50 protein-coding genes (1 of these 50 only partly in view) are annotated in these 57355 nt (G+C 63.2%); 24 read left to right on the top strand and 26 right to left on the bottom strand.

The window, feature by feature from the left end:
* Positions 1 to 60 precede the first annotated feature (60 nt).
* From QRN22_RS00865 to QRN22_RS00830, 8 genes are all read right to left on the bottom strand, one after another.
* Positions 61 to 648: a LysE family translocator gene (locus tag QRN22_RS00865; RefSeq protein WP_042552845.1), complete on the bottom strand. Its 588-nt coding sequence runs from the start codon at positions 646 to 648 to the stop codon at positions 61 to 63.
* Between the two features lie 157 nt (positions 649 to 805).
* Positions 806 to 3184: an efflux RND transporter permease subunit gene (locus QRN22_RS00860; protein WP_042552844.1), complete on the bottom strand. Its 2379-nt coding sequence runs from the start codon at positions 3182 to 3184 to the stop codon at positions 806 to 808.
* 19 nt (positions 3185 to 3203) lie between these two features.
* The gene (locus QRN22_RS00855; protein WP_042552843.1) at positions 3204 to 4250 is read right to left on the bottom strand and encodes a WD40/YVTN/BNR-like repeat-containing protein; all 1047 of its coding nucleotides are present in this window, start codon (positions 4248 to 4250) and stop codon (positions 3204 to 3206) included.
* Positions 4251 to 4403: 153 nt separating this feature from the next.
* The gene (locus QRN22_RS00850) at positions 4404 to 5765 is read right to left on the bottom strand and encodes a DUF1329 domain-containing protein (RefSeq protein ID WP_042552842.1); all 1362 of its coding nucleotides are present in this window, start codon (positions 5763 to 5765) and stop codon (positions 4404 to 4406) included.
* Positions 5766 to 5780: 15 nt separating this feature from the next.
* Positions 5781 to 7784 (bottom strand): DUF1302 domain-containing protein, encoded by a 2004-nt coding sequence (locus QRN22_RS00845; RefSeq protein ID WP_042552841.1) that lies wholly within the window; start codon positions 7782 to 7784, stop codon positions 5781 to 5783.
* Positions 7785 to 8824: 1040 nt separating this feature from the next.
* Complete coding sequence (gene pepN / locus QRN22_RS00840; RefSeq protein ID WP_042552840.1) at positions 8825 to 11488, bottom strand: aminopeptidase N; 2664 nt, start codon at positions 11486 to 11488, stop codon at positions 8825 to 8827.
* 68 nt (positions 11489 to 11556) lie between these two features.
* Positions 11557 to 12390: a DUF2797 domain-containing protein gene (locus QRN22_RS00835; RefSeq protein ID WP_042552839.1), complete on the bottom strand. Its 834-nt coding sequence runs from the start codon at positions 12388 to 12390 to the stop codon at positions 11557 to 11559.
* A complete protein-coding gene (locus QRN22_RS00830) occupies positions 12390 to 12653 on the bottom strand; it encodes a YeaC family protein (protein ID WP_042552838.1) in 264 nt (87 codons plus the stop codon). Before QRN22_RS00830 ends, QRN22_RS00835 begins: the two co-directional genes overlap by 1 nt.
* A 160-nt stretch (positions 12654 to 12813) precedes the next feature.
* On the opposite strand from QRN22_RS00830, the gene QRN22_RS00825 reads away from it, so the two are divergent.
* The 3 genes from QRN22_RS00825 (at position 12814) to QRN22_RS00815 (ending at position 16799) form a co-directional block, all read left to right on the top strand.
* Entirely contained in the window at positions 12814 to 13323 is a 510-nt protein-coding gene (locus tag QRN22_RS00825; protein WP_042552837.1) for a sigma-70 family RNA polymerase sigma factor, read from the top strand.
* Positions 13320 to 14231, top strand: a complete 912-nt coding sequence (locus tag QRN22_RS00820) for a DUF4880 domain-containing protein (protein WP_052493756.1) — start codon at positions 13320 to 13322, stop codon at positions 14229 to 14231. The genes QRN22_RS00825 and QRN22_RS00820 overlap by 4 nt, the downstream gene beginning before the upstream one ends.
* A 192-nt stretch (positions 14232 to 14423) precedes the next feature.
* Entirely contained in the window at positions 14424 to 16799 is a 2376-nt protein-coding gene (locus tag QRN22_RS00815) for a TonB-dependent siderophore receptor (protein ID WP_231570119.1), read from the top strand.
* Between the two features lie 7 nt (positions 16800 to 16806).
* Here QRN22_RS00815 and QRN22_RS00810 read toward each other — a convergent pair whose 3' ends face one another.
* Genes QRN22_RS00810 through QRN22_RS00800 form a run of 3 tightly spaced genes read right to left on the bottom strand, consistent with a single transcriptional unit; the run spans position 16807 to position 19531 of the window.
* Positions 16807 to 17670 (bottom strand): rhomboid family intramembrane serine protease, encoded by an 864-nt coding sequence (locus QRN22_RS00810; protein ID WP_042552835.1) that lies wholly within the window; start codon positions 17668 to 17670, stop codon positions 16807 to 16809.
* Positions 17667 to 18641: a metallophosphoesterase gene (locus tag QRN22_RS00805; protein WP_042552834.1), complete on the bottom strand. Its 975-nt coding sequence runs from the start codon at positions 18639 to 18641 to the stop codon at positions 17667 to 17669. The genes QRN22_RS00810 and QRN22_RS00805 overlap by 4 nt, the downstream gene beginning before the upstream one ends.
* A complete protein-coding gene (locus QRN22_RS00800) occupies positions 18641 to 19531 on the bottom strand; it encodes an NAD(+) kinase (RefSeq protein ID WP_042552833.1) in 891 nt (296 codons plus the stop codon). The genes QRN22_RS00805 and QRN22_RS00800 overlap by 1 nt, the downstream gene beginning before the upstream one ends.
* Positions 19532 to 19775: 244 nt before the next feature.
* Here QRN22_RS00800 and QRN22_RS00795 point away from each other — a divergent pair, with 244 nt between their 5' ends.
* Positions 19776 to 20708, top strand: coding sequence for a DUF1853 family protein (locus QRN22_RS00795; protein ID WP_042552832.1), 933 nt, complete (start codon positions 19776 to 19778; stop codon positions 20706 to 20708).
* Positions 20709 to 20712: 4 nt separating this feature from the next.
* Here QRN22_RS00795 and QRN22_RS00790 read toward each other — a convergent pair whose 3' ends face one another.
* The 3 genes from QRN22_RS00790 to QRN22_RS00780 all read right to left on the bottom strand — a co-directional run bounded on the left by QRN22_RS00790 (position 20713) and on the right by QRN22_RS00780 (position 25212).
* Complete coding sequence (locus QRN22_RS00790) at positions 20713 to 21648, bottom strand: 1-aminocyclopropane-1-carboxylate deaminase/D-cysteine desulfhydrase (protein WP_042552831.1); 936 nt, start codon at positions 21646 to 21648, stop codon at positions 20713 to 20715.
* Positions 21649 to 21702: 54 nt separating this feature from the next.
* Positions 21703 to 22989: a chromosome partitioning protein ParA gene (locus QRN22_RS00785; RefSeq protein ID WP_042552830.1), complete on the bottom strand. Its 1287-nt coding sequence runs from the start codon at positions 22987 to 22989 to the stop codon at positions 21703 to 21705.
* A 186-nt stretch (positions 22990 to 23175) separates the two neighbouring features.
* Complete coding sequence (locus QRN22_RS00780) at positions 23176 to 25212, bottom strand: NADPH-dependent 2,4-dienoyl-CoA reductase (RefSeq protein WP_042552829.1); 2037 nt, start codon at positions 25210 to 25212, stop codon at positions 23176 to 23178.
* Between the two features lie 195 nt (positions 25213 to 25407).
* Here QRN22_RS00780 and QRN22_RS00775 point away from each other — a divergent pair, with 195 nt between their 5' ends.
* From QRN22_RS00775 to QRN22_RS00735, 9 genes are all read left to right on the top strand, one after another.
* Entirely contained in the window at positions 25408 to 26469 is a 1062-nt protein-coding gene (locus tag QRN22_RS00775; RefSeq protein WP_042552828.1) for an AraC family transcriptional regulator, read from the top strand.
* A 199-nt stretch (positions 26470 to 26668) separates the two neighbouring features.
* Complete coding sequence (locus QRN22_RS00770; protein ID WP_042552827.1) at positions 26669 to 27856, top strand: PepSY-associated TM helix domain-containing protein; 1188 nt, start codon at positions 26669 to 26671, stop codon at positions 27854 to 27856.
* Positions 27853 to 28395, top strand: a complete 543-nt coding sequence (locus QRN22_RS00765; RefSeq protein WP_042552826.1) for a PA2404 family protein — start codon at positions 27853 to 27855, stop codon at positions 28393 to 28395. The genes QRN22_RS00770 and QRN22_RS00765 overlap by 4 nt, the downstream gene beginning before the upstream one ends.
* Positions 28395 to 28721 carry a hypothetical protein gene (locus QRN22_RS00760; RefSeq protein ID WP_042552825.1) on the top strand — a complete coding sequence of 109 codons (327 nt, stop codon included), beginning with the start codon at positions 28395 to 28397 and terminating at the stop codon, positions 28719 to 28721. Before QRN22_RS00765 ends, QRN22_RS00760 begins: the two co-directional genes overlap by 1 nt.
* Positions 28718 to 29284, top strand: coding sequence for a DUF6162 family protein (locus QRN22_RS00755; protein WP_042552824.1), 567 nt, complete (start codon positions 28718 to 28720; stop codon positions 29282 to 29284). Before QRN22_RS00760 ends, QRN22_RS00755 begins: the two co-directional genes overlap by 4 nt.
* A 36-nt stretch (positions 29285 to 29320) precedes the next feature.
* Positions 29321 to 30256, top strand: coding sequence for a metal ABC transporter substrate-binding protein (locus QRN22_RS00750; RefSeq protein ID WP_042552823.1), 936 nt, complete (start codon positions 29321 to 29323; stop codon positions 30254 to 30256).
* The gene (locus QRN22_RS00745; protein ID WP_042552822.1) at positions 30253 to 31008 is read left to right on the top strand and encodes a metal ABC transporter ATP-binding protein; all 756 of its coding nucleotides are present in this window, start codon (positions 30253 to 30255) and stop codon (positions 31006 to 31008) included. The genes QRN22_RS00750 and QRN22_RS00745 overlap by 4 nt, the downstream gene beginning before the upstream one ends.
* Positions 31005 to 31907: a metal ABC transporter permease gene (locus QRN22_RS00740; protein WP_179537817.1), complete on the top strand. Its 903-nt coding sequence runs from the start codon at positions 31005 to 31007 to the stop codon at positions 31905 to 31907. Before QRN22_RS00745 ends, QRN22_RS00740 begins: the two co-directional genes overlap by 4 nt.
* Positions 31904 to 32791 carry a metal ABC transporter solute-binding protein, Zn/Mn family gene (locus QRN22_RS00735; RefSeq protein WP_042552821.1) on the top strand — a complete coding sequence of 296 codons (888 nt, stop codon included), beginning with the start codon at positions 31904 to 31906 and terminating at the stop codon, positions 32789 to 32791. The genes QRN22_RS00740 and QRN22_RS00735 overlap by 4 nt, the downstream gene beginning before the upstream one ends.
* A gap of 303 nt (positions 32792 to 33094) precedes the next feature.
* On the opposite strand, the gene epsC is transcribed toward QRN22_RS00735, so the two are convergent.
* Positions 33095 to 34057 (bottom strand): serine O-acetyltransferase EpsC, encoded by a 963-nt coding sequence (gene epsC / locus QRN22_RS00730; RefSeq protein WP_042552820.1) that lies wholly within the window; start codon positions 34055 to 34057, stop codon positions 33095 to 33097.
* Positions 34058 to 34466: 409 nt separating this feature from the next.
* Positions 34467 to 35465 carry an SMP-30/gluconolactonase/LRE family protein gene (locus QRN22_RS00725; RefSeq protein ID WP_082045734.1) on the bottom strand — a complete coding sequence of 333 codons (999 nt, stop codon included), beginning with the start codon at positions 35463 to 35465 and terminating at the stop codon, positions 34467 to 34469.
* A gap of 347 nt (positions 35466 to 35812) precedes the next feature.
* Here QRN22_RS00725 and QRN22_RS00720 point away from each other — a divergent pair, with 347 nt between their 5' ends.
* The 3 genes from QRN22_RS00720 (at position 35813) to QRN22_RS00710 (ending at position 39585) form a co-directional block, all read left to right on the top strand.
* Entirely contained in the window at positions 35813 to 36715 is a 903-nt protein-coding gene (locus QRN22_RS00720; RefSeq protein ID WP_042552819.1) for a LysR family transcriptional regulator, read from the top strand.
* Positions 36716 to 36901: 186 nt separating this feature from the next.
* Positions 36902 to 38329, top strand: coding sequence for an LLM class flavin-dependent oxidoreductase (locus QRN22_RS00715; protein ID WP_042552818.1), 1428 nt, complete (start codon positions 36902 to 36904; stop codon positions 38327 to 38329).
* A 17-nt stretch (positions 38330 to 38346) separates the two neighbouring features.
* A complete protein-coding gene (locus QRN22_RS00710) occupies positions 38347 to 39585 on the top strand; it encodes an acyl-CoA dehydrogenase family protein (protein ID WP_042552817.1) in 1239 nt (412 codons plus the stop codon).
* A gap of 11 nt (positions 39586 to 39596) precedes the next feature.
* Here the strand turns inward: QRN22_RS00710 and treS are convergent, their stop codons facing one another.
* The 3 genes from treS to QRN22_RS00695 all read right to left on the bottom strand — a co-directional run bounded on the left by treS (position 39597) and on the right by QRN22_RS00695 (position 43582).
* A complete protein-coding gene (gene treS / locus QRN22_RS00705; protein WP_419761275.1) occupies positions 39597 to 41657 on the bottom strand; it encodes a maltose alpha-D-glucosyltransferase in 2061 nt (686 codons plus the stop codon).
* A 300-nt stretch (positions 41658 to 41957) separates the two neighbouring features.
* The gene (locus QRN22_RS00700; RefSeq protein WP_042552815.1) at positions 41958 to 42332 is read right to left on the bottom strand and encodes a c-type cytochrome; all 375 of its coding nucleotides are present in this window, start codon (positions 42330 to 42332) and stop codon (positions 41958 to 41960) included.
* Between the two features lie 362 nt (positions 42333 to 42694).
* Positions 42695 to 43582, bottom strand: a complete 888-nt coding sequence (locus QRN22_RS00695) for an NAD(P)/FAD-dependent oxidoreductase (RefSeq protein WP_042552814.1) — start codon at positions 43580 to 43582, stop codon at positions 42695 to 42697.
* A 135-nt stretch (positions 43583 to 43717) separates the two neighbouring features.
* Between QRN22_RS00695 and QRN22_RS00690 the strand changes: the two genes are divergently transcribed.
* Complete coding sequence (locus QRN22_RS00690) at positions 43718 to 44167, top strand: Rrf2 family transcriptional regulator (protein ID WP_042552813.1); 450 nt, start codon at positions 43718 to 43720, stop codon at positions 44165 to 44167.
* Positions 44168 to 44278: 111 nt separating this feature from the next.
* Here QRN22_RS00690 and QRN22_RS00685 read toward each other — a convergent pair whose 3' ends face one another.
* Together QRN22_RS00685 and QRN22_RS00680 are read right to left on the bottom strand one after the other, a co-directional pair.
* Positions 44279 to 44680, bottom strand: coding sequence for a hypothetical protein (locus QRN22_RS00685; RefSeq protein WP_042552894.1), 402 nt, complete (start codon positions 44678 to 44680; stop codon positions 44279 to 44281).
* Positions 44681 to 44749: 69 nt separating this feature from the next.
* Entirely contained in the window at positions 44750 to 46387 is a 1638-nt protein-coding gene (locus tag QRN22_RS00680; protein ID WP_042552812.1) for a methyl-accepting chemotaxis protein, read from the bottom strand.
* A gap of 334 nt (positions 46388 to 46721) precedes the next feature.
* On the opposite strand from QRN22_RS00680, the gene pgm reads away from it, so the two are divergent.
* Positions 46722 to 48386 (top strand): phosphoglucomutase (alpha-D-glucose-1,6-bisphosphate-dependent), encoded by a 1665-nt coding sequence (gene pgm / locus QRN22_RS00675; RefSeq protein WP_042552811.1) that lies wholly within the window; start codon positions 46722 to 46724, stop codon positions 48384 to 48386.
* Between the two features lie 117 nt (positions 48387 to 48503).
* Here pgm and QRN22_RS00670 read toward each other — a convergent pair whose 3' ends face one another.
* Positions 48504 to 48854, bottom strand: a complete 351-nt coding sequence (locus QRN22_RS00670; protein ID WP_052493755.1) for a hypothetical protein — start codon at positions 48852 to 48854, stop codon at positions 48504 to 48506.
* 246 nt (positions 48855 to 49100) lie between these two features.
* On the opposite strand from QRN22_RS00670, the gene QRN22_RS00665 reads away from it, so the two are divergent.
* Genes QRN22_RS00665 through QRN22_RS00655 form a run of 3 tightly spaced genes read left to right on the top strand, consistent with a single transcriptional unit; the run spans position 49101 to position 50481 of the window.
* Positions 49101 to 49658 carry a cysteine hydrolase family protein gene (locus QRN22_RS00665; protein WP_042552892.1) on the top strand — a complete coding sequence of 186 codons (558 nt, stop codon included), beginning with the start codon at positions 49101 to 49103 and terminating at the stop codon, positions 49656 to 49658.
* 56 nt (positions 49659 to 49714) lie between these two features.
* Entirely contained in the window at positions 49715 to 50059 is a 345-nt protein-coding gene (locus tag QRN22_RS00660; RefSeq protein ID WP_052493754.1) for a hypothetical protein, read from the top strand.
* Between the two features lie 35 nt (positions 50060 to 50094).
* The gene (locus QRN22_RS00655) at positions 50095 to 50481 is read left to right on the top strand and encodes a hypothetical protein (protein WP_042552810.1); all 387 of its coding nucleotides are present in this window, start codon (positions 50095 to 50097) and stop codon (positions 50479 to 50481) included.
* Between the two features lie 42 nt (positions 50482 to 50523).
* Here the strand turns inward: QRN22_RS00655 and QRN22_RS00650 are convergent, their stop codons facing one another.
* Together QRN22_RS00650 and QRN22_RS00645 are read right to left on the bottom strand one after the other, a co-directional pair.
* Positions 50524 to 51798, bottom strand: coding sequence for a glucarate dehydratase family protein (locus QRN22_RS00650; protein ID WP_042552809.1), 1275 nt, complete (start codon positions 51796 to 51798; stop codon positions 50524 to 50526).
* A gap of 61 nt (positions 51799 to 51859) precedes the next feature.
* Positions 51860 to 53215, bottom strand: coding sequence for an MFS transporter (locus QRN22_RS00645; protein WP_042552808.1), 1356 nt, complete (start codon positions 53213 to 53215; stop codon positions 51860 to 51862).
* Positions 53216 to 53321: 106 nt separating this feature from the next.
* Between QRN22_RS00645 and QRN22_RS00640 the strand changes: the two genes are divergently transcribed.
* Entirely contained in the window at positions 53322 to 54227 is a 906-nt protein-coding gene (locus QRN22_RS00640; protein WP_042552807.1) for a LysR family transcriptional regulator, read from the top strand.
* Positions 54228 to 54308: 81 nt separating this feature from the next.
* Here QRN22_RS00640 and QRN22_RS00635 read toward each other — a convergent pair whose 3' ends face one another.
* Positions 54309 to 54734: a VOC family protein gene (locus QRN22_RS00635; RefSeq protein WP_042552806.1), complete on the bottom strand. Its 426-nt coding sequence runs from the start codon at positions 54732 to 54734 to the stop codon at positions 54309 to 54311.
* Positions 54735 to 54847: 113 nt separating this feature from the next.
* Between QRN22_RS00635 and QRN22_RS00630 the strand changes: the two genes are divergently transcribed.
* Entirely contained in the window at positions 54848 to 55720 is an 873-nt protein-coding gene (locus tag QRN22_RS00630; protein ID WP_042552805.1) for a LysR family transcriptional regulator, read from the top strand.
* A gap of 85 nt (positions 55721 to 55805) precedes the next feature.
* On the opposite strand, the gene QRN22_RS00625 is transcribed toward QRN22_RS00630, so the two are convergent.
* Positions 55806 to 56474: a TIGR04211 family SH3 domain-containing protein gene (locus QRN22_RS00625; RefSeq protein WP_042552804.1), complete on the bottom strand. Its 669-nt coding sequence runs from the start codon at positions 56472 to 56474 to the stop codon at positions 55806 to 55808.
* Between the two features lie 301 nt (positions 56475 to 56775).
* Here QRN22_RS00625 and QRN22_RS00620 point away from each other — a divergent pair, with 301 nt between their 5' ends.
* On the top strand, positions 56776 to 57355 hold the 5' portion of the coding sequence (locus tag QRN22_RS00620; RefSeq protein WP_042552803.1) for a LacI family DNA-binding transcriptional regulator. The gene runs 449 nt beyond the window's last position; 580 of the gene's 1029 nt are visible here — the first part of the coding sequence; the start codon lies at positions 56776 to 56778; its stop codon lies beyond the right edge, outside the window.

Raw genomic sequence — 57355 nt, 5'->3', positions numbered from 1 at the left:
AGGGATGCCTTGTAGTTGCCGCTTCATGCGCTTAAAGACCGTGAATAGGCTTTAACGGGCTTACGCCAACACCAGATACCCCGCACTGGCCACCAACAACCCCGCCAGCACCCGATTGAAAACCCGCACCCGCTGCGGCGCCTGCAGGTACGGCTGCAAGCAGGTACCGGCATAGGCCCAGCAGGCCAGCGACAGGTAGCAGACCACGCAGTAGATCGCGGCGAACTGCCAGACCAGCAAGGCCTCACCATCGGCAACGAAGGCGCCCATGCCAGCGATTGCCGCCAGCCAGGCTTTGGGATTCAGCCATTGCATGAGCGCGCCGTGCATGAACGAAGCGACCGGTGCGCCTTCGCCCGCCTGCAGCGCCCCATCGTCGGCTGCCAATCGCCACGCCAGGTACAACAAGAAAGCCACGCCCGCCCACTGAATCGCCACGGTCAGCCCGGGTAATAGTGACAACAGTTCGTGCAGCCCCATGCCGATCAGCACCAGCAGCAACGTGAAGCCCAGCGTCGCGCCAGCGACATGTCGCAACGCAACCCGCAATCCATGCCGCGCACCAGTGCTCAACGAAAGCAGATTGACCGGTCCGGGAGAAATGGAGGCGGCCAGTGCAAAGGCCGCCATGGACAGAAACAGACTCATCACGCATGCCCCACCACTGATTTGGAGTGAGGCAAATTAACCGGTGGCCACCGAGGCGTATTGAAGAAAACACGCATGGCCCGAAGAGTGGCTGCAGGGAAAGGCGGGCAAAAAAAAACCGCGGCCTGGCCGCGGTTTCTTCATGTCGCCATCGGTTTCAATGGGCCAGCAACGAACCGCCCTTCTTGCCTGCCAGCTTCTCCGGTTTGATCAGGAAGTGCGCCAGCGCAGGCAGCAGCCACAGGGCGCCGAACATGTTGACGATGAACATGAAGGTCAGCATCAGGCCCATGTCGGCCTGGAACTTGATCGCCGAGAACATCCAGGTCGCCACGCCGATGGCCAGGCACAGCCCGGTGAACAGCACCGCCTTGCCGGTGGAGCGCAGGGTCTGGTAGTAGGCTTCCTGCAACGGCAAGCCAGCCCGCAGGAAGGTTTCCAGGCGACTGTAGATGTAGATGCCGTAGTCCACGCCGATCCCCACGCCCAGTGCGATCACCGGCAGGGTCGCGACCTTCACGCCGATGCCCAGGAACGCCATCAGGGCGTTGCCGAGGATCGAGGTGAGGATCAGTGGCAACACGATGCACACGGTGGCGGCGAACGAGCGGAAGGTGATCATGCACATGATGCCGACGCACAGGTACACCAAGACCAGGATAAGCAGCTCCGAGGTGCTGATCACTTCGTTGGTCGCGGCCTCGATACCGGCGTTACCGGCAGCCAGCAGGAACTCGACGTTTTCGGACTTATGCTCCTCGACGAAACCTTCTACCGCCGCCACCGCACGCTTCAGCGTCTCGGCCTTGTGGTCCTGAAGGAACACCAGCACCGGTGCCACCGAGCAGTCGGCGTTGTACAGGCCGTCAGCGCGGGCGATGGAGTTGTTGAGCACGTCCTGATTGCGCGACAGGGTTTCCCATTTCAGGTTGCCCTCGTTCATGCCCTTGATCAGTTGCCGCGACACGCTGACCATGGAGATCGCCGACTGCACACCGGGCGTGTTGTCCATCGTCCACATCAGCTCGTCCATGGCCGCCAGGGCTTCGTAGGTCGAACAGCCTTCCGGCGCGGTCTTGACCATCACCACCAGCACATCGGAGCTGGTCGAGTAGTTGCGGATCACGAAATCGTTGTCGAGGTTGTAGCGCGAATCCGGACGCAGCTCGGGCGCGCCCTGATCGAGGTCGCCGACCTGCAGGTTCTGCTGCTGGTACCAGAAGCCGCCGATACCGGCGAACAGGGCCAACGCCACGGAAACCGGCGCGACCCTGGAACTGGCGAAGTTCGACAGCAGACGCCAGAACGGATGCTCACTCACCGCGTCACGCTTGCTGCGCTCCACCGCCTTCTTGCTGATGCCGATATAGGAAATCGCCACTGGCAGCAGGATCAGGTTGGTGAAGACGATGACCGCGACACCGATGGACGCGCCGATGGCCAGTTCACGGATCACGCCGATATCGATCAGCAACAGGGTGATGAAGCCGACGGCGTCGGCGAGGATGGCGATCATTCCCGGCAGGAACAGCTGCCGGAACGTCAGCCGCGCTGCGGTCAACGCATCTTCGCAGCCGCCGGATTGCAGGGCGATGCCGTTGATCTTCTGCACGCCGTGGGAAATACCGATGGCGAAGATCAGGAACGGCACCAGCATGGAATACGGATCGAGGCCGAAGCCGACCGAGTGCATCATGCCCAGTTGCCAGACCACCGCCACCAGGGTGGTGATCAGCACCGCGATAGTGCTGCGGATGCACCAGGTGAACCAGTACAGCAGCACGAAGGTGATCAACAGCGCCACGCCAAAGAACAGCGCCACCATGACCAGGCCATCGATCAGGTCACCGACCTTCTTGGCGAAGCCGATGATGTGCACCTGCACGTCGGGATTCTGCGCCTGGTACTTGCTGCGGATCTTCTCTTCCAGCTGGTGCGAGAACTCCTGGTAGTCGAGCTTGATCAAGCGGCCCTGGTCCTGGGGGTCCGGGTAGGACTCGAGCAGCGGCACATCGATGATGCTGGACTTGAAGTTGTTCGCCACCAGGCGACCGATCTGCCCGGACTTGAGCACGTTGCTGCGCAGTTCCTCGAGGCTCTGCGGGCTGCCGTCGTAGGTCTGCGGGATCACCTCGCCACCGGCGAAGCCCTCTTCGGTGACTTCGGTCCAGCGCACGCTGGGGCTCCACAGCGACTTCAGCCCGGAGCGGTCGACACCTGGAATGTAGAACACTTCGTCGTTGATCAGACGCAGCGTCTCCATGTACTCCTTGCTGAAGATGTCGCCATTCTTGGCCTCCACGGAAATACGCACGGTATTGCCCAGGTTGGCCAGGTCGTTGCGGTGTTCCATCATGTTCTGAATGAACGGATGGCTCAGCGGGATCATCTTCTCGAAGCTGGTCGACGGCCTGACCTGAGTGGCCTGGAAGAACAGAAACACGCTGACCAGCAGGCAGATCAGGATCACCGCCGGCCGGTTGTTGAAGATCAGGCGCTCAAGCAGGCTAGCCTTGTCTTGGTGATGGTTACTCATCGAACACTACCCCAGCTTGTTATTGTTGGCCTGGATTGGCACCGGTCGACGAGGTCAGGCGTACGCCGCCCTGCCCGACCAGAATCAGCTTGCCATCGGCACCTGCGGTCACGCCCGCCAGCGACACTCGATCCGGGCGATTGAACACGCTGAAGCTGTGGCCGCGATCGCTGCTGGTTAGCACGCTGCCGCCATGCCCGACCACCACGATACTGCCGTTATCGAGCAAGGCCGCGCTGGCCAGGCCAAACTCCAGGGTGCCGCCGCTGGCGGTAGCCAACGGGATCTGCTGCCAACTGTCACCGCCGTCGGTGGACTGGAACAGGTGCCCGCGCAGGCCATAGACCAGCAGGCCGCGGGGCTCGCCGGTGGCCAGCACGCCGAACAGCGAACCCTGGTACGGGCCCTCCAGAGTCTCCCAGGTTTCGCCGCCATCGACGGAGCGAAACAGACTGCCCATCTCGCCGACGATGAACAGGCCGGTGTCCTTCACCTCGGCGATGCCGTTGAGGTGATAGGCGTCCTCGTTGTCGAGACGGTCGCTGACATCTTCCCAGGTGGCGCCACCATCGCTGGTTTGCAGCAGCGCCCCGTAGGCGCCGATGGCGAAGCCGTGTTGCAGATCCTTGAACCAGACGTCGAGCAACGGCGCCTCGCGCTGCAGGTCCTCGAACTGCTTGACCCAGGTGGCACCGCCATCGGTGGTCGCCAATACCAGGGCGTCGTGGCCGACCGCCCAGCCGTGCTTGTCATCGACGAAGAACACCGCAGTGAGCATCTGCCGGGTCGGTACCTTGGCCTGCTCCCAGCTCGTGCCATCGTTATCGGAATAGAGGATGTGGCCGCGCTCACCGACCGCCACCAGGCGTTTGCCAGCGTGAGCGATATCGAGCAACAGGCTGGACACGGCCTTTGCCGAAGGTACCGAATAGCTGACGGCCTCGTCAGGGGCTTGCGCCTGCACGAGCGGCGCGGCGGCCACCAGCAGCGCGCACAGCGATAGTGCCTGCAGCACCGGCTGCACGCTTTTCCCGCCCCTGATGCGCCGCAAAATGGGCTCACTCATACAAAACTCCCCCTTCTTCTTGTTATTGCCAGCGCCTGTGAAGCGACGCTCATGCTAGCGGCCTTTGCGGATCCAAAATCCACTGTTTTGTAAGAAAAAGCCCGCGTTATCGACCGCGCGAATGACAGCCGCGCAGTCGATCGCGCCATCGACTCAGCGAGTCCCGCGGCGGCGCAGCGCTGCCGGCGTGAAGTAGCCATCATCGACGGCAGGCTGACTGAAGTCGATGGTATTGGCTTCTTCGTTATCCAGATTCTGTACGTGGTAGCGACGCGCCTGCAGATCGTGGAAGACATCCAGCGCAGACCAGGTAGTCGGCAGCTCATAGTAGTTCTTCAGATACGCCAGAGACACGCGCCACAATTCCCCCCGACCATCGTACTGATCGACCACCGCAGCCTGCCAGCTGTCTTCGTCGAGATACAGGGTTCGCTTGGAATAGATGTGCCGGGCGCCGGGCTTGAGCGTGCCCTCCACGACCCACACCCGGTGCAGTTCATTGCGGGTGAAAGCCGGATTGAGGTGACCGACCTGCAGCAGATCCTCGTATTTGACCTGCGGGCTGGTGACCTTGTAGTTGTTGTAGGGGATGTAGATTTCCTTCTTGCCGACCAGCTTCCAGTCGTAACGATCCGGAGCGCCGTTGAACATGTCGGTGTCATCGGCGGTACGCAGGCCATCGGCTGCGGAGATCGGCGTGTCATAGGCGAGATTAGGTGCTCGCCGCACACGGCGCTGACCGGCGTTGTACCCCCAGGCCTGACGCGGCTCCTTGACCTGATCGAGGGTCTCGTGGACCAACACCGCGCCACCGGCCAGACGCGCCGGGCTGCGGGTGAACGACAGGTAGTAGAAGAGGATGTTGTTCAGGTTGGCGTAACTGCCCTTGGGGTCGTAGAACTTGAACATCGCTTCCTGTTGCGAGGTGACCAGCGAGTAGGAGCCATTGCGCTGCACCGCCACTTCCGAGGCACGCCGTACGATGTAGGTACCGCGATAACGGGCGATGTGGTTCCACAGCGCCTCGACACCGCTCTGCGGGATCGGGAACGGGATGCCACCGTAGGCATCGGCGAAGCCGTTGCCGCCGTCGAGCAGCTTGGCGCTGAGCGCGTTCTTCGCCGTGTTGTCGTAGACCCACTGCGGCGCCGAACCGGAACGGCGACTGGTGTACACCGGCATCTGGTAGGTATCCGGGTAGGCTTCGAACAGTGCGATCTGCCCAGGTGTGAGGTTGTCCCGGTACTGCTGCAGGTTGGCCTTGGTGATGGTGAACAGCGGCTTGTCGTTCGCGAAAGGATCGACATGGTGCTTGCCCGAGCCTTGATAACCAGCCGGTGCCTGGGTGATCCCGCCTGTCCAGGCCGGAATGGTGCCCGCTGCGTTGCCGGCCTTCTCGCCGCCAAGTGGCATCAGGCTGGTGCCCAGCCTGGCCGCATCCTGAGGCGAAACAGCCGCCTGGGCGTTACCGGCCAGCAGCACCAGCGCGACTGCGACGCCTTTGAGGTTCAGCATCCTGTATCTCCGTGATCAGAAGGAGTATTTGACGTTGACGCCGACATTGTCGCGGTCGCGCACGGCGTTGTTGTTACCGCCACCGGAAAACTCGGTGTACTGCAGCTCGGCTTCCAGGCTGTTCATGTAGTTGGCCTTCATGCCGAGGGTGTAAGCCTTGCGGCCTTCGACGAAATTACCGGTCTGGTAGGAGTTGCCCTCGAAGTCATCCTTGTAGACGACGAAGGGCGACAGATTGACCCCGGCCACGACGTCGTTCCAGGTGCCGGACAGCACCAGGGTGTAACCATAGGCGTTCTTGTTGACCTGATAACTGCGGCCATAACCGAACGCGTAGGAGGAATCACCACGCCCGGCGTAGTAGCGGGTCGAGCCATCGTAGGCGGTGTACTTCAGGTCGCTGCCGCGCAGGTGCTCGGAGGCCAGTTCGGCCACGCCGGTCAGCGCATCGAACCCCAGCGACGGGCCGAAGTTGTAGATGCTGCCCAGCGAGGCGTTGTAGGCCTCGACACGCTCGTAGTTGTGGATCTGCTCGCCAAGCTGCAGAGCGTTGCCACCGATATTCACCTGCTGGCCTTGCACCACTTGCGGCGCCTGACGCAGCAGATCGCCGAGCAGGTCGTTGGTGGCGGCGACACCGATCGGCAGGTTCGGCCGATAGGACAGCTCACCGAACAGCGAGGCATTGCCCAGGGTGGTATTGAAGCTGAAGCCGTACATGCGGATATCTTCGACGTACTCGCGGCGGGCGTTGATGCTGTTGGCGACGTCGATGGTGGCAATCCCGCCCACGGCACTGGAGAGTGCATTGCGGTAGGCATTGGCCAGGCCACCGGTAGGATCGGCCGCGATGGCGCCTTGCAGCTGGGGCACCGTCAGCCCGACCGCGCTGGCTACCGACTGCTGGATGGCCGGCGTTGCAGCCGCCTGAATGGCCGCGAGATTCAGCCCGGGATAGCTGCCCAGATCGGCCGCAGCGGTCGGCTCCTTGGCGTGGTAATTGACGAAGTAGAAACCGAACTCGGTCGAGTTCAACTGCTCGGCGATATAGCGAAAGGCCACGCCGAACTGACCATCGTTCCTGGCATTGATGTCCTTGCCGATGGACGCCACCTTGATGTAACCGTTGCCGTCGATGTTGCGACCACCCTGCAGACCACCCGTGGCGCCCAGGCCACCATACAACCCGGCCAGCGGAAGCAGCGCCGGCAGGCGGGAATAGGCGGTATTGCCGCCCTCGGCGAACAGGTCGGTCTCGGAGAAGTAGCTGCCCACCGGGTCGATGGCGGTTTCCTTCCAGTTGAACTGGTGGAAGGTCTCCATCGACAGGTTGTCGGTCAGGCCGATATTGAAACTGACCGCCTCGACGGGGATCAGCACTTCCTTGATCTCCGAACCTGGTAGACGGAAGCGCGCGCCGTCCACCGGGTTGCTGGTGTTCACGCCACCGCGATAGAACACGCCCTCGCCCCAGTTGAACACCTGCCGGCCCAGACGCGCACTGACCGGACGCTCGGCGACATCCCAGTTGCCATACACGTAGGCATCGAGGATCTGCGCATCGCGTCCGGCCTTGTGCCGAGTATCGCGAGTGAAGCTGTCATCGTTGGGGAAGTTCTGGCTCGGCTGAGTGGGCCTGTTACCGCTGTTGAAGTCGTTGCGCTTGTCCATGATCCGGGTGTCATAGAACGCCGTGCCACGCACGAAGAGGCCGTAGTTCTGGTAATTCATTTCCAGGTCGGAGGTGATCTTGAACACCTCGGAAACCAGCCCGGTATCGAAATTGCGATTGCCGTCGTTGACGTTGACGTCGTCGTTGCTTCTGCTCTGCCCCTGCACACGCCACAGCTGCCCGTAGGACAGCGTGGTGTCGAGCGAGCCGCTGATTTCGTTGTCGGCGAAGCTGAACTCCGCCGACTGTACGGGCACCGTGACCAGCAGCGGTAACACGCTGGCCAGGGCATAACCCGCCTTCGCCGGCACCAGGCGCAAGGCCGGCTCAAAGGACTTGATACGCATTGAATCTCTACTCCGCTGACAGACAGTCGTTGTTCTATCCGGCCCGTTTTCGGTGGGCCTGGCGGACACCTTGCTGGGGCGTCCTGTCATTGCGCTGAACTGGCTGACGTCACTGCCCCATGCAGTGCAACCTTGGTGCCAATTCAAACGATCGTATTAGCCGAAAGTGCTTTTCCAGAGCAGCTCCGTAGCGTCTTTTTATGACTGGTCGTCCACTGACCAATAGCCCTCGATTAGCGCCTTTTCGAACGCCCTCCTCCCCAGAAAGCGCTGCGAAGCGCACACAGCTCCACGCATTCGTCAATCGACGGCGCCGGATATTAAGTGTGTCGACTTATAAGAAGGTAACTTTCGATACCGACAGGTAACGAAAAAACGTTACTGCGGGAACGAACGGTAACATTCGGCCCGATGATGCGCGTTAAATCAAGTCAAACCGCTCTAGAACGAACTTTTCAGACCTTCGGAGGGTTCTGCTGGCTGCTGAACTGCCCCCAGGCAGGATGGAGGGCCGGCACGCTGATGAATGCCGGCACAGTGGCGAGGGGTACGAGAGCGGTCAGGCCACCATCGCATCGCCCGCAAGCGGGCTCCTACACACGGAGCCCGTAGGAGCCCGCTTGCGGGCGAATCGCGGGGACAACGCAGATACCGCAGCAAGGCCACTCTCTTCGCGCCGAGGGCGACGCTCCCACACCACCGTGACCAACCCGCCCCTGTAGGAGCCCGCTTGCGGGCGAATTGCGGAGACAACGCAGATATCGCATCAAGGCCGCTATCGCATCGCGCCGAGGGCGACGCTCCTACACCACCGTGACCAGCCCTCCCCTGTGGGAGCCCGCTTACGGGCGAGTCGCGGGGACAACGCAGATACCGCATCAAGGCCACCCTCTTCGCGCCGAGGGCGGCGCTCCTACACCACCGTGACCAACCCTCCCCCTGTAGGAGCCCGCTTGCGGGCGAATTGCGTGGACAACGCAGATTCGCATCAAGGCCGCTATCGCATCGCGCCGGGGGCGACGCTCCTACGGGGATACTCCTCAGGCCAGGCTCTTGCTCACCACCTCGTAAACATCCGCCGACAGCTCACCGGAGGCGAGAATGCGCTCCAGCTCCGCTTTCATCAGCGCCTGGCGCTCGCTGCCATACTTGCGCCAGCGGGTCAGCGGTGCCAGCAGGCGCGACGCGATCTGCGGGTTGAGGGCGTTGAGCACGATCACCTGATCGGCGAGGAAGCGATAACCGCTGCCATCGGCGGCATGGAAGTTGACCAGGTTCTGGCCGGCGAATGCGCCGATCAGCGCACGTACCTTGTTGGGGTTCTTCAGGGTGAACGCCGGGTGTTCCATCAACGCCTGCACGCGCGCCAAGCCACCCGGCAAGGTGCTGGCCGCCTGGACGCTGAACCACTGATCCATGACCAGGGCGTTATCCTTGAAGTGCTCGGCGAAGGCCGCCAGGGCCTTGCTGCGCTCAGCCTCGAACGGTGAGTTGACCAGCACGGCCAGGGCGGTGAGGCGCTCGGTCATGTTGTCGCACGCCTCGTACTGCTCCAGCGTCGCCGCCAGCACCTCGGGCTTGCCGGTCAGCATCAGGTACGACAGCGCGATGTTCTGCAGGGCGCGACGAGCGAAATGCTCGGCCTCGGCCACGTAAGGCGTCGTGCGCGATACCTCGCGGTTGGCTTGATAACGCTGCCACAGCGGCTCGAACAAGGCTTCGGCCAGTTGCTGGCGAGCGAATTCACGCGCGCCGTGGATGGCGTCGACATCGGCCACGTCGCTGATCTCGGTGAGGTAGGCCTCGCCTGGCAGCGAGAGCATCTCGGCGACCATGGCCTGATCCAGCGAGCCATCCTGCAACAGGGTGCGCAGTGCGCTGACCAGCCGCTGATCGAGCTCCAGCGTCTCGCCGCGCTGGTGCTGGCCGATCAGCTCCTGCAGGACCTGCACGCTGAGCTGCTGACCCGCCTCCCAGCGATTGAAACCATCGCTGTCGTGCTGCATCAGGAACATCAGTTGATCGCGGTCGTACGGGAAACTCAGCTTGACCGGTGCACTGAAGCCACGCAGCAGCGAAGGCAAGGGTTTTTCGGCGATATCGACGAAAGTGAACGATTGCTGCGCTTCGGTCACCGACAGCACGCGGCTACCAGCAGCGGCAGCGGCCTCGCCCTGCAGGCGCAGTGGCAGGTCGTCGCCCTGGGCATCGAGCAGCCCCAACTCGACCGGAATCACGAAGGGCAACTTGTCGCTCTCGCGCTGCCCTGGGGTGGCCGGGCAGCTCTGGGTGAAGGTCAGGGTATAGGTTTTCGCGGCAGCGTCGTAACGCTCGGCGGCGGCCAGGCGCGGGGTGCCCGATTGGGTGTACCAGCGCTTGAACTGGGTCAGGTCGATGCCGCTGGCATCTTCCATGGCCTTGACGAAGTCGTCGCAGGTCACGGCCTGGCCATCGTGGCGCTCGAAGTACAGATCCGATCCCTTGCGGAAGGCTTCTTCGCCCAGCAGGGTGTGGATCATGCGCAGGACTTCGGAACCCTTCTCGTAGATGGTCAGGGTGTAGAAGTTGGAGATCTCCATGTACGCATCCGGGCGCACCGGGTGGGCCATGGGGCCTGCATCCTCGGCGAACTGGTGGGTACGCAGGTAGGCCACGTCCTGGATGCGCTTGACTGTCGCCGAGTTCATGTCGGCGGAGAACGCTGCGTCACGGAACACCGTGAAGCCTTCCTTGAGCGACAGCTGGAACCAGTCACGGCAGGTTACCCGGTTGCCCGACCAGTTATGGAAATACTCGTGGGCGACGATCGCCTCGACCCGCTGGTGCGCGGCATCGGTGGCCGTCTCGGCGCGCGCCAGCACGGCGCTGGAGTTGAAGATGTTGAGGCCCTTGTTCTCCATGGCGCCCATGTTGAAGTCGTTGACCGCGACGATCATGAAGATGTCCAGGTCGTACTCGCGACCGTAGACCTCTTCGTCCCACTTCATGGACTTCTTCAGGCTGTCCATGGCGTGCTGCACCTTGTCGATGTTTTCCGGCTCGACGTAGATGCGCAGCGTCACTTCGCGGCTGCTCATGGTGGTGAACTTGTCTTCCACGCACCAGAGATCACCGGCGACCAGAGCGAACAGATAGGCCGGCTTCTTGAACGGGTCTTCCCAGGTCGCCCAGTGCCGACCGTCGTCTTCCTGGCCGCTGGCCACCGGGTTGCCGTTGGACAGCAGGATCGGATACTTCTGCTTGTCGCCGCTCACCGTGGTGGTGAAGCTGCTCATCACGTCCGGGCGGTCGAGGTAGTAGGTAATCTTGCGGAAGCCTTCGGCCTCGCACTGGGTGCAGAACATGCCGCTGGACTTGTACAGCCCTTCCAGCGCGGTGTTGCTTTCCGGGTGGATACGCACGCTGCTGTCGACGACGAAGCTGGCCTGGGTCGGCTGCAGGGTCAGGTGACTGTCGGTGAGCGTGTAGTCGGTGGCGCTCAGCGCGCGATCATCGAGCTTGAGTTCAAGCAGCTCCAGCTGCTGACCATCGAGGGTCAGCACGGGCAGATCGGCCGACAGCGCCGGGTTGCGACGCATCACCAACTGGGCGTGGACCAGGGTGTGATCCTCGAACAGCTCGAAGGTCAGGTGAGTTTCGTCGATCAGGTAATCCGGCGCCTGATAGTCCTTCAGGTAGATGGTCTTCGATTGCTCGGTGCGCATGGGAACCTCTTCGATGCCACGCCCATTGGCGTGACAGACAGGTGAATGGCGTCAGCAGCGCCTGCCGGTCAGGCGGCGCAGCTGGCTGCGATCTGGTAAGCGGTGTACTTGCGGATATTGATCACGCCGGTATCGAACATCAGGTACTGGCCCTTGATGCCGAGCAGTGTGCCTTCGGCGACGGGATTCTTGTCCAGGTTGAAGCTGGTGATCTTGGCCGGATAGCCCTCGATCGGGTAACGGATATCGACCACCGACTGCTCGTTCAACGGCAGCACGGCCTGCAGGCCGAAACGCTGCTGCAGCGCATCGATGCCTTCGGCGCAGGCATGGAAGATCTGTTCGCGCACGGCGAGCAGGTCGACCGGCGTCGCATCGCCCTTGAGCAACGCGCGCCAATTGGTCTTGTCGGCCACCTGGCTGCGCAGCAGGTCTTCCACGAAACCGGACTGCTGGCGAGTGGCGACGCGCATGATCGGCAGCGCCTGGGTGGCCCCCTGATCGATCCAGCGCGTGGGGATCTGCGTGGCGCGGGTGATGCCCACCTTGATGCCCGACGAGTTGGCCAGGTAGACCACATGATCGGTCATGCAGAACTGCTCGCCCCACCCCGGATCCCGGCAGGTACCGGCGTCGTAGTGGCAGCGTTCCGGGCTCATGATGCACAGGTCGCACTGGGCGAGTTTCTGCATGCAGGGGTAGCAATAACCCTGACTGAAGCTGGTCTTGGTTCTGCGCCCGCAATGGCTGCAATGAATCGCGCCGAGAAACTCCAGGCGCACGGTCTTGCCGATCATCGGATTGACGGCGATCCGCTCGTCACCCAGGCGAAAGGCGTACTGCACTGGCGCATCGAGCTGGGTGGCCATCTTGCTCAGGGCGCCACGGGCTACTTCAACCATCAGTGCAGGGTTTCCGAGGACTTGTAGAGCAGGTTCGGGATCGGCTCGGACTTCGAGGAACACTCGGAGGTGCCCATGTAGCCAGTGCGCTGATCCTCGGGCAGGTTCTCGATCTCCCAGGCGATCATCGCCTGCAGGCTCAGTTCCTTCTGCTCCTGAGTCAGCTTGCGGCCGTCCGGCCACTTGCCGATCTCCACGGCCAGCTTGAGGCTTTCATACACGTCCGGGGTGATGTTGCGGATCAATTCGACGAAGGAGGACATGGCTGGCTCCAGGCTCAAAAAGTCACATATTACCGGGCCACATGCTTCGGCGCACGGGCATTGATCGAAACAGCGCATATCGCGCGGCGGATGCGATTGCCAGTAGTGAAGTCAAATGACAAAATGATAATAGTTTTCACTATCAAGTGACCTTCCCAGCATGCTTCCTGCCAACTCCAGCAATCGGACGGCGATGCTTCACAATCTGTTCGGCGAGCACCATGGCTGGTTGTTCGAGCGCCTGCGCGCTCGTCTTGGCTGCCGCCACGACGCTGCGGACATGGCCGCCGAAACCTTCGCTCAGGTTGTCGCCATGCGCGATCAGCGAAAGATCCACGAACCACGTGCACTGCTGACAACCATTGCCAAACGCCTGGTATTCGCCAGTTGGCGGCGCCGCGACCTCGAACGTGCCTACCTGGCGGCATTGACCGCCGAGCCGGAGCGCTTGGCCCCTTCTGCTGAGGATCACTACCTGCTGCTGGAAACGCTTGTCGAGATCGATCGGCTTCTCGACGGGCTTTCCAGCAAGGCTCGCGCCGCCTTTTTATACAGCCAGCTGGATGGGCTGACCTACGCACAGATTGCAGTGGAGCTTGGCGTGTCCGTCACGCGGGTGCATCAGTACATCGTTCAGGGGCTCAAGGCCTGCTACGGTGCCGAGACGTGAGCCCACTGATAGAGCAAGCCATCGAGTGGCATGCACGGCAGAGTTCGGGCAACTTCGGCGATGACGAGCACACACGTTTCCAGCAGTGGCTGAGTGCCAATCCTGCTCACACCGACGCCTGGAATGCCCTACAACAGCGACTCGGTAAAACGCTGCTACCACTGAAGGCTGCGCCAGCCAGACAAGCGCTGAACACGCCGAACCTGAGCCGCCGCAACCTGCTACGCGGCACGCTGGCAATCAGCACGATGGCTATCGGCGCCCACCTGCTCGGCAAACCTGGCATGCCGCTGAACAACTGGAACGCCGACCTTCGTACGCAAACCGCCGAGCGCCGGCGGATCGAATTGCCAAGTGCCTGGCTGACACTCAATGCACAGAGCGCCGTCGACCTCGACCTTTCCGGTGAGCGACACCTTGTTCGCCTGCATCAAGGCAGCCTGGTCATCGACACGCAAGGTAGAGAACTGAGCCCCATGACTCTAGCGAGTCGCTTTGGGGAGATCCAGCTGGCAGACGGGCGCTGCGTGCTGGAGCTGCACGATGATTTCGCTCGTGCCTGCCTGCTGCGTGGCAGCGCAAGCATTGCCGGGCGCCCCCTGCTGCCAGGGCAACAAGTGCACATGCTCGCCAATGGCGTGACAGGGATGCGACCTTTCGTGGGCGCCCCAGATGCCTGGGTCAACGGTTTCTTGCAAGCGCACGACTGGACGCTGGGCCAGTTGATCGACCAACTGCGCCCCTATCACCGAGGCATGCTGCAGCTTTCCCAAAATGCAGCACATCTACGTATCTCCGGCGTATTCAATCTGGATAACAGCGCCCAGGCGCTGGCTGCCTTGGCGGACATCCTGCCGGTACGCGTCCATAGCTACCTCGGCGTATGGACGCGTATCGAGCATGTCTAGGGTCTGTTGACGTGTCAGCACGGCCGCGCCAGGCCCTACGGGCTGCGCGGAAACGTCAACAGACTCTAGGTGCAGCGAATTAATTTTCACCCACGCCTGAAAAAAACTCCGACTCATCGCACATACCCGTAAAGAACTCTGGCGAAAGCGATCGCCAGGGGTATTTCCTGCGACTCGGAGCTCTGGATCACCATGCCTCATCAGTCTTGCTTGCCGTTCTTCATCACCGCTTTCGTGGTCGCCATGCATGGCAATGCCAGTGCATCGCAGCAGCGCCATGATTTCGCACTATCGGCGGCACCGCTGGCCGCTACGCTGATCGAAATCGGCCAACGCAGTGGCCAGCAGATACTGTTCATCCCTGCGGACGTCGATGGCCATCAGGCCGCTCCCGTACATGGCTCGTTCAGCGCCAGCGAAGCAGTACAGCAGGCCCTGCGTGGCAGCGGTCTTGAAGTACGTGCCACCAGTGGCGGAACGCTCAGCGTGCAGCCGGCCCCACAAAACGGATCGATGACCCTCGATGCCACCCGCGTCGACTCCACGATTGCCAGTGAACGCACGGGCGCCCCCTTTTCCGGCTATGTCGCCCAGCGAGGCAGCTCGGCCACCAAGACCGATGCATCGCTGCTCGAGACGCCACAGTCGATTTCGGTAGTAACCCGCGACGAAATGAACGACCGTAAGGGCGATAACCTTTCCGATGCACTGAAATACACCGCTGGCTTCAGCAGCCAGCCAAGTGGTTTCAGCCGTACCGCGGACGACTTCACCTTGCGCGGCTTCAACGTGGGCGCGGGCACCGGCGGTATTCTGCGCGACGGCATGAAACTGCAGGCCAACCCCTACGACGGCAGCATCGAAGCCTACGGCGTGGAGCGGGTAGAAGTGCTCAAAGGGGCCTCATCCGTGCTTTATGGGCAACTGTCGCCGGGTGGACTGATCAACACCATCAGCAAGCGCCCGACCAGCGAACCGCTGCATGAAGTGGGTATCGAAATCGGCAACTACGACCGTCGCCAGTACACCTTCGACCTAGGCGGCCCGCTGGACGATCAGGGCCAGTTCAGCTACCGCCTCACCGGTCTGTGGCGCGACAGCAATACACAGGTCGATCATATCGACGACGACCGCCGCTACATCGCGCCCGCCTTGACCTGGCGTCCGAACGAGGACAGCTCGCTCACCATTCTGGCCAGTCATCAGGAAACCTTTACCGGCTTCGCCCCGCCGACGGCCTACACCATGACCACCTACAGCGATACGCCGGGCTACAAGATAGGTCGCGACGACTTCGTTGGCGAACCCGGCTACGACCATTTCAACAACCGTATGGACACGCTCGGGTACCTGTTCGAGCACCATTTCAACGACCACCTGCAAGTGAACCACAGCCTGCGCTATTTCCAGGCCAACACCGACTGGGACTACCTGATTCCACAAGCCATCGTCGGCAGTCAGCTACTGCGCCGCTACAGCGAGCGTGACGAGCGCTCCACCGGCTGGACCACCGACAACAACCTGCAATACACGCTGGACAGTGGCCGCTGGCAACACAGCTTATTGGTGGGGGTCGACTACTACCACAAGACATACGACTCCCACCGCCATATCAGCGCCTCCCTGGCGCAACTGGCTCCGCCGCTGGATCTCGCCAACCCGATCCACACCGGCTACGGCGAAAACACCGCCGCCGAAAGCGGCTCCGATCTGCACAGCGCGCAGAAAGGCCTCTACCTGCAGGATCAGATCAGGTTCGACGACAAGTGGCTGCTCCTGCTGGGCGCCCGTCAGGACTGGGCGGAAAGCCGCACCACTACCTTCGCGACCGAGGCACGTGCTACCCGCAACGACAAGAAAGCCACCGGGCGTATTGGTTTGGTCTACATGGCGGACAACGGCGTGGCGCCTTACGCCAGTTACAGCCAGTCGTTTCAGCCGGCCAATGTCAGCAATCCAGCCGCTGGCAATGCCTTCGCGCCGCTGGAAGGCGAGCAGTATGAGGTCGGTGTGCGCTATCAACCTCCCGGCAGCCAGACGTTGATCAGTGCCGCGGTGTACCAACTGACTCAGGAAAATTCACTGAGCTTCGACGCCGCCAGCGCCACATTCGTGCAATACGGGAAAACCCGCTCCAAAGGCCTGGAACTGGAGGCCAAGACAGAGGCGAGCGACAACCTCAGCCTCACCGCCTCCTACGCCTATACCGACTCCCACGTGATCCAGGACAGCAGCGCCAGCAATGTCGGCAAACGCATCGAAGGCGTGCCTTACCACAGTGCCAGTCTGTGGGCGAGCTATCGCCTGAGCGCCCTCGGTCTGCCGCAGCTACGACTCGCAGCTGGCGCACGCTATACCGGCACCACACGCACCACACCAACGGTCTATGAAGGCAAGATCCCCGCTTACACGCTGTTCGATGCGCTGATCAGCTATGAAATCGACGACCACTGGGAAGTGGCCGCCAAGGCCCAGAACCTGGGCAACGAGAAGTACCTGTTCTGCAACACGACCTGTCGTTATGGCGATGAACGCAGCCTGATCGGCTCGCTAAGCTATCGCTGGTAAGCGCACATCAGCGGCGTCGCCGGGCCAGCAGACCGCCAATCAGCCCGGTGACGCACCCCGCGACCAGCCCACCGACATGGGCGGCATTGGCGATGGCGCCGAACTGCAGCAGCTCGAATACACCGGTCATGCAGATCAGCAGCCAGATCAGCATGCTCACCAGCACGCCCCGTGGCAGCTTGTAAGCCGCATTCGGGGCCAGCCACTGGAACAGCCAGCAGTGCCCGAGCAGACCATAAAGCACGCCTGACAACCCGCCGAACAGCGCCGGGCCGCCATACAGGTATTGCGCGACGTTGGCTGCCAGGCCGAACCACAGGGTCAGGAGCAGCAGCATGAGCGCGCCCTGGCGTGCCTCGATACGTCGGCCCAGCTCCCAGTACCACAAACTGTTCATGGCCAGGTGCAGCACGCCGAAATGCAGCAGCATCGGCGTGAACACACGCCACCACTGGCCGCTGTCGACGACCTGGGCGAAGGAAGCGAAGTAGATGTACTGACCTTCGATCTGGAAGTCGACGAAGCTCAGCCAGCGCACGACATCGTAATCTTCACCGCCCCAGGTCAGCAGCGCGACCAGCAAGGTCAGGGCCAGCACGACCAACGTCAGCGGGCTGCGCCGGGCCTGATCGAGAAAGCCAGGTAGCTTGCGCGCTGGCTGAACCTGCACGGGTTGCACACTGGGATCGCCCTGGGGCACTCGGGCGTATAGCTCGCGTACCTGACTGGCGATATGTTCATCGGGTACCCAGAGCACCTGCTCATTGGACTGCTCGGCGACCCGGTGGGCGACACCCAGGTTGCGCAACAGGGTGATGAAAGGTGTCAGGTCCTCATCGAGCGGTGCACGCAAGGCGATCACCGGGCTCATCGCGGCGCCTCCGGTTTCTCGACATCGACCCAGACGAACTTGCGCGGGTCCAGACGGGTTTCCTGATCAAGGCGGTAGGCCACCAGCTTGCCGTACATCACGGCGCTGTAATCCAGGCAGGCCAGGTTCGGGCGGATCGGTTCAGGGGTGCCGCTGCGCCAGTAATGGCCGACGAACAGCAAGGGTTGATCGGGCCCGTACTTGAGCAACTCGGTCTTCTGCAGCTCGCTGAGCGGCATCTGCGCGACCAGATCCGGCAAGGCATCGGGCTGGAACTGCACATCGCCGTATGTCTGCGGGTTGTCTTCCCAGAACTTGGTGCGGAAGAACGAGCGGGTGAAGCCGTCACCACTGGTCATGGTCAAGCCGTCGGGCAGGCGCATGTCGGTGCCGCGCAGCAGCCGATCGAGCACGGTGCAGGCATAGCTGCCAGGCACGGCAGAGGCCTGCAGAAAATGCTCATCGATACAGCCATCCGGAAACTGCCGGCGCAGCGGTGCGATCATGCCCTCGTCCCAGCAGGCGTGCACCACGCGAAAATGACCGGCATCGAGAAACAGCGGCAGCTCGTAGAACCAGGCCAGCACATCGCGCCACTCGTCAGGGTATGGCTCGAACTGCTTGAGGGTTTCGCCGATCAGCCGCCCGTGCCGCGGGGTACGCTCACGCACGTAGTCGCGGCCGCTGCCCGGCAGTGCCGGCGTCATCCAGCCGAGGGCGTTGAACTCGTGATTGCCCATGATGCACAGCGCCTCACCGGCCCGCACCATGTCGTGCACCAGGTGCACGGCCTCACGAATGCGCGGGCCTCGGTCGATCAGGTCGCCGAGAAACACCGCCATACGTTGCGGATGGCGCCAGACCCCGTTCTGACGACGATAACCCAGGCGTTCGAGCAGGTGCACCAGGGTATTGGCACAGCCATGGATATCACCGATCAGGTCGTAGCCGCGAGACGGGTCGAGCTGCATCAGTCGCCTCCGCCGCCGAGTCGGCTACCCCATCCCAGCTTGGTTCGGCAGATCTCGTAGTAGTTGTGATCCAGCGGGTGGATCAGGCACAGCTTCTGGGACTTCTTGCGTACCGTGATGGTGTCGCCCGGCGCGCAGGTGAAGTGGTTCTGGCCGTCGCAGGACACCTGCGGGTAGAGCTGCAGATCCTTGGAGACGACGATCTTCAGCTCACTGTTGCCATCCACCACGATCGGCCGGCTGGACAGCGTGTGCGGGTACATCGGCACGATGACGATGGCGTCCAGCTTGGGGTGCATGATCGGCCCACCAGCCGACAGGGCGTAGGCAGTGGAGCCGGTCGGCGTGGCGACGATCAGACCATCGGCCTTCTGGCTGCAGACGAACTGGCCGTCGATGTACAGCTCGAACTCGATCATCCGGTTGGACTTGCCCGGGTGCAGCACCACGTCGTTGAGCGCGTCGCCCTGGCCGATCGCCTCGGAATGACGGCGCACTTCGGTTTCGAGCAGAAAGCGGTTCTCGGTGAGGTAGTTGCCTTCCAGCACCTCGGCGACCTTGGACTCCAGTTCATCCGGGCGGATATCGGTGAGAAACCCCAGATTGCCGCGGTTGATGCCGAGCACCGGCACCTTGTGCCGGGCCAGGGCGCGGCCTGCGCCGAGCATGCTGCCGTCGCCACCGACCACGATCACCAGGTCGCAGAACTCGCCCAGGTGCTTGCGGGCGGATGTCTGCAGACCATGGCCAGGCAGAACCTCGGCGATGGTGTCCTCGAGAATCACGTGCAGCTGGCGCTCGAGCAAGAACTTCTTCAGGCGGCGAATGGTGTCGAGCACCTGGGTACTGCCCAGGCGACCGATGATGCCGATATTACGAAACTGCTCCATGGGGCTCCTGCGACGCTCTGGTTCTGATGGCCCGATTATGGGTGAAACACTGCCTCAGGGCACCTCAAAAAACCACCTGCGGCGCCATCGCCCTGTCAAGAACAGGCTCAAACTGCTCACTCACCGCTCCTAAGCTGCGCTTTTTCGCCTGTTTTTGCCTTGCGCTGACCGCCTCGTCCAATTTTTTCGAGATGCCCTGCAACAGCCTCCGCACCGATCGGGGAAAAGTCCCTATGCTGCACAGATGAATGCCTTCGACACCCTCGCCGATCTACCCCAGCGCCTGAATCAGCCAGCGGTGCGCGACCTGGCCTGGACGCTGCTTTCTGCGCCCCTGCTGGCCCACCCACACCCGACGCAGCGTCATCCGCTGACGGATGGCAAATGGGCTGCCGAGCCGGGCCTGCTGGCGGACTGGCTGCTGCGCCAGGATGAAGAGCCTGCTGCGCTGCAGACCTGGTTGTCGCGTAGCTCGGTACGCCGCCTGGGCCTCTATTACGAGCGCCTGTGGCAGTTCGCCCTGGAGGCCGCCCCAGGCATCGAGGTACTGGCCGCCAACCTGCCGATTCGCCAGCAAGGCCACACCCTGGGCGAGCTGGATCTGCTGCTGCGCGATGCCAGCGGCGTGCATCATCTGGAACTGGCCATCAAGCTGTATCTGGGCAAGGCGTCGCAACAAAGAGCGCAATGGATCGGCCCCGGCAGCCATGATCGTCTGGATATCAAGCTCGAGCATCTCGCCAGCCATCAACTGCCACTCTCGGCTCAGCCCGTGGCACGCCCTGCTCTGGATGCGCTGACCAGCGAGCCCATCGAGGCGGCCATGTGGATCGGCGGGTACCTGTTCTACCCCCATGGCCACCCCTGCCCTGCACCACCAGACGCTCACCCGCAGCACCTGCGCGGCAAGTGGCTGCACCGGCGCGACTGGCAGGCCTTCCAGGTGGAGGATGCAGCGGCCTGTTGGCAGCCACTGCCGCGCCACGCCTGGCTGGCCCCGGCCAGGCTGCCGGTGCAGGAAGGCTGGTCGTTCGCTCGCCTGCAAAACTGGCTTGGCGAGCTGCCCACGGATGCCGAAGCGCAGTTGCTGGTGGATCTGCGCCCCGGCGTCGACGGCCACCTGCACGAGCACCAGCGCCTGTTTCTGGTCGCCGATGATTGGCCACGGCTGGCTTAGCTGATCATGACGCCGGGATCAGGGCGGCGCGGCGCCCCTGCAACCCACCGGTATGCACGAAGATCAGCCGCGTGCCGGCCTCGATCTCGCCACCTTCGATGGCCTCACGCAGGCTCATCAGCGCCTTGGCGGTATACAGGGGTTCGAGGGGCAGGCCGCTCTGCGCCTCGCACTGCGCCATGAAATCCAGCAAGTCGGCATCCTGCCGCGCGAAACCGCCTCGGCAGGCAGCGAACAGCCGATAGCCCGCATCGGCCATCCCGGCTTGCCCCAGCAGGGCCTGGACCTGCGCCAGTACGCCATGATCGCGGGGCACTGCCAGTGCCCCCTGCACGACCCGCTGCGCGCCCTCTCCAATCACCAGCCCGGCCAGGGTGGTGCCAGTGCCCGCAGCCAGCCACCAGCCGTGATAATCGGGCCAACCCAGCGCTGGCAACTGCGCAGCAACCAGCGCGGGCAACTGCGCACAGCCCATGGCACCCGGCAAACCGCCGCCGCCCTCGGGCACCGCGCAAAAGCCGGGATAACGCGCATGCCAGTCCAGCCAGAAATCCGCACGGTGTCGATCACGGTAACCGCCGTAGCCCAACCAGTGCAGCTGCATGCCGAAGCGCTGCAGATCCACGACGGTTGGCGTGCTCTGTGGCTGCCCCCGCAGCAGGCCGACGGTGGCGAAGGAGAAACGCTGGCCAGCGGCGGCCAGTGCATGCAGATGATTGGAGTGCGCACCACCCAGGCTGATGATGCCGCGTGCGCCCTGCCTGGCAGCGGCGTGCAGATGTGGCCGGAGCTTGAACCACTTGTTGCCGCTGATCAGCGGGTCGATCAGATCCAGCCGCAATACCGCCAGCTCGACCCCTGCCAACCAGTCGAACGACAGGCGCTGCAGCGGCGCATGGGGGCGCCAGGCGCTGACGGCCGTTAGGGAAAGTGACTCCATGAACGCACACGAGAGGCCTGGTGAAAGGGCCTGCGATTGTATCCCAGATCGGCCTCAGCCCACTGTGCGCAGGCGGGTCGCCTTGTGCGCCATGCAGCAGTTGGAGTCGCCAACCACGAAACGCCCCGGCGTCTCGATGCGCTCCACGGCAACGTCGCAACGCTGGCCATCGGCATGCAGACCTTCGCAACGCGGGCGCTGATAGTGCTCCAGCCACTGGCGGTACAAGGCTTCGGAAACGAAGCATTTGCTCGCGGCATAGGCCAGCGGGCTGGCCAGATAACGTTCGACATCCTGCAACGGTACGGTGACGTGACCGGCGCCCGGGTGAAACACCACGAACACCACACCCTGCCCGGCCAGACGTTCCAGCACCTGATGGGCGCCACGCTGCGAGGCCTCGGCTTCACGGCGCCGGGCCTGCTCCTCCGCGCTGGCCTGGGTCGCGAGTATCCGCGCACGCAGCTCGTCGTCGAACTGTTCGCGGAGAATGTCACGCTCGGTACGTGCATGACGCTCGGCGCCACGCAGGCGGACCGCCATTTCGTCGCGCTCGCTCTGCTGAATGGCCAACTGTTCGGTGAGCTGCGACTTGAGACTGTGATTCAGCGTTTCCTGCTGCCGCACGGCCTGGCGCAGCGCCTGAATCTGCCCCTGCAGATCGGTAACCCGGGCCTCGGCCTGAGCTGCGACACGCGCCATCTCCGCCTGATGCTCCTGGCCGAGACTGGCGAGCCGCTCACGCTGCTGCTTGACCAGTTGCGCGGCCTTCTGCCGATAGTCATGGGACAGCCGCTCGGCCAGCTTTTCGGCCAGATCCCGGGATGGATCCACGGCGTACCATTGATCCTCGGAAGCCACCTGCAAGCGCTCGGGCGCTACGCTATTGGCTTCTTCTTCCTGAAGTACGATGCCCAGGCTGTTGAGCTTGACGGTGTCACGCAGCAAGGCCAGATCATTCTTGCCGGTGACCAGACTGGGATCCCACAGGTGCATCTGGTGCCAGGAAACCGGGCACTGGCTGCGGCAGGCCAGGCGAATGGGCCCGGCACCCAGGTCAGGGCCACGGCCAGCGCGCTCGGCCAGCTGCTGCAAGGGAATGTTCCAGCCGCTGTCGGGCGCGCCGCTTTCGTCGAAATCCAGATAGAAGAACACTGCGGAGCGAATCTGCAGGCGCGCATTGATCACCACGTAGGTGACGCGAACCTGCTGATCGGCGAACACCGGCATCTTCACCAGGCCATCGAGCAACGTCTCGAACTCGGTGTAGAACATCTGCTTACCGATGCTGCCGTCTTCAGCGAAGAACATCACGGCCTCGACCAGTTGCGGCTTGCTCATCGATGCTCTCCAGACGAATGAGGGTTCTCGGTTCCATGTCGGCTGCAACGCCAGAGCGGCAGCCAGACAAGTCTAGGCGAGAACACCGGAACCACTGTGTGAACCGGTTGGCAGTCATTCAGCTGCGGGACGAATGGCAACCCAGAACCGTGAAGTGTTCGGTAGAACCTGCCGAAAAGTGGCGTCTCAGAGCGCCGCGGCCAGACGCGAGCCCTGATCGATGGCGCGCTTGGCATCCAGCTCGGCCGCCACATCCGCACCGCCGACCAGGTGCACCGCCTGCCCGGCAGCCACGAGCTCATCCTGCAGTTCGCGCAACGGATCCTGACCGGCGCAGAGAATCACCGTATCCACCGGCAACAGCTGCGGTTCGCCATCGGCGATGCGGATGTGCAGCCCCTCATCGTCGATCTTCAGGTACTCGACGGCATTGAGCATCTGCACCCGCTTGTTCTTCAACCCGGCACGGTGGATCCAGCCGGTGGTCTTGCCGAGGCCGTCACCGACCTTGCTCTTCTTGCGCTGCAGCAGAAATACCTGACGCGCCGCGGGTTCGATCTCGGCCTGAACACCGGCGACGCCACCACGGGCATGCAGGGCCGGGTCGATGCCCCATTCCCTCCAGAATGCCTCACGATCCAGGCTGGTGGCGACGCCCGCGTGGGTGATGAACTCGCTGACGTCGAAGCCGATGCCGCCGGCGCCGATCACCGCGACCGTCTGGCCGACCGGCTGACGTTGCAGGATGGCGTCCAGATAGCTGATCACCTTGGCGTGCCCGATGCCGTCGATCGCCGGAGTACGCGGCACGATACCGGTGGCAAGGATGACCTCGTCGAAGCCGGCAGCCAGCAGGTCCCCCGCGCTGACCCGGGTATTGAGGCGCAGATCGACGCCTGTGGTTTCCAGCTTGCGTTTGAAGTAGCGCAGGGTTTCAAAGAACTCCTCCTTGCCGGGCACTCGCTTGGCGACGTTGAACTGGCCACCGATTTCCCCCGCCGCATCGAACAGGGTGACGCGATGGCCACGCTCGGCAGCCACCGTGGCGGCAGCCAGGCCGGCAGGGCCGGCACCGACCACGGCAATGGTTTTCACCGCTGCGCTCGGCAGGTAGTTCAGCTCGGTTTCGTGACAGGCGCGAGGGTTGACCAGGCAACTGGTCAGCTTGCCACCGAAGGTGTGGTCGAGGCACGCCTGGTTGCAGCCGATGCAGGTATTGATTTCGTCGCCCCGGCCAGCGGCCGCCTTGTTGACGAACTCCGGGTCGGCGAGAAACGGCCGGGCCATGGACACCATGTCCGCATCGCCCTCGGCCAGCACCCGCTCCGCCACTTCCGGGGTGTTGATGCGGTTGGTGGTGATCAGCGGAATGCTCACCTCGCCACGCAGCTTGGCAGTGACCTTGGTGAACGCCGCCCGCGGCACCTTGGTGGCGATGGTGGGAATGCGCGCTTCGTGCCAGCCGATGCCGGTGTTTATCAGGGTCGCCCCTGCCGCCTCGATGGCCTTGGCGAGCACGACCACTTCCTGCCAGTCGCTGCCGCCCTCCACCAGGTCGAGCATCGACAGTCGATAGATGATGATGAAGTCGCTGCCGACCGCTTCGCGCACCCGGCGCACGATCTCCACGGGCAGGCGCATGCGATTCTCGAAACGACCGCCCCAGCGGTCGGTACGCTGGTTGGTGTGGGAGGCGAGGAACTGATTGATGAAGTACCCCTCCGAGCCCATGATCTCGACACCGTCGTAACCGGCCTGGCGCGCCAGCAGCGCACAGCTGACGAAATCGGCGATCTGCTTCTCGATGCCCTCTTCATCCAGCTCGCGGGGCTTGAATGGGTTGATCGGCGCCTGAATGGCGCTCGGCGCAACCTGCTTGGGGCTGTAGGCGTAACGACCGGCGTGGAGAATCTGCATGCAGATCAGGCCGTCGGCGGCATGCACCGCTGCGGTGACGATACGATGCTTCTCGGCTTCTTCCGGGGTGCTCAGCTTGGCCGCGCCCGCGTAGACCCCGCCCTCCTCGTTCGGCGCGATGCCGCCGGTGACCATCAGCCCGACGCCACCGCGAGCCCGCTCGGCGAAATAGGCCGCCATGCGCTCGAAGCCGCCTGGCTTCTCCTCCAGCCCGGTGTGCATGGAGCCCATCAGGGTGCGATTCTTCAGGGTGACGAAACCCAGATCCAGCGGAGCGAGCAAATGCGGGTAAGCGGTCATGGTCATGGATCCATCGGCGGTGATCACGGGATGCCGCAGCCTTCGTGGGCAGCGGTCTGTATGGGACAGACGATAGTGAAGCCATGACCCCGCCTCAATGATCATGAATGACAACTTACTGATCCTGAATGACAGTGAGGCTGGCGAGGTATCGCCGGCCGGGATACCCTACCTGCCCGTCCATCAGTATCGACAGAGCCCATGAACCCCGCACGTATTCGCCTGGGCGATCTCTCCGTCGGCTTTCTCTACAGCCTGGCCGACGCCGTGCGCCACCTCGGGCATGAGCCACACCCCTTGCTGGAACACTATGGTTTCGATGCCCCGCGCCTGGCCGAGCCACAGGCCAGGCTGTCGATTCCGCGCTACATGCACCTGGGGCACAGCGCCATCGAACTGACCGGCGAGCCGGCGCTGGGCCTGCTGATGGGCCGTTTCGCCCGTCTGCAGCAATTGGGCCTCGCCGGTATCACCGCCGCCCAGGCACCCACGGTGCGTGAGGCGGCGCGCACGCTGACCCGCTTCGAACTGCTGTATGCCTCCAACTACCGTGGTCGCTCGAGCCTCCAGGAAGACAGCCAGGGCGCCTGGCTGCGCTTTCACTCGATAGGCCCTTACAACGCCTACAACCGTTTCGTGGTCGATTCGGTACTGGCTGGCTGGCTGCAGCAGTTGGGCACGCTCGTGGGAACCGAATTGCAGGCCGAGGCGCTGCATCTGGAATGCTCGCCGCCTGCCTACGCCGAACGCTACGAATGCGAAGTTCGCTGCCTGCCCACCTTCGATGCTGCCTTCAATGGCCTGCGCCTCGACCAGCCGACCCTGAACCTGCGCAACCCCCAGCACTGCCCCGGCACCTGGCAGGAACTGCTGCAACTCTGTGAGCAGCAACTGCAGCGCCTGACCCGCACCCACAGCCTGCGTGAGCGGGTCAGCCAACTGCTCGGCCCGCGTCTGCATGGCCGCGAACCGGACATGGACGACATCGCCCGGCAGTTGCAGCTGCCGAGCTGGACCCTGCGCCGGCGCCTGGCCGAGGAAGGCACGCGGTTCAGCAGCATCGTCAATGAAACCCGCCGGGATCTGGCCACCGCCTACGTACGCGATACCGAACTGACGTTCGGAGAGATCGCCTACCTGCTCGGATTCGCCTCGGCGGAAGCCTTTCAGCGCGCCTTCAAACGCTGGCTGCAGCAGACGCCCGGCGAGCTGCGTCGCACCCATCGGCTGGGCATGGCCAAACTGTCTGAATCTTTGAAATAATTATTTTCATTTGCGCCTGCGGGTTTTACGCTTCTCATCCGTCTTAATAGGTAACCGACCCACAAAGCGCGCGATAATCACGCCCGCCACGGATTTCCACCCTCGCAGGCCGCAAGGCAGGCGGGGTTTCGTTCGTTAATAAAGAGCCCGCTCGCCGAGCCGCCCGGCGTTCGAGGCCTCCCAACAAGACTGATATTCAATGTCCAAGAAGTCGCGCTCCAAAATCTGGTTCCTGGTCCACAGCTGGCTCGCTCTGCCCATCTGGTTCTTCGTGCTGATCGTCTGCGTCACCGGCACCCTGGCAGTGGTCAGTCAAGAGATCGTCTGGCTGGCCAACCCTGACGTGCGCGCCACCAAACCGTCGGACGACGCCGAGCTGCTGACCTTCGGAGAGGTACTGGCGGCCATCAACAAGGCCGAGCCGCAGACCATCGTGCAGACCATCAGCCGGCCGGACGAATCCCATTTCGCCCTCACCGCCCGGGTGGCCTACCCGGATGGCAGCACGCCGACGCTGTACGTCAACCCGTACACCGGGGACATCCAGGGGGTCAGCCCGCAGTTCGATTTCCGCCAGTTCACCCGCGCCCTGCACGGCTGGTGGCTGGTGCCGTTCACCAATGGGTTCAGTTGGGGCTGGTACCTGGTGTCGATGATGGGCATCCCCATGCTGCTGTCACTGATCACCGGCCTGGTGGTCTACAAGAAATTCTGGAAAGGCTTCTTCAAGCCACGCCTGCGTTTCAACCAGGGCGCGCGGATCTTCTGGGGCGACTTCCACCGCCTGAGTGGTATCTGGTCGATCTGGTTCATCGCCGTGGTGTCGATCACCGGCATCTGGTTCCTGATCCAGGCGATCCTGTTCGACAACCAGATTTCCATCTCGACCGAAGGTGTGCCTGCCATCGTGGCGCGCGAAGACGTGCCGATCGTCCGGCCCGGCGAGCCGATTCCGATGATCGGCGTGGACGAAGCCGCGCGCATCGCCATCAGCAAGGTGCCGAGCCTGGACGTCAGTTTCACGCGGCTGCCGAGCAATGCCTACGATCATATTTCCGTCAGCGGGCGCGGCTGGTATCCGCTGATGTTCCAGAGCGCATCGATCAACCCCTATACCGGTGAAGTGGCGCAACAGCGCCTGCTGGAAGATCGCTCCAAACTGGAGTTCGTCACCGAATCCATGCGTCCGCTGCACACCGGTGACTTCGGCGGCATCTGGGTCAAGATGATCTGGTTCTTCTTCGGCCTGGTGCTCAGCATGATGGTGCTCAGCGGCCTGCTGATCTGGACCAAACGTACCGCACAGGCCACCGCCAAGGTGATCAAGCGGCCGGCCCGCAGCCGCGCCGCCGATACCGCCAGCGACAACACGGAGGTCAAGGCATGAGCAAGGCCGTCGCCGCACGCCCCGCCTCACCATTGAGCCGCCTCTGGTACAAGTGGCGCTTCCACATCAACATTCTGCTGGTGATCATTCCGCTGGCCTTCATGCCCAAGTACTTCGCCGATGTCGCGCTGTTCACCGGCACCAGCGGCCTGGGCGAACGCATGATCGGTGACGTGGCGGTCGGCCCCTGGTCGATCCGCCTGGCCGAATTTCGTGCGGGCCCTCCGGAGCTCGATGGCCCGGCCGGTTACATGAAATCCTTCAATGGCGCGCTGTGTGCCGAATGCGCCAGCCAGGTCAAGGCCACCTACCTGCGCATCGGCAAGCCACGCAGCCTGCGTGCAGCCGGTGGCATCTTCTTCGGCACCGCCCACCGCATGGGTGCCACCGTGCCGCTGCCGGCTCGCACCAAGCCCGATGCCGAACTGTGGATCACCATGGAGGGCTGGGACGGTTCCGTACACCAGGCCGCCGTGCCCCTCGAGCAGGCATCCCCGTCCACCGTCGCCTGGCTGAAGAAACAACAAGGAGGCAAGTAATGATCAATTCCAAATCCCTGCGTCTGGCCGCAGGCATCGCCCTGCTGTCGCTCAGCGGTGCTGCCCTGGCGCACAATCCGATGTGCCAGTGCGAAGACATCGACGCCGAACACATCCGCTGCACCGGTGGTTTTTCCGACGGCAGCGGTGCAGCCGGCGTGACCCTCGACGTGATCGGCTATGACGAAAGCATTCTGGTGCCCGGCAAGCTGGCCGAAGACTCGACCATCACCTTCAAGCGCCCCGAAGGCGAGTTCTACGTGCTGTTCGATGCGGGCCCCGGCCATATCGTGGAAATCGACCACACGGAAATCGAGGCCCCATGACGGTTCAGGTCGTACGCCCCGCCGGTGCCGGTCACGAAACCCTCTACGTACTGCTGCTGTGCCTGGCCATCCTGCTGGCGGCCGGCTCGGTCGTGGCCTGGCATGGCGAGACGGAAAGCGAAACCAGCATCGAGAGCCATCAGATCGATGCGCGTCGTGACCTCACCGCCGCTGAACAGGGCATCTACGCTGACCTGCGCGTGGCCTCCGACGAGATCCGCATCCGCCGTGACGAAGAGCAGACGCTGCTCAGCCCCGCTGAGCTGGCAGACGAAGGCTTTCCGCCGTTCGCAGCCGATGCCAGCGCGACCAGCCGTGGCAGCCACCAGTGGCAATTGCTGCCCGCTGACCAGGCTGCCTATTTCGGTGCCAGCCAGGCACTGGACGTGGCCGGCTCGATGCTCATGCTGATCGACGCCGAGCATGAACAGGCCGACGTCTGGCTCAACCGCAACAGCGCCAGCGCGCCTTCCAGTCTGGACGCGCAAAGCCTGATCACTGCCGGCTGGCAGCAGATCGCCTCCCAGTACGACGCAGGTGTGACCCGGCAACATCGCCACTGATCACCTCCGATCCACCCGACAGAAGACCGCCCGCCAATGCCCATTTTCCGTCTGTTTCGCGCACGTCCCCTGCTGTCACGCCTGGCCATCGGCCTGTTCGCCCTGCTGTTCATCGGCGCCGCCAGTGCCGCCGACGCCAAGCGCCTGCGTATCGGCATTACCCTGCACCCCTATTACAGCTACGTGAGCAACATCGTCGGCGACAAGGCCGAGGTGGTGCCGCTGATTCCGGCCGGCTTCAACCCGCATGCCTACGAGCCGCGCTCGGAAGACATCAAGCGCATCGGCTCGCTGGACGTGGTAGTGCTCAACGGCGTCGGCCATGACGACTTCGCCGACCGCATGATCGCCGCCAGCGAGAAGCCGGATATCGAAGTCATCGAAGCCAACGCCAACGTACCGCTGCTGGCCGCGACCGGCATCGCCGCACGGGGCGCCGGCAAGGTGGTCAACCCGCACACCTTCCTGTCGATCAGCGCCTCCATCGCGCAGATCAACAATATCGCCCGGGAACTGGGCAAGCTCGATCCGGCCAACGCCAAGACCTACACGCAAAACGCCCGCGCCTACGGCAAACGCCTGCGCAAGCTGCGTGCCGACGCCCTCGCCCAACTGACCGAGGCGCCGAACGCCGATCTGCGCGTAGCCACCGTGCACGCGGCCTACGACTACCTGCTGCGTGAATTCGGCCTGGAAGTCACTGCGGTGGTAGAACCGGCCCACGGCATCGAGCCGAGCCCCAGCCAGTTGAAGAAGACCATCGACCAGTTGCGTGAACTGGACGTCAAAGTGATCTTCTCCGAGCTGGACTTCCCGTCCACCTACGTCGACACCATTCAGCGCGAGTCGGGCGTCAAGCTCTATCCGCTGTCGCACATTTCCTACGGCGAATACAGCGCCGAGAAGTACGAAAAGGAAATGACCAGCAACATGAACACCGTGGTACGTGCCATTCAGGAAGCCGGCAAATGAGCGTGGCGGAAAACCTGAGCGTGACGGCCATTGGCCCGACCATCGATTTTCAGCAGGTCAGCCTGGTGCTGGGCCGCACGCAGATCCTCGAGAATGTCAGTTTCCAGGTCAAACCGGGCAGCGTGCATGCCCTGGTTGGCCCCAACGGCGGTGGCAAGAGCTCGCTGATCAAGACCCTGCTCGGCCAGATGCCCCACCAGGGCACGCTCAGCCTGCAGTGGCCCGACGCCGTCGGCACCATCGGCTACGTGCCCCAGGCGCTGGAGTTCGACCGTGGCCTGCCGATGACCGTGGACGATTTCATGGCTGCCATGTGCCAGCGTCGCCCGGCCTTCCTCGGCCTGTCGAAGCACTACACCGGAGCCATCGATGACGCCCTGGCCCGCGTCGGCATGCTGGAAAAGCGCAAGCGGCGCATGGGCGCGCTGTCCGGTGGTGAACGTCAGCGCGTGCTGCTCGCCCAGGGGCTGATCCCCCCACCGCAGTTGCTGGTCCTCGACGAGCCGATGTCGGCACTGGACGAAGCCGGCATCCAGGTTTTCGAACGCCTGCTCGGTGACTGGCGTCGCGCCGGCATCAGCGTGCTGTGGATCGAGCACGATCTGGAAGCGGTCAAGCGCCTGGCCGACCGCGTCACCGGCCTCAGCCGCCGCGTGCTGTTCGATGCACCACCTGCCGAAGCCCTGACCCCGGAGCGCCTGCTCAGCCTGTTCTCCACCCATGCACGTGCCGCGGGGGCCTCGCAACCATGATCGACTACGAACAGTTCCGCCTGATGATTCAGGGCTGGGCGTCCTCCGGTTATCTGCCCGAAGCGCTGGCCTACGGCTTCGTCATCAATGCGCTGCTCGCCGGTTTGCTGATCGGCCCGGTACTGGGCGGCCTCGGCACCCTGGTGGTGGTCAAGCGTTTCGCCTTCTTTTCCGAAGCGGTCGGCCACGCGGCACTCACCGGCGTGGCCATCGGCATCCTGCTCGGCGAACCCTACACCGGCCCTTACGGTGCCCTGTTCGGCTACGCCCTGCTGTTCGGCATCCTGCTCAACTACCTGCGCAATCGCACCGGACTGGCCCCGGATACGCTGATCGGCGTGTTCCTTTCCGTCTCCCTGGCCATGGGCGCCAGCCTGCTGCTGATTCTCGCCGGGCGCATCAACGTGCACATTCTCGAGAACGTGCTGTTCGGTTCGGTGCTGACGGTAAACGGTACCGACCTGCTGGTCCTGCTGGTGGTCGGCGCGCTGGTGATGGGCCTGGCCCTGCCGCTGTACAACCGCATCATGCTCGCCAGCTTCAACCCGCAGCTGGCGGCCGTGCGCGGCGTGGCCGTGAAGAGCCTGGATTATCTGTTCGTGATCCTGGTGACGCTGATCACCGTGGCCGCGGTCAAGGTCATCGGCGCGATTCTGGTCGGTGCCCTGCTGGTGATTCCGGCCGCAGCGGCGCGTCTGCTCAGCCAGTCGCTGAAAGGCTTCTTCTGGCTGTCGGTGCTGATCGCCACCATCAGCACCCTGGTCGGCATTCTCATGCCCATCGTGCTGGATCTGCCGATCCCCTCCGGTGCCGCGATCATTCTGGTCGCCGGTTTCACCTTCGCCCTCGCCGCCATCGCGCGCGGCGTCGTACCAAGCCTGAAAGGGAACCTGGGATGACCCATAGACTTCACCAACTCGGCCTCGCCCTGCTCCTCAGCCTGCCCGGCCTCGCCCTGGCCAAGGACGTCAGCGTTCTGGTCTCGCAACCCGTCACCTTCGGCCTCGCCACCGATCTGCTGGAAGGCACCGCGGTGCGCATCGAACGCGCCGCACCGGCCAACCTGCCGGCCAGCCGCCAGGTGTCGTACTTCGCCGGCCGTGGCGCCACCAACCTGCAAAAGGTCGCGGCCGACGCCGATGCGGCCATCGCCCTGCGCTCGTTGTGGTCGGAAGACCCGCTCTACCCCATGGCCCGCCGCAGCAATATCCGCATCGTCGAAATCGATGCAGCACGGCCAGTGGACGGCGCCCTGCCGGGCATCGCCACCCAGGCCGAGAGCGCTGGCGAAAACGACCTGGCCAGCTACCCATGGCTGGCGATCAACAACATGGGCCGCATGGCCGACGTGATGGCCGCCGATCTGGTTCGCCTGGCACCGGATGCCAAGGGCAAGGTCGAGCAGAACCTGGCGACGCTCAAGCAGCGTCTGCTCAAACTCAATGCCCACAGCGAAGCCGAACTGGCCAAGGCCGACAACCTGTCGGTCTACAGCCTGAGCAGTCGTCTGGATTATCTGGTCAGCGGCCTCAACCTGGATCTGGTCAGCAGCGACAGCCGTGATGACCGTGACTGGGATGCAGAATCACTGAAAGCGCTGACCAGCGCCCTGAAGGAAGACGATGTGGCACTGGTACTGCACCATCGCAAGCCGTCGCAGCCGGTGGCGGACGCGGTCAAGGCCGCCGGCATTCCCCTGCTGGTGCTGGAGACCGAAAGCGATGATCCGCTGGCCGAGCTGGAAAGCAATGTCGGTAGCCTGGTGAAGGCCCTGACGCAGTAAGCATGGCGATGCTTACCGGCCGTTAACGAAAAGGCCCGATGCATAGGCATCGGGCCTTTTCTTTTGATTCTGGCTCGTGGGCTGAACGGATTGCCGTTCGAGTCTCCACGGCGCCCGGACCGGGCGGTTACAGCTCGGTCGCGTCTTCGGCAAACTCGGGTACGTCCTGTTCCAGGGCACGGGACTCGAGCAGCTCTTCCTGATAATCGTCCATCTCTCTTCTCCTTTCCTTTCTCTTTGGTCTCGCACCGAGTCTACGAAGTTTCGGTGACTATCCTGTGACACGGATCAAGCCATCGCAGTTCAGCATTCACGTTGCTGAGCGCTGGCCTGAGATACATTACTCCCTGGCTCGACACTGCGGGTGAGCCAGACGTTACCGCCGATTACCGAGCCTTTGCCGATGGTGATACGGCCAAGAATGGTGGCACCGGCATAGATCACCACATCGTCTTCGACGATCGGGTGGCGCGGCTGCCCCTTGTGCAGCAAGCCGCTCTCGTCGCTGGTGAAACGCTTGGCGCCGAGGGTCACGGCCTGATAGATGCGCACGTTGTCGCCGATGATCGCCGTTTCGCCGATCACCACGCCGGTGCCGTGATCGATGAAGAAGCTGTGGCCGATCTGTGCGCCAGGGTGGATGTCGATACCGGTGGCACCGTGGGCGGTCTCGGCACCGATGCGCGCCAGCAGCGGCAGGCCGGCGCGGTAAAGATGGTGAGCCAGACGGTGATAGATCACGGCCAGCACGCCGGGGTAGCAGAGCAGCACCTCGTCGACGCTGCGTGCCGCCGGATCGCCGTTGTAGGCCGCGACCACATCGCGATCGAGCAGGCGGCGCAGCGCCGGCAGTGCCGCAGCGAACTCGCGGACGATATGCACGGCCCGAGCCTCCACGCTGCCGACCTCGTCGCCACGCTGGCGGGCGTCGTAACGCAGCTCGAGGCGTACCTGGGCCAACAGGCTGTTCAAGGCGTGATCCAGGGTATGCCCGACGTAGTAGTCCTCGCTCTCTTCGCGCAGATCCGCCGGCCCCAGACGCATGGGGAACAGCACGCCACACAGCCCGGTGAGAATCGCTGCCACGGCCTGCCGCGAAGGCAGCTCACGGCCACCCTGCTCCGGGTCGCGGCCTGCCCGGTTGCGCCAGTCGGCGCGGGCCGAACGCAGGCCCTCGACGATCTGCTCCAGCTCCCAGTTGGTCGAGCGACTCTGCTTCTCTGTATCGGCCCCACCGGCAACGGCGGTGGCGAACGTGCTGTTCATGGAATTCCTCGGGTAAAAAGAGCGGCGCAAGAGGCTCACTCGGTTATTCGTTCAAGCGCTATAGCGGCGCCCGACAGCACCTCGAAGGTTCGAAGGCACAGCCCCGGCATGCGTGCCCCGACGATAGGGCGGCAGTGCCATGGGCTCCAAATATCCATTGATTCTTTCGATATGCGAAAAACACATATACAGACTCGCCGACACCAGCCATGGAAAAGTCAGGCCCGTGGCTATTGCGACAACGCGGGAGCATTGCTGTTTTGGGAAAAACGCGGCGCAGCGGGTTGCGAGCGAGCCTGACCGGCTGGCCGAGTCACCTCGGCCACTGGCGACGGGGCCGGCAGACATGGCTGCCAGCCCCACAGGCATTCACCGCATCAGGGCGGGAAAGCGAAGGGAAACACGCAGATCAACGACCCGCGCCGCCTACCTTCGAGGCGATACGCAGCACCTGATTGGCGGCGGTGATGTACAACCAGTGCTGATCGTCCGTACTGCAGAACGTCAGGTTGCCCGTGTCGCTGGAGGCCACGCGGATCATGCCAAGCCTTTCACCCTGAGGGGAAAACACCTGCAGCCCCTCCTTGCTGCTGCTCCAGACGTTGCCGTTCTCGTCCACCTTGATGCCATCGGGAATCCCCGGCGAGATTTCCGCGAAGACACGAGCACCGCTCAAGGCATTGTCCTTCACGTCGTAGACGACGATATGGTGAGCGAGGGATTCGTCGTTGAAGTCATGGGCCTGCTGGGAATCGGCGATATACAGACGATCGCCGTCGGGTGAGAACGCCAGGCCATTGGGTGCATGCACCTCAGGCGTGGCCATGCGCGTCAGGCTGTTGGTGAGCGGGTCATAACGGTAGACGTACTCGCCATCCTGCTCCTGAGTCCCGCCATAGCCTTCCTTCTCGTTGAACAGTCCGAAGGTGGGGTCACTGAACCAGATACCGCCATCGGCCGCGACCACCACATCGTTGGGGCTGTTCAGGCGCTTGCCCTGATACCTGTCGACCAGTACCCGCCAGCGGCCACCCGCCTCGCGGCGTACGATCGCGCGCTGGCCGTGGGATGCCGCGATGACCCGGCCGTCATGATCGAGTGCGTGGCCGTTCTGGAAGTCGGACTTGGCCAGCCATGTCTGTACGTCCTGCCCTTCTTTCCAGCTCATCACGCTGTTTCGTTTCACATCGCTCCAGATCAACCGACCATCGGCCAGGCAAACCGGCCCCTCCGCCCACACGGCATCGGTGGTGATCGACTCGACACGCGGATTCGCTGCAATCAGCTCATTGAAGCTCGGGCTGTCGGCGATGAGTTCGACACGTGGATCCTGCTCGGGGGCGGCCGTGCAGCCGATCAGTGGGCCGAGCAACAGAGCCAGGGTCGAGCAGCGTGTCAGTCTTGCCATGTCCTTCATGGTTTCTCCTTTGAATGTGCGGTAAAGGCGCGGATTGGGCGCAGGCGTCATGCATACGACTGCGGCGGGGGGCGAGTGTCACCCCTCTGCTCTGCCAAGTTTCTGGTCACGGAGCAGACATCTCGCCAGAGGTGTCGGAAGGGATCGCTCGAGGGTTGCGAGGGGGAATGGCGCCTGCCAGACGAGTGATGCCGCCACTGATCGCTCATGGCCAGCGCCCGCTGCCTGACAGCCCTTGTCCCGGTGCGGGAGCCCTGCGCGAGGGCGAGTCTAGGCAAGGCGCGGCGATATGTAACATACTTATTTCATTAACTTGCGATACGAAATAGATATCACCCATGATCGATCTGCGTCAGCTCCGCCAGTACGTCGCCGTCGCCGAAACCCTCAACTTCCGCCGTGCCGCCGAGCGTTTGAACATGGCGCAGCCGCCGTTGAGCACGGCGATCCGCCGCCTGGAAGAAGAGCTGGGGGTCACCCTGCTGGAGCGCGACAACCGGGTCTCGCGGCTGACTGCGGCGGGCGAGGTGTTTCTCCTCGAAGCGCGACGTACGCTGGAACAGGCCGATCGCGCCTGCGCAGCCGCGCGGCTGGCAGCTGCCGGGCTGAGTGGTTCGCTACGTCTGAGTTTCGTCGACAGCACCGTGAACGGCCTGTTGCCGCGGTTGCTGCGTGACTTCCAGGCACGCCACCCGCAGGTCGATCTGCATTTGCAGGAAGCCACACCGCCCGAGCAAATGGAGGCGCTCAGGCAGGATCGCACCGACATCGGCATCCTCGTGTTGCCGATCGCCGACGCCGGGGACATCCAACTGGAACCGCTGCTGAGCGATCGCATGGTGGCGGTCCTGCCCGCCGAGCACCGCCTGGCCAGGCGCAAACGCCTGGCCCTTGCGGAACTCGCCGACGAACCCTGGGTGCTGTTCGCTCACCATCACGGGCCGGGCATGCACGCGCGGATCCTGCTGGCCTGCGCCCAGGCCGGCTTCGTGCCCCGGGTGGTGCAACAGCCGCGGCAGATGCAGACCACTGCCGGGCTGGTCGCAGGCCAGGTGGGGGTCGCCCTGATGCCTCGGCTTTACGCCAACAGGCACCACGGTGGCCTGGTGCAGTGCGAGATCAGCGGCCCGGGCAGCCCGATCCCCTACGAACTGGCCATCGCCTATCGGCAACTGTCGCCCAGCGCTCGGGCTCTGCGTGATCTGGCCTTGCAGATCGTACGAAGCGATAGCGACGACTGATCGACACCAGCAGCAACGACTGTTCGCTGGGACTCATTTGCCTGACAAAGTGTTGCCTGACCAACATTCGCGACCATCCAAGACACGCTGAAGCCGCTATCGCGCGGGGTTCTGCACCCCGGCACAAAGTCTGCAAACACCCCTGGGACCCGCCATACGGCACTCAATCAGGGGAGTCAGACGACTATGCCATCTCGCATCATTCTCAATGCATTCGACATGACCTGCGTCAGTCACCAGGCCGCTGGCACATGGCGACATCCACAGAGCCAGGCATGGCGCTACAACGACCTGGACTACTGGGTCGACCTGGCCAAACTGCTCGAACGCGGGTACTTCGATTCACTGTTCATCGCCGATGTGGTGGGCGTCTACGACATCTACCGGGGCTCGGTGGAAACCTCGCTGATCGATGCCGATCAGGTGCCGGTCAACGACCCGTTCTTTCAGGTACCCGCCATGGCAGCCGCCACCAGGCATCTCGGTTTCGGCGTGACCTCGGCACTCACCTACGAGCTGCCCTACGCCCTGGCGCGCAAATTCTCGACCCTCGATCACCTGACCAAGGGCCGGGTGGCCTGGAACGTGGTGACCTCCTACCTGAACAGCGCGGCGGTCAACCTGGGCCTCAAGCAGCAGATCTCCCATGACGAGCGCTACGACATCGCCGATGAGTTCCTCGATGTCACCTACAAGCTCTGGGAGGGCTCCTGGGATGAGGGAGCGGTGCTGCGCGATCGCGAGCGAGGGATCTTCACCGACCCGAGCAAGGTGCATCCCATCGGCCACAAGGGCAAATACTTCGAGGTGCCGGGCATCCACCTCTCGGAACCTTCGCCACAGCGCACTCCGGTGATCTTCCAGGCCGGCGCCTCCAGCCGCGGCCGGGCCTTCGCCGCCAAGCATGCCGAAGGGGTCTTCATCAGCCCGGCCACGGTCGAGCAGGCTCGCGAGGTGGCCGACGACATCCGCGACCGCGCCGAACAGGCGGGCCGTTCGCGGGACGCCCTGAAGATCTTCGCCCTGCTCACGGTGATCACCGCAGAAAGCGATGCCGCCGCCGAAGCCAAGTACCAGGACTACCTGAGTTATGCCAATGGCGAGGGCATGCTGTCCTTCTATGGTGGCTGGACCGGGGTCGACTTCTCCGAATACGACCCGGATCAACCGCTGGAAGCCATCGACAACGACAGCATTCGCTCGGTGCTCGAATTGCTCGCCACCGCCGACCCGAACCGCAAATGGACACCGCGCGACATCGTCGAACACCGCAGCATCGGCGGCCTCGGCCCGGTGCTGATCGGCGGCCCTCAACGGGTAGCCGATGAGCTCGAACGCTGGGTCGATGTCGGTGGCATCGACGGCTTCAACCTCGCCTATGCCATCACGCCCGGCACCTTCGAAGACTTCATCGAGTTCATCGTCCCCGAACTGCAACGCCGCGGCCGGGTGCGCAGCGCCTACGGCGCCAGCACCCTGCGTGAAAACCTGCTCGACAGCGATTCGCCCCATGCCGCGGCGGACCATCCAGCGGCCCGCTATCGCGGCGCATTCAGCGAGGGTGCCAACACCACCGACCACACCAAGCCCTCTCCTTTCGCCACGCTGACCTGACCCAGAGGACTCCCACCATGACCAGCCTCCAGCCCGTCAAACCGCTGCCCCAGGAAACCGACTACGAACAACTCGCGCAGCGCTTCCGGCCGATCTTCGCGCGTATCGCCGAAGGTGCCGTGGAACGTGAGCGCAATCGCAGCCTGCCCCATGAACAGATCCGCTGGCTCAAGGCTGCCGGTTTCGGCGCCGTTCGCGTGGCACAGGAACATGGCGGTGGCGGTGCCTCGCTGCCACAGCTGTTCCAGTTGCTGATCGAGCTGGCGGCGGCCGACTCGAACATTCCCCAGGCGCTGCGCGGTCATTTCGCCTTCGTCGAGGACCGTCTCAATGCCCACGCCAGCTCGCCACAGGACACCTGGTTTCAACGCTTCGTGGCTGGCGACCTGGTGGGATGCGCCTGGACGGAAATCGGTGCCGTGAAGATCGGCGAAGTGCTCACACGGGTGTCCCGCCAGGGCGACAAATGGGTGGTCAATGGCACCAAGTACTACAGCACCGGCAGCATCTTTTCCGACTGGATCGACCTCTTCGCCCAGCGTGACGATAGCGGAGCGGATGTGATCGCAGCCATCCGCACTCAGCAGCCTGGGGTGACCCTGAGCGACGATTGGGATGGTTTCGGTCAGCGCACCACGGGCAGCGGCACGACGGTGTTCGACAACGCCGTGGTCGAGGAACAGAACATCATCGACTTCGCCACCCGTTTCAAGTACCAGACCGCCTTCTACCAGTTGGTACTCAATGCAGTGCTGGTCGGCTCGGGGCGCGCTGCGGTCAACGACTTCGCCAGGCAGGTCGGCCAGCGCACGCGCATCTACAGCCACGGCAACGGCCCCTCGGCCGATCAGGACCCGCAAATCCAGCAGGTGGTCGGCAAGGCTTCGGCCCAGGTGTACAGCGCCGAAGCCGCGACACTGCGGGCAGCGCATGCCGCGCAACGCGCTTACCTGGCACGGCTGAATGGAGACCTGCAGCAGGAGCGCGACGCCAATATCGACGCCGAACTGGAGTCGGCCCAGGCCCAGGTGGCGGTCGCGGAGCTGGTGCTCGACGCCACCAGCAAGCTGTTCAACGCCCTCGGCGCCTCGGCGACCAGCCTCACCCGGCAACTCGACCGCCACTGGCGCAACGCCCGCACCGCGGCCTCGCACAACCCGCTGATCTACAAGGAGCGGATCATCGGCGACTGGGAAATCAACGGCACCGAGCCCCCTTACGTCTGGCAGATCGGTGGCGGTGCCAAGCAGGCCTGAGCCTGCCCACCTCAGATGCCGTGGGCCATGCTCACCACCCGCAGTGCCAGGCCTTCATAGGGCGCCAGCTCGATGTGCAGCTCGCCCTCGGCGTTCAGGTCACCGACCAGGCGTTCGTGGATGATGTCCACCACGGGCCCTGGCTCGACATCGGTCAGGGTCACCACCTCGGTCAGTGGCTCGGCACCGAAATTCAGTGCCGTGACCTGGGTACCACGCCCGGCCGGCAACTCGTGGACCATGATCAGCAGGGCCGGATGACTGGTGAGTGGCACCGCGACCTGCTTGCTGGAAGCCACGCCGTAGGAGCGACGCGCTGCGAACATGCGCCGTGCCTGGGAAGCGAACGACTCGGGGTCCTTCAACTGCTCGCTCAGGCTGCCATAGAGGTTGCGCGCCTTGGGCAGGCCCTCGGCAGACAGCAGCGCCTGCGGGTCGAGATCGACCAAGTCGTAGCCGCCGCGGTTGATCCAGCGGGTGTCGCCGTCAGCGATCAGTTCGCTGACCTGATCCACTTCCAGCGGCAAGGCCCCCACCAGGTCCCAGCCCGACAGGGCGACCACGCCCGGCTGCATGGCGTTGTACATCAGCAACAACAGGTGCACCTGGCGAATCTTCGCCACATCCGCTTCGCTGATGGCGTTCAGGTCACTGATACCCAGGGCCGCGGTAATGATGCTGACCGTGGTGCAGGCCACGCCATTGGTGACGAACTTGAGGTTGTAGGGTGCGTTGGCGCCGGCCAGGTGCTCGTACATTTCAGCGCGGATCTGCTCGCGCAATATGTTGCCCGGCAGGCTCTGCCCGCGGAACACGTAGGTGTCGTTGGCATGCAGGGTCCAGAAATGCACCAGCTCCAGGGTCAGTTCGTCATGGTTCTGCAGGGCATGGATCAGTGAGGCGGGGTCGATGCCGAAGTCGTGCATCTGGTGCAGCATCAGCCGCAGGAACTCCACGTCACCGGTAAGCAGGGCATGCTGATAGGCCGGCCGGGTGATGAAGTCATAGGACAGATCGGCACCGCCCTGGGACATCGCGGCGATGTCGTCCAGCGTCAGGTTCAGCTCCTGAAAACTGAAGGCGCCGGCCTTGCGGATCATGCCGCCAAGCAACTGGTTACCGGTCTGCGACAGCGGATGGCTCTCCGACCACGCATTGCCCTGGCTGCGCCGCTCGACGCCGAGAAAGCCGTTGGCGTCCAGGCGCAACACCCGTGAACCGATCACGTCGATGGCATGCAGGGCTTCGCCAGTGACCAGTTGCTGGGCCGCGAAGGTGGGGTCCAGCCAGTTCAGCGACGGCTGACCTTCCTTGAAGTAATGCAGATACACCCAACGGCGCACCTTGCCATCTACCCCTTCCACTTCGGCGGTGGCGCTCCAGTCGGTCTCCTTGACGCCTGGTTCGAAGAAGATCACCCGCTGCAGTTGCCCGACGATGTAGTGCTTGTCGCGCAAGGCGTCGACCACCGTCGGCGGCAGGTTCACCGCGTCACGGCCGGCCGGGACATCGGGCAGCATCGCCCAGTCGGCCTCCTGGATCTCGACCATGTGGAAGAGGCCCGGATAGTCGCCATAGGCCATTTCCGCCAGACGGAAGTCAGCGCCCTTGCCGGTGTGCGAAGGGATGGAGTCATCGATGGTCACCGCATTGTGTGCGGCAGCCACGCGGCTGAGGTGAATGAGCTGCTCTTCGGTACCGTAGCGCGGATCGACCTGCAGGCTGATCCGGTCGAAATTGCCGTCCACGGTGGGCGTGTAGGTACGCCCGTGGAGGCCGCCGGAGCGGCGCATCGGCCCGGTATGGATGCCCTGCACGCCCAGTTCCGAGAGCGCGGCCCACAGGCGTTCGTCGCCCAGGGCCTGAAGAACGGAACCCTCGGGCGCGGTGATGATGGCGGCCGGGTAGACGGCGATCCACACCGAAGCCACCGCCGTGACGCTGCGCGGCCGCGCCAGAGCATAGGGATGCTGCCAGAGCCTGGGCTGGCCAGCGTATAGCCGGGCTCGCTGTTTCGCGGTGTGGAGCATGGACTGCTCGACCAGCCAATTCACCTGTTCTTCATCACGCATAGCCATCGCACATCCGGGTCGGGAAGAAGATCGCAGGCCGTTGCAGGCCGTGTGAAAACGTCGCGGGCGAAGGTCAGGCAAGGCAAAAACCGGCGAAAAGCGCAGTTCACGTGCTGCAAATGAGCATGTTGACTGGGCTGGCATTCCAGCTGGTTTTAACGCCGCATGACCGAGCGCAGTGGTTTTCAAACAGCCTGGTTGGCCTGCACTTCTGTTTCAGAGCCGGTGGGCTGGGCTTTGTTCAGTCTGAATGGCGAGATGGCTGGCGAGGTGGCCGGGCCGGCGAGGATTGCAGCAACCTCATTGCGCCGGCTGGGTTTGCAGATAAAGCAGCAGGCTGTCGATCTTGTCCTGATCGCCGATGCCCCAGAAGCGCATCTTGTTGCCGGGTACCACCGCCTCGGAGTCCTTGATGAAGGCACTCAGGGTCTCCGGGCTCCAGACCACGGCGGAGTCCTTCATGGCTGGCGAATAGCGGTAGTCGGTTGTGGAGCCCGCGGTTCGCCCAATGATGCCGTTGAGCTGCGGGCCGAACGCGGCTCGGGCTCCCTGCCCGACCTTGTGGCAATTGCCACAGTTGCGCTTGAACAGCGCCTCCCCCGTGGCCACGTCCGCCTCGGCGTGAGCCAGGCCCGCAGCCAACAGCGTCAGCAGTAGCAGCAACGGGCGGATCATTGGCTCACCTGCACGGGCAGCCAGGCACGAGGGGTATCAGGGAAAGCCAATAGTGGCGTTGTCGGCAAAAGGCTCATCGATGACCTGCATGGAAAGTAACGACGCAGCTGGCAGCGTCACGGGCGCTAGCAGAGCGGTACCACTCTACCCTGCGACATAACCGATTGCATTGATCTGCGCCTGGTTGTCGAGCGCTCCCACGACGCTCTCTAAAACCCTCCGCCATCCGTTCGTGAATACCTCTTGCGGCTGATCGGAGCCTGGGGACCGAGGATGGTGGCCTTGCCGTGCAAGCGCCACGCCCATGGAGTTCGCGCTGAGGGCGACTCGTGGCCTGACCCGGGGGCACCGCGTGGTGGCTATCAGCGGAACATCAGCGAAGCGTGCGCGCCGGTACCCGCTCGCGCACCAGAGCCTACCGCCAGGGCCACCGAGCCCGCAGGCAGCGCTGCATCGCCGCAGGCGAACACGCCGGGAACGCTGGTTTCCTGGATCTCCGACACCTGTATGTAGGAGCCGGTGTGCCCTGCCGTGAGCTGACAGCCAAGCTGGTCGACCAGCGGGCTGTCCAGATGCGTGCGGGTCAGGGTGAACAGACCATCCAGCGCGACCTCGCGGCCGTCCCCCAGGTGCACGTTCGCCCGCTCGCCGCTGATCGCCCGCACCGGCTCAGGCTCCACGACCACACCGCGATTGGCCAGCTGACCCCATTGCTCGGCACTGGGCACGAAAGCCCCGTTGGTGAACAGCGTGGTATGGCCCCAGTCCGGCAGCATCAGGGCATGGTGCATGGACAGCTCGGAAGCGGCCAGCACGCCGATACGCCCTTGATCCAGCTCGTAGCCGTGGCAATACGGGCAATGAAAGATGCTTCGCCCCCAGCGTTCGACAAGACCAGGGATGGTTGGCAGTTCATCACGCACGCCGCCCGCGAGAATCAGGCGACGAGCAGGCAAGCGTGCGCCGCTTCGCACCCCGACCACGAAGCCTTCGCCTTCGCGCTGCACGCTGGTGGCACTGTCAGTCAGCCAGTCGGCTGTCGGGTAATCCATGAACTCGGCACGACCATCGGCGGCGATCTCCGCCGGTGGCCGACCGTCCTGCCCGAGAAAACCGTGGGAATGTTCGGCAAAGCGATTGCGTCGCTTGCCAGCGTCGATCACCAATACGCGGCGACGCGCCCTTACCAGTTGCAGGCCGGCGGACAATCCCGCGTAACTACCTCCGACGATGATCACGTCATGGCTCATGAATTAACTCCCGTGTGTCGACCTCGGCTCGCCCGCGGCCATCACGAAACATCATGAGTTACATGAAGGATTCGGGTCAATACTCGTAACATGGTTCATTACGTAACGGGCCACCGCCCCGGCCAGGAGAATTCAATGAGGAACGACACCCGACTCTCGCGCATGCTGCACGTGTTGATCCATATGGATCGCCACCAGCAGCGCACCACGTCGGAAACCATCGCCAGGATGCTCGAGACCAATCCCGTGGTGGTACGTCGCACCATGGGTCTGCTGCGCGAAAAGGGTTACGTGACCTCGGACAAGGGCCACAACGGTGGCTGGGCACTGGCCAAGCCGCTGCAGCAGATCACCCTGCTGGACATCCACCAGGCGCTGGGAGCGCAGTCGATCTTCAGCATCGGCCTGGCCACCGACCACCCTCAATGCCTGGTCGAGCAGGCGGTCAACGATGCCCTCAGCCAAGCCTTCGACGAGGCCCAGGCGTTGCTGCTGCAGCGCCTGGGCGCGATCAGCGTGGCCGATCTCGCCAATGACTTCGAACACCGCTACCAGTCGTTGCCGGCATCCCGGAAAACGCTATGAGCACAGGGAGTTGATCACGGGATGGGTCAGTCGCCCGTTTGGCGGTCGCGATCACCTTCTGCCTCGCGAGGTTTCTCGCAGTAACGGCTCGAGCTGAAACGTCAACAGACCCTACAGATCGCGAAACAGGTCGTGGGCGTTGAGCAGTGCGTAGGCGATTTCCGGGCGCCGCTCCAGAGCCCGGCGGATGGCCGCAGGAATGGCCTGGCGGGTCTTGCGGCACAGACCCGGGAAGGTCGTTACCTCGATGGCGATACCGCGCATGCTGCGTACTTCGTTGAAGCCAGGGGCAACGTCAACGCGAATGCCCAGTTGCTCGAACATGCGCTGCTGCATGCGCTCGAGGTCTTCCAGGCTGGCGAGATTCTCCAGGCGCTCGAGCAGACGCTTTTCCTCAGCCCTGGTCAGCATCAGGATGCGCTGGTCACCACTGGTGGTTTCCAGCAGTCGTTCACGCTCGCAGTCGCAAGCGCCAGGCGGACAGGGATGGCGGATTGGCGTCGATAGGCTCATGGCCTGCATCATAGCCAGGCTGGCGGCTCATTGGCCATGGCCCCGAGCCGCCATCCCGAACCTGCCGGATCAGGCGCTCAGCCTGAAACGTCCGACCAGCGTATTCAACCCCTGAGCCAGTCGCGCCAGTTCGTTGCACGCCGCGGATGTCTGATCGGCGCCCGAAGCGCTCTGGATCGACAGGTCGCGGATGCTCACCAGGTTACGGTCGACTTCACGAGCCACATGGGCCTGCTGCTCCGAAGCGGTGGCGATCTGCAGGTTGCGCTCGTTGATCATGCCGATGGCATCGACGATCTGCCCCAGGGCGTTGCGCGCCTCATCGGCGACCTGCAGGGTGTTGGTCGCCTCCTGGCTGCTGTTGCGCATGGCCAGCACGGCCTTTTCGGTGCCTGCCTGGATCGCGGCGATCATCTGTTCGATTTCCTGGGTGGAGGCCGAGGTGCGATGAGCCAGGCCGCGGACCTCGTCCGCCACCACGGCGAAACCACGGCCATGGTCACCGGCTCGGGCGGCCTCGATGGCTGCGTTGAGCGCCAGCAGGTTGGTTTGCTCGGCGACGTTACGAATCACGTCGAGCACCTTGCTGATATCGCGCGCCTGGTTGGCAAGCCCCTGGACCTGATCGGACGCCTCCACCACGTTGCCCGACAGCTGCCGGATCGCCGCCACGGTGCGCGCCACATGCTGGTTGCCGGCATTCGCCGAGAGCGTCGAATCACGCGCCGCGTCGGAAGCACCACTGGCATTGCGCGACACCTCCTCTACCGCCGCACTCATCTGCGTCACGGCAGTGGCGGCCTGGTCGATCTCGGCGTTCTGGTTCTGCAGGCCACGGGTGCTCTCCTCGGTCACCGAGGCCATTTCCTCGGCGGCCGCAGCCAGTTGCGTGGAGGACTCACTGATCTGGCGAATGGCATCGTTGAGGTTCTTGCGCATGGTCGCCTGGGCGGCCAGCAGACGCCCTGCCTCGTCCTTGCCGCTGACCTGCACGGAGCGGGTCAGGTCACCGGAGGCGATGGTCTCGGCACTCAGCAGCGCTTCATTGATCGGTGCGGCGATGGAACGTGTCAGCAGGGTCGCCAGCAACACCGTCAGCAGCACGGCGATGGAGATGGTTACCAGCACCCCGGTGCGGCCATGGTCGTAGGTCTTGCTGGCGGTGATCCCGGCCTGCTTGGCACCCTGCATGTTATAGGCGGTCAGCTCGTCGAGCCGTTGCTGCAGCGCGGTGCCGTCATTGCGCACCTGGCCGTTGGCCAGGTCCAGGGCCTGGGGCACCTGCTTCTGATGCAGCAGGTCGATGATCTGCTGCTGACCGGTCAGATAGGTTTGCGTGCTGGTGCGCACATTGTCGAAAAGGCTTCGTTCGGCAGGGCTCGAGACCAGTTTTTCACCATACTGCTGCAGGGCCTGCTGCAGAGCGGTGCGATAGTTCTGCGCGGCACTTTCGTCGATCGACTTCTGCCCGGCGCTCTCGCCAACGGCAAGCAGCCGCAGGGTTTCCAGGCGAATGTTGAGCAGATCCTTCTGCATCTCGCCGGTGGCCTGAATGCTCACCATCCAGTTGGCTTCGATGTCCTGCTCGGCCTCGTACAGGTCACCCAGTTTGAACAGCGAGAACGCCCCCAGCACGACGACCAGCAAAGTAATGAGGGCGAAACAGAAAGCGGCACGGGGGGCGATATTGAAATCACGAAGGTTCATGGCGGCACCGAATGACTAGAGCGTATTAACCAACCACTCCCTGTCGGCCCAGCGGGACACGCCACCCATTTTTTGGAGGGGCGCAACTAGACAATAGCAAAGTGACAGTATTGCGCTCATGAACAATATCTATTGCCGACAGACGGAACGTTCGAGGGTGCGCAAGCCCCTCGAACGCCATGCCAGCGAAGGCACTGGCGCTTTATTCTGCAGTCTTTATCATCCGCGACCACGAGTATGGGGAACTCCAGGCCACCGCTGCGGTGTCGAACCCCCGAGTCCGATGTCCGGTGCGCTGCCACCTGGCCCCTCCATCCCATCAAAGGAACGATTGATGAGCATCCACAGCAATGCGGGACGCCTTCCCGACGAGCACAGCCTGGCCAATCTGCCGCGCCTGGTATCACGCTACTACAGCGAACGTCCGGACCCGAGCGCCCCCGCACAGCAGGTGGCGTTCGGCACCTCCGGCCACCGCGGCTCTTCCCTGAAGAACAGCTTCAACGAATGGCACATCCTCGCCGTGACCCAGGCGATCTGCGATTACCGTCGCGGCCAGGGCATCGACGGCCCGCTGTTCATCGGCATGGACACCCATGCGCTGTCCGAGCCGGCGTTCGTCTCGGCACTGGAAGTCCTGGCCGCCAACCGCATCGAAACCCGTATCGATGCCGGCTGCAGCGAAACCGCTGGCGAACCCGGTTACACGCCGACCCCGGCGATCTCCAAGGCGATCCTCGACTACAATCGCGGGCGCAGCAGCGGCCTGGCCGACGGTATCGTCATCACCCCGTCGCACAACCCGCCTGCCGACGGTGGCTTCAAGTACAACGCGACCAACGGGGGCCCGGCTGACACCGGCGTCACCAAGTGGATTCAAGAGCGTGCCAACGAACTGCTCGTGGCTGGCCTCAAGGGCGTACAGCGCATCGACTACGCCAGCGCCCTGAAAGCACCGACCACCCAGCGTTACGACTTCATCGAGCATTACGTCGGCGATCTCGAGCAGGTACTCGATCTGCAGGCGATTCGCGGCTCAGGCCTGAAGTTCGCGGTCGATCCGCTGGGCGGCGCAGGCGTGCACTACTGGACACGCATCGCGGAACGCTACGGCCTGCCGCTCGAGGTGCTATCGACGCGCATCGATCCGACCTTCCGCTTCATGCGCGTCGACTGGGACGGCAAGATCCGCATGGATTGCAGCTCGCCCCATGCCATGGCCGGCCTGATCGAGAACAAGGACCGCTTCGACGTGTCCTTCGCCTGCGACACCGACCACGACCGCCACGGCATCGTCGCCCGCTCGGTGGGTCTGCTCAACCCCAATCACTACTTGGCCGTGGCCATCGAATACCTGTTCACCCACCGTCCGCAGTGGGCTGCCCAGGCGGCCATCGGCAAGACCCTGGTGTCTTCCTCGATGATCGACCGGGTCGCCAAGGGCATCGGCCGCGAAGTGGTCGAGGTGCCGGTGGGCTTCAAGTGGTTCGTCGACGGGCTGATCGAAGGCCGCTTCGGCTTTGGTGGTGAAGAGTCCGCGGGGGCTTCGTTCCTGCGCAAGGACGGCAGCGCCTGGTCCACCGACAAGGACGGCATCATCCTCGGCCTGCTGGCGGCGGAGATCACCGCGGTAACGGGCAAGGACCCTGGCGAGCGCTATCAGGCGCTGACCGAGCGTTTCGGCGCCCCCGTCTACCAGCGCATCGACGCCCCCGCCGACCGCGAACAGAAGGCTCGCCTCGGCAAACTGTCCGCCTCTCAGGTGACCGCCAGCGAGCTGGCTGGCCAGCCGATCACCGCGATTCTCACCGAGGCACCGGGCAACGGCGCGGCCATCGGTGGGCTGAAGGTGGTCACCGACAACGGCTGGTTCGCCGCTCGCCCCTCCGGTACCGAAGACGTTTACAAGATCTACGCCGAAAGCTTCGAGGGCGATGCCCATCTGCAACGCATTCAGGAAGAAGCCAAGGCATTGGTAGACAGCGTGCTGGCCGGCTGACCGGCTGCGGCCGGCGCCCTATCCGGGGCGCTGGCTGCTTGTCGCAGCACTTCAAACGCCCCGTTGCAGAGGTGAAAAACCCCGCCTAGGCGGGGTTCGGGTGGTCACACTCTGCAGTTATGCAGTGGCGCGATAGCCGCCGTCGCGAGTACGACGAGCCCACATCATCTTGGCTGCAGTCGGGTTGATCGGCGCGCCGGTGAAGGTCGGCAGGGTACGGTCGATCCACTGAGCGCCCTGCCCCTTCCAGTTGATCTCGCCGCTGATCAGCTTGCTGTCGCGCATGATTTCATGCAGCAGCGCCTGCACGCGGGTTTCGCAGAATACGGTCTGGCGATCGATCGCCTTCACGAACACCACTTCATCGTCCTTGCGCAACGTCATCAGCAACATCCCATCGGGGCGCTTCTTGAAATCGACTACATGGTCCGGGAGATTTTCGATCAGCTGCTGGATGGCGTATTGCATGGCTCGTACCCTCTATGTGGTGTTTCTTTATGAGAGGGATATTGCAGAGTGCATGCCAGCTTCTGATAAAAACTAAGCTATTGATTTATAAAGATTATTTTTATTTAAAAAGTAATTGAACTATGCATCCTGCACGGTGACCATGTTTCTGTCGTGCAAGATGCAATATCGGGATCATTGGTCCATACGCTATAGATGAGCCATCTGCGCAAAAGTGCCCAAACGCCCGAAAGCGAGGTTTCACCCATGCCGCTACCGGCTCTGATCATCATCGATATGCAACGCGGCATGCTCGAGGCGGCCGCCGGGCAGCGCAACAATCCCGAAGCGCCGGCGCGCGTGGCAGAACTTCTGCTGGCCTGGCGAGAGGCGCAAGCGCCAATCGTGCACGTTCGCCACATATCCAGGTCGCCCGGCTCACCCTTCGCGCCTGGGCAATTTGGCGTCGAGTTTCAGCCTGCGTTGCATCCTTTACCTGGCGAGCACGTGGTCGAGAAGAACGTGCCGGATGCCTTTATCAATTCGGGATTGGAGCGCTGGCTGCGGGTGAGGGATATCAGGTCGCCGGTGATCGTCGGTGTCAGCACCAACAACTCCGTGGAAGCAAGCGCACGCACGGCGGGTAATCTGGGTTTCAGCACCTACGTGGTGGCCGATGGCTGCTTTACCTTTGCCAAGACCGACTATAACGGTGTGCTGCGCAGCGCCGATGACGTGCATGCCATGGCGCTGGCCAACCTGCACGGCGAATACGCGCAGGTGATCAGTTGCCGTGAAGCGCGAGAGCTGCTCATCGAGCCCTGACACCGAAACGCACCGTGCAATACCCCCCGACCGCAGAGCACCCACAAGGACCGATCATGCTCAAGACAACCCGTACGACCCTGCTATTCACTTCCCTGTTTGTCACCACCATCCTGCCTGCTCAGGAGCTGCCGCGCCCGTCACCGGAGCAAGCGACCCAGGCAATTCTGGAGATGATGCAACTTGTTGATGAGCTCGGCGGGCAGGCCAGCGTAAAGCTGGGTACCTGCATCCCCGCAGTCGAGGCCGAACACGAGGGGCAGATCGCCTGCACCGTAGCAGTGGTAATGGGCGCCGGCAGCAGTGAGACACAGGCGGATTTTTACCGCCAGGAACAGAAATGGGTCGCACAACCCAGCGTCTCCCAGGATGAACTGCCGTTCCCGGATCCTGCCCTTTGAAACCTACAGTCATTTCATTGATAGCGGAGTTGGCCATGTCGGCATCTGCAGCGGAACACGTTCAAGAGGGCCAGGTCTGGCATTACCAGACGCGAGCGGGGGAAGAGTCTTCGCAGCTTTATATCGTGCAGATCGATCGGCACGAGACGCTCGGGCCGATCTACCACATTGCCCTGGACGGCCTGAAACTCAGGAATCCAAATATTGAAGGTGGCCTGCAGACCGACCTGCCTCACCTTCCCATTGGCGAGGCCGCATTGCAGAGCAGCGTGACGCAGCTGATCAGCTCGGGCGCACCCATGCCTGATATTTCCGAGGGTTACGGGCACTGGAAAGCCGCGTTCGACGCAGGCGAAGGCGGCATTTTCACCATCCCGGTCGGGCAGGCCGTGGGCTACATAGAAGAAATCGTGAACCAGTAGCAGAGCCGCATGGCTTCAATGCAGAAGCCATGCGCCGTCACGTCAGAAACGCGGCTTGAGCGCTTTCCAGCTCGGGTCGTACTTCTGCATCTGGGTCACGTCGTTACGCGAACGAATGCCGCAGGTCAGGTACTGGTCATTGAGCTTGGCCAGTTGATCGTAATCCAGCTCGACGCCCAGGCCGGGTGTGCGGGTGACCTTCACGCAGCCATCGACGATCGGCAGCTTGCCGCCCTTGATCACTTCCTCATCAGGCTCCTGCCAGGGGTAATGGGTATCGCAGGCGTAGGACAGGTTCGGAACGGCGGCGGCCACGTGGGTCATGGCCATCAGGCTGATCCCCAGGTGCGAGTTGGAGTGCATGGACACGCCCAGACCGAAGGTGTCGCACATGCGCGCGAGGATCTGCGTATCACGCAGGCCGCCCCAATAGTGGTGATCGGCGAGCACGATCTGCACGCTGTTCAGCGCCACGCTGCGGCGGAACTCGTCGAAATCGGTGACCACCATGTTGGTCGCCAGGGGAATGCCGGTGCGCTTGTGCACCTCGGCCATGCCTTCCAGTCCGGGGCAAGGGTCTTCGTAATACTGCAGGTCATCGCCCATCAGCTCGGCCATGCGCAGTGAGGTTTCCACCGACCAGTTGCCGTTGGGGTCGATACGCAGCGGCGTGCCGGGGAACGCCTGACGCAGCGCCTTGATGCAGGCGACCTCGTGTTCCGGGCCGAGCAAGGTACCCGCCTTGAGCTTGATGCTCTTGAAGCCGTTCTCCTCGATCATGGTGCGGGCCTGGGCAACGATCTGCTCGGGGCTGATGCCCTCCCCCCAGCGGTCCGGCTTGTAGGGCGAACCCACATGCTCGGCGTACTTGAGGAACAGGTAGGCGCTGAACGGCACCTCGTCGCGCACCGCGCCACCCAGCAGATCGACCAGAGGCATGCCCAGAGAACGGGCCTGCAAATCGAGAAAGGCCACTTCGAAGGCCGAATAGGCGTTCGCTACCTGCTTGCTCGGGTGCGAGCCAGGGGCCAGCTCGGCGCCAGCAGTGCCTGGCTTCAAAGCGGCGACGGTTTTCACCACACGGGCACGCAAGCCGTTGAGGTCGAACGGATCGAGCCCGACCAGCGACTCCTGCATGGCCTGCAACACGCTGAGCACCGGCGCATCGCCATAGCTTTCACCGAGACCGATGTAGCCGTTGTCGCTTTCCACTTCGATGATCGAACGAAGGGCGTAGGGTTCATGGATACCGCTGGCGTTGAGCAGCGGTGCGTCACGGAACGCAATCGGCGTTACGCGTACGTGTTTGATCCTCATGATTGGAACTCCTTGAATCTTGCAGGATTACTGCGCCGGTCGGGCCGACGCAGACGTTGTCTCAGGCTGGCGACGCCGCCGGTTTGGGGCTCACACCGTTGCCGCTGCCTTTGGCGCTTTTGCTGGTCTTGGTCATGAACACCAGGATGCCGGCGATCAGCGAAACCACGGCCAGACCGATCAGGCCGCCTTCGATGGAGCCGGTGTGCTCTTCGAGGTAACCGAAGGTAGCCGGGGCCACGAAGCCGCCCAGGCTGCCCACCGAGTTGATCAGGGCGATCACCGCTGCGGCGATACGCGCATCCAGGTAGGCCTGGGGAATCGGCCAGAACAGTGAAGACGCCGCCTTGAAGCCAATGGCCGCGAAGCAGATGGCGATGAAGGAGAAGATCGGCCCGCCGGTGGTGGACATGAACAGTCCGAACGCGGCGATCACGAAAGCGGCCGAGGCCCATGCCTGCTGCCATTTGTAGCGCGCAGCCAGGCTGGCGAAGGCGTACATGGCGGCCACCGAGATGATCCACGGCACCGAGTTGAACAGGCCAACCTGCATATCATCCAGCCCGCCCATGGAGCGGATGATGCTCGGCAGCCAGAAGGTGCAGCCGTAAATGGTCAGCGAGATCGAGAAGTACAGGAAGCAGAACAGCATGATCTGCGGGTCGCGCAGCAGCTTGAACACCGAGTGTTTGACCGCGCCGGTCTCCCCTGCTGCCAGTTGGCGCTGGCGCTGCTCTTCATCGATGCAGTCGGTCAGCGCCTGGCTTTCCTCACGGGTCAGCCATTTGGCGTCCTTGGGCAGCGAATCCAGCCAGAACCACACGAAACCGCACAGCACGACCGAGAACATGCCCTCGATGAAGAACATCCACTGCCAGCCCTTCATGCCCAGACCATCGATCTGCAAGAGCAGGCCGGACAGCGGGCCGGAGATGATCGACGCGATGGCCGAGCCACTGAGGAAGATGGCCATGGCCTTGCCACGCTCACCGGCGGGCAGCCATTTGGTGAAGTAATACACCACGCCCGGGAAGAAGCCGGCCTCGGCGACGCCGAGCAGGAAGCGCAGGATGTAGAACCAGGTTTCGTTGGGCACGAAAGCCATCGCGGTGGCGACGATGCCCCAGGTGAACATGATGCGGGTCAGCCACACCTTGGCACCGTAGCGCTGCAGGAGCATGTTCGACGGCACTTCGAACAGCGCGTAGCCGATGAAGAACAGGCCGGCACCCAGGCCGTAGGCCGCGGCACCGATACCCAGATCGGTTTCCAGGTGGCTGCGGACGAAGCCGATGTTCACCCGGTCGATGTAGTTGACGATGAACATGACCACGAACAGCGGCAAGACGTGGCGTTTCACTTTCGAGACCGCGCGGGCGACAACCTGCGGGTCGGCTGAACTCTGGACGTTATTCAATTGGGCGACTCCCGATCATTGTTTTTGTGGGATACGCCGATCATGTACGCGGGCATTGATCCCGTCTAATCTAGATTGGTATTGGATTGATACCCGGATTAAATCAATGTTCGAGCTCGCTCAACTGCGCTGCTTCACCACCGTCGCCACCGAACTCAACTTTCGCCGTGCCGCCGAACGGCTGAACATGACCCAGCCACCGCTGAGCCGGCAGATCCAGTTGCTCGAGCACAGCCTCGGGGTCGAGCTGTTTACCCGCAGCACGCGCAGCGTCGCGCTCACCGCCGCTGGCCGGGCGTTTTTCATCGAAGCCCAGCATCTCCTCGAACGTGCCCATCAGGCAGCCGCCTCGGCACGGCGCTTCGCGGCAGGCGATATCGGTTCGGTGAGCATCAGTTTCGTCGGCAGCGCGGTGTACGAATTCCTGCCCAAGGTGATCGCCGAGGCGCGGCTCAATCAACCCCAGGTGAAGATCTCCCTGAGCGAGATGAATACCCACCAGCAGCACGAAGCCCTACGCACCCGCCGTATCGACCTGGGTATCGTGCGCCAGCCATTGCTGCAACCAGGTTACGAAAACGAGTGCCTAGTGCGTGAGCCGTTCGTGCTGGCCATCCCGAGTCAGCATCCATTGGCCAACACGGCCCGCGTCAGGGTCGAGGACCTCGATGGTGCCCCGTTTCTGATGTATTCCCATGCCGCCTATCCACCCTTCAACGAACTGCTCACCGGCATGTTCCGCTCGGCCGGAGTGGCTCCGGAATACGTGCAGTGGCTGGGGTCGTCGCTGACCATTCTGGCGCTGGTCAACGCCGGTATGGGCCTGGCCCTGGTGCCGCGCTGCGCCACCAACGTGGTGTTCAAGGACGTGACCTTTCGCGAGATCGACCTGGGCGACGGCATTCAGAGCGAGCTGCACCTGACCTGGCGCAGCAACAACGACAACCCGGCCTGCATGATGCTGCTGGAAGCCATTCGGGCGGCGGTGGCTGCCGAGATGAACGGAGGCTGAGCGCTTTCTTGAGCCTGCGGCTGCGCGAAACGCAGCCCGGGCCACGGACCCGGGCTGCGCTTGGTGGCCAGCTCTGGATGCTTACTTGGCGAACAGCAGACTCATGTCCTTGAACGCCTTGAACTCCAGCGCGTTGCCGCACGGGTCGAAGAGGAACATGGTGGCCTGCTCGCCGACCTGGCCCTTGAAGCGTACGTAGGGTTCGATCACGAACTGGGTTTCGCGGGCACGCAGACGGTCCGCCAGCGCTTCCCACTCCTCCCAGCCGAGGATGATGCCGAAGTGCGGGACCGGTACGTTGTGACCGTCCACGGCGTTGGTGTGCGCGGACTCCTGGGACGCGGTCTTGGGGTGCTCGTGGATCACCAACTGGTGGCCGTAGAAATCGAAGTCCACCCAATGATCCGAAGAGCGGCCTTCTGGCAGCCCGAACACGTCGCCGTAAAAGGTGCGTGCGGCGGGCAGGTCATAAACGGGAATAGCGAGGTGAAAAGGGGAAAGGCTCACGGTTGGTCATCCTCTGGCATGTTTTTCTGGTGACCATGTTGACGCTTGCCGCTGTGCCTGGAAAGCGGATATCTTTTGATTCGAGCTCAAATAATTTCGATCAATGGACCGATATGCTGCGCGAATTGAAAACCTTTTTGACTGTCGTTCGTTGCGGTACTTTCGCTGCAGCGGGCAAGCAGGTGGGCCTTACCCAATCGGCGGTCAGCGCGCAGATCAAGAACCTAGAGGACGCGGTCGGGCTGTCGCTCTTCGATCGCACCGGGCGCACCGCCACACTCAATCAGGCAGGCGCCCGTGCCGTGCCATTGGCGGAAAAGATCCTGGAACAGTTCAGCCTGATGGGCACCCCCGAGCGGATCGAGGATTATCGTGGCGAGCTGCGCATCGGCGCCATCAGCACCGTGCAGTCGTGCCGGATGCCGGCGATCCTGTTGAAATTGCGCGAAAAGGCCCCCGGCATCGAAGCCAAGCTGGTTCCCGGAGTCTCGCTGGATCTGCTCAACCAGGTAGACAGCGGCGAAATCGATCTGGCCATCATCATCCGCCCGCCGTTCCAATTGCCCAAGGAGCTTGAGCTGGAGCTGGTCGAAAGCGAACAGTTCGTGCTGATCGCCCCCCTGGGGACGACGATCAAGGACCCACTGAAGATGCTGACCGAGCATGCTTTCGTCCGCTACGACCGCAGTTCCTTCGGCGGCAGGCTGGTCACCCAGTTCATCCGCAAGCACAGGATCCAGCCCCGTCAGGTGCTGGAGCTGGATGAGCTGGACGCGATCGTGAAAATGGTCGAAAGCGGCCTGGGTATCTCACTCATTCCGCGAGCGGGCCTGTGGGTCGAGAACCCGGCGAAGGTGCAGATCGTTCCCCTCGAAGACAAGGCGTTCCACCGGGATCTGGTGCTGATTTCCCGCTATGGTTCCCGGCAATCCCCAGCCCAGAAACTGTTCCGGGCGTGTGTCTTGCGCCTGACCGACGGCAGCTAGCCCGACCTGCTCCGGCGTCGGCCGCCGCACAACGCAGCGGCATCGAGGCCTTCGACTCACGCCGCGACCTGTCGTCAGGCCGCCATCACACCCACTGATCGTTGCGCTTGCGACGAACCCGGAACATGGTCGGCAGGATCAGGCCAGCCAGCAGGCCGGCACCGGCGATGCTGCCGCCGTAGATCATGTAGCGCATCAGCACTTCCTTCTGCTCGCTGCCCAACTGAGCCTGGGCTTCACGCAGCTCCGAACGCGCCTGACTCAACTCGATATCCAGCGCGCTGCGGCTGGCCTCGAGCTCGTCGATCAGGGTCTTGCGCGAATCCAGGGTCTCCTGCATGCCTTGCACGCGGGTTTTCCAGGTGTCGTTGATGCCTTCGAGCTCGGTGCTCAACTCGGTCACCTTCTGCTCGAGCGCCGGCAGCCGCTCGGCCTGGCCGGGCACCTCTTGCAGGTCACGGTTGGCGATCCATACGGCATCGCCGTTCTCGCCGCGAACCTGGCTGTAATCGCCCTGGGTGCGCAGCAGTTGCACACGCATGCCGGAACTCAGGGTGCCGACAATGCGGTAGCCATCGGTCGGGCCACTGCGCACGTAGGTGTTCAGACTGTCGCTGACCCAGCGCACGTCATCGCTGGTCTGTTGTGAGTGGGCCGGTGCCGCGATCAGCAGCAGACCGGACAGCAGTGAAGCCCCGAGCACGCGAAGTGGCGGCAGGGAAAAGGATGCGGAAAACGGGCGGGCTAGGGACATAAAAACGATCTTCACTCGGCGGTGGAACACAATGCGACACAGCGCGCTAACGTCGGCCAGATGAATTGTTGTGGGGCTCAGCAGGGTCGCGTAACTGGCGCAACGCCATGCCTCTCGCCCGGTTTGGCCGACTGCTGAAAGACCGCGGTGAATCGGGCAGGTTCCTCAACACCCGGTAGATCGGCCAACGCAGGAAGCTCGGCATGCGCTGCCGGTTGCCGGGGCTGGCAAAAGGCAATCACGGCATGACCAGGGCGCGCTGGCACTGTTAGGATGCCCCCTCAATCGACGTGGAAGTGTTATGGCGGTCAAGGGAGCAGGAAACAGTGGCAGGTCGACGCAAGGGGTAACCCTGATCGATGTGGCCAAGGCAGCGGGTGTGGCGCCGATGACCGTGTCACGGGCACTCAACAACCCCGATCACGTCAAGAAGGCGACCTTGCTCAAGGTGCGCAAGGCCATCGAGGACACCGGTTACGTGCGCAATCTGGTGGCCGGCGCCCTGGCCAGCAATCGCAGCCATCTGGTCGCAGTGATCGTCCCCATCCTCACCAACCCGATCTTCTCCGACACCTTCCAGGCCATCGCCGACCGCCTGAGCCAATCCGGCTATCAGGTGCTGCTGGGTATGTCCGGCTACCAGCCCGATCAGGAGCAGGAACTGCTCGAAGTGATCCTCAGTCGCCGGCCGGACGGCATCATCCTCACCGGTACCCTGCACACCGAAGCCAGCCGCCGCCGACTGCGCGCCGTGGGGGTTCCCGTGGTGGAAACCTGGGACCTGACCAGCGACCCCATCGACATGCTGGTGGGCTTCTGCCATGAAGATATCGGCCGCGATGTAGCCCGCCATCTGCTGGGCAAGGGCTACGCCGACTTCG

This window comes from Pseudomonas sp. MEJ086, assembly GCF_030209025.1.
GTDB classification, from domain to species: Bacteria; Pseudomonadota; Gammaproteobacteria; order Pseudomonadales; family Pseudomonadaceae; genus Aquipseudomonas; species Aquipseudomonas fulva_A.
This window is presented reverse-complemented; position numbering and strand designations above follow the sequence as displayed.

Excerpts from the sequence above, each read along its gene's own strand:
- QRN22_RS00865 (WP_042552845.1), bottom strand. The coding sequence starts at position 648 with ATGAGTCTGTTTCTGTCCATGGCGGCCTTTGCACTGGCCGCCTCCATT.
- QRN22_RS00860 (WP_042552844.1), bottom strand. The coding sequence starts at position 3,184 with ATGAGTAACCATCACCAAGACAAGGCTAGCCTGCTTGAGCGCCTGATC.
- QRN22_RS00855 (WP_042552843.1), bottom strand. The coding sequence starts at position 4,250 with ATGAGTGAGCCCATTTTGCGGCGCATCAGGGGCGGGAAAAGCGTGCAG.
- QRN22_RS00850 (WP_042552842.1), bottom strand. The coding sequence starts at position 5,765 with ATGCTGAACCTCAAAGGCGTCGCAGTCGCGCTGGTGCTGCTGGCCGGT.
- QRN22_RS00845 (WP_042552841.1), bottom strand. The coding sequence starts at position 7,784 with ATGCGTATCAAGTCCTTTGAGCCGGCCTTGCGCCTGGTGCCGGCGAAG.
- pepN (WP_042552840.1), bottom strand. The coding sequence starts at position 11,488 with ATGCGCACCGAGCAATCGAAGACCATCTACCTGAAGGACTATCAGGCG.
- QRN22_RS00835 (WP_042552839.1), bottom strand. The coding sequence starts at position 12,390 with ATGGTTGAAGTAGCCCGTGGCGCCCTGAGCAAGATGGCCACCCAGCTC.
- QRN22_RS00830 (WP_042552838.1), bottom strand. The coding sequence starts at position 12,653 with ATGTCCTCCTTCGTCGAATTGATCCGCAACATCACCCCGGACGTGTAT.
- QRN22_RS00825 (WP_042552837.1), top strand. The coding sequence starts at position 12,814 with ATGCTTCCTGCCAACTCCAGCAATCGGACGGCGATGCTTCACAATCTG.
- QRN22_RS00815 (WP_231570119.1), top strand. The coding sequence starts at position 14,424 with ATGCCTCATCAGTCTTGCTTGCCGTTCTTCATCACCGCTTTCGTGGTC.
- QRN22_RS00810 (WP_042552835.1), bottom strand. The coding sequence starts at position 17,670 with ATGAGCCCGGTGATCGCCTTGCGTGCACCGCTCGATGAGGACCTGACA.
- QRN22_RS00805 (WP_042552834.1), bottom strand. The coding sequence starts at position 18,641 with ATGCAGCTCGACCCGTCTCGCGGCTACGACCTGATCGGTGATATCCAT.
- QRN22_RS00800 (WP_042552833.1), bottom strand. The coding sequence starts at position 19,531 with ATGGAGCAGTTTCGTAATATCGGCATCATCGGTCGCCTGGGCAGTACC.
- QRN22_RS00795 (WP_042552832.1), top strand. The coding sequence starts at position 19,776 with ATGAATGCCTTCGACACCCTCGCCGATCTACCCCAGCGCCTGAATCAG.
- QRN22_RS00790 (WP_042552831.1), bottom strand. The coding sequence starts at position 21,648 with ATGGAGTCACTTTCCCTAACGGCCGTCAGCGCCTGGCGCCCCCATGCG.
- QRN22_RS00785 (WP_042552830.1), bottom strand. The coding sequence starts at position 22,989 with ATGAGCAAGCCGCAACTGGTCGAGGCCGTGATGTTCTTCGCTGAAGAC.
- QRN22_RS00780 (WP_042552829.1), bottom strand. The coding sequence starts at position 25,212 with ATGACCATGACCGCTTACCCGCATTTGCTCGCTCCGCTGGATCTGGGT.
- QRN22_RS00775 (WP_042552828.1), top strand. The coding sequence starts at position 25,408 with ATGAACCCCGCACGTATTCGCCTGGGCGATCTCTCCGTCGGCTTTCTC.
- QRN22_RS00770 (WP_042552827.1), top strand. The coding sequence starts at position 26,669 with ATGTCCAAGAAGTCGCGCTCCAAAATCTGGTTCCTGGTCCACAGCTGG.
- QRN22_RS00765 (WP_042552826.1), top strand. The coding sequence starts at position 27,853 with ATGAGCAAGGCCGTCGCCGCACGCCCCGCCTCACCATTGAGCCGCCTC.
- QRN22_RS00760 (WP_042552825.1), top strand. The coding sequence starts at position 28,395 with ATGATCAATTCCAAATCCCTGCGTCTGGCCGCAGGCATCGCCCTGCTG.
- QRN22_RS00755 (WP_042552824.1), top strand. The coding sequence starts at position 28,718 with ATGACGGTTCAGGTCGTACGCCCCGCCGGTGCCGGTCACGAAACCCTC.
- QRN22_RS00750 (WP_042552823.1), top strand. The coding sequence starts at position 29,321 with ATGCCCATTTTCCGTCTGTTTCGCGCACGTCCCCTGCTGTCACGCCTG.
- QRN22_RS00745 (WP_042552822.1), top strand. The coding sequence starts at position 30,253 with ATGAGCGTGGCGGAAAACCTGAGCGTGACGGCCATTGGCCCGACCATC.
- QRN22_RS00740 (WP_179537817.1), top strand. The coding sequence starts at position 31,005 with ATGATCGACTACGAACAGTTCCGCCTGATGATTCAGGGCTGGGCGTCC.
- QRN22_RS00735 (WP_042552821.1), top strand. The coding sequence starts at position 31,904 with ATGACCCATAGACTTCACCAACTCGGCCTCGCCCTGCTCCTCAGCCTG.
- epsC (WP_042552820.1), bottom strand. The coding sequence starts at position 34,057 with ATGAACAGCACGTTCGCCACCGCCGTTGCCGGTGGGGCCGATACAGAG.
- QRN22_RS00725 (WP_082045734.1), bottom strand. The coding sequence starts at position 35,465 with ATGGCAAGACTGACACGCTGCTCGACCCTGGCTCTGTTGCTCGGCCCA.
- QRN22_RS00720 (WP_042552819.1), top strand. The coding sequence starts at position 35,813 with ATGATCGATCTGCGTCAGCTCCGCCAGTACGTCGCCGTCGCCGAAACC.
- QRN22_RS00715 (WP_042552818.1), top strand. The coding sequence starts at position 36,902 with ATGCCATCTCGCATCATTCTCAATGCATTCGACATGACCTGCGTCAGT.
- QRN22_RS00710 (WP_042552817.1), top strand. The coding sequence starts at position 38,347 with ATGACCAGCCTCCAGCCCGTCAAACCGCTGCCCCAGGAAACCGACTAC.
- treS (WP_419761275.1), bottom strand. The coding sequence starts at position 41,657 with ATGCGTGATGAAGAACAGGTGAATTGGCTGGTCGAGCAGTCCATGCTC.
- QRN22_RS00700 (WP_042552815.1), bottom strand. The coding sequence starts at position 42,332 with ATGATCCGCCCGTTGCTGCTACTGCTGACGCTGTTGGCTGCGGGCCTG.
- QRN22_RS00695 (WP_042552814.1), bottom strand. The coding sequence starts at position 43,582 with ATGAGCCATGACGTGATCATCGTCGGAGGTAGTTACGCGGGATTGTCC.
- QRN22_RS00690 (WP_042552813.1), top strand. The coding sequence starts at position 43,718 with ATGAGGAACGACACCCGACTCTCGCGCATGCTGCACGTGTTGATCCAT.
- QRN22_RS00685 (WP_042552894.1), bottom strand. The coding sequence starts at position 44,680 with ATGAGCCTATCGACGCCAATCCGCCATCCCTGTCCGCCTGGCGCTTGC.
- QRN22_RS00680 (WP_042552812.1), bottom strand. The coding sequence starts at position 46,387 with ATGAACCTTCGTGATTTCAATATCGCCCCCCGTGCCGCTTTCTGTTTC.
- pgm (WP_042552811.1), top strand. The coding sequence starts at position 46,722 with ATGAGCATCCACAGCAATGCGGGACGCCTTCCCGACGAGCACAGCCTG.
- QRN22_RS00670 (WP_052493755.1), bottom strand. The coding sequence starts at position 48,854 with ATGCAATACGCCATCCAGCAGCTGATCGAAAATCTCCCGGACCATGTA.
- QRN22_RS00665 (WP_042552892.1), top strand. The coding sequence starts at position 49,101 with ATGCCGCTACCGGCTCTGATCATCATCGATATGCAACGCGGCATGCTC.
- QRN22_RS00660 (WP_052493754.1), top strand. The coding sequence starts at position 49,715 with ATGCTCAAGACAACCCGTACGACCCTGCTATTCACTTCCCTGTTTGTC.
- QRN22_RS00655 (WP_042552810.1), top strand. The coding sequence starts at position 50,095 with ATGTCGGCATCTGCAGCGGAACACGTTCAAGAGGGCCAGGTCTGGCAT.
- QRN22_RS00650 (WP_042552809.1), bottom strand. The coding sequence starts at position 51,798 with ATGAGGATCAAACACGTACGCGTAACGCCGATTGCGTTCCGTGACGCA.
- QRN22_RS00640 (WP_042552807.1), top strand. The coding sequence starts at position 53,322 with ATGTTCGAGCTCGCTCAACTGCGCTGCTTCACCACCGTCGCCACCGAA.
- QRN22_RS00630 (WP_042552805.1), top strand. The coding sequence starts at position 54,848 with ATGCTGCGCGAATTGAAAACCTTTTTGACTGTCGTTCGTTGCGGTACT.
- QRN22_RS00625 (WP_042552804.1), bottom strand. The coding sequence starts at position 56,474 with ATGTCCCTAGCCCGCCCGTTTTCCGCATCCTTTTCCCTGCCGCCACTT.